Source organism: Maricaulis sp. CAU 1757, from assembly GCF_054482675.1.
Genome location: NZ_JBTLRI010000004.1, coordinates 57,106 through 112,146 on the forward strand (window position 1 = coordinate 57,106; position 55,041 = coordinate 112,146).

55 protein-coding genes and 2 tRNA genes (2 of these 57 cut by a window edge) are annotated in these 55,041 nt (G+C 65.1%); 18 read left to right on the plus strand and 39 right to left on the minus strand.

What is annotated here, in order from left to right:
• Together trmFO and ACXYMR_RS11235 are read left to right on the plus strand one after the other, a co-directional pair.
• Positions 1-569, plus strand: partial view of a methylenetetrahydrofolate--tRNA-(uracil(54)-C(5))-methyltransferase (FADH(2)-oxidizing) TrmFO gene (gene trmFO, locus ACXYMR_RS11230; protein ID WP_458942961.1) — the final stretch only. The gene continues 832 nt to the left of window position 1, outside the view; 569 of the gene's 1,401 nt are visible here — the last part of the coding sequence; its start codon lies off the left edge, out of view; its stop codon occupies positions 567-569.
• 66 nt (positions 570-635) lie between these two features.
• Positions 636-2,612, plus strand: coding sequence for an alpha/beta hydrolase family protein (locus tag ACXYMR_RS11235; RefSeq protein ID WP_458942962.1), 1,977 nt, complete (start codon positions 636-638; stop codon positions 2,610-2,612).
• Between the two features lie 19 nt (positions 2,613-2,631).
• Here ACXYMR_RS11235 and ACXYMR_RS11240 read toward each other — a convergent pair whose 3' ends face one another.
• Both ACXYMR_RS11240 and ACXYMR_RS11245 read right to left on the minus strand, forming a co-directional pair.
• Positions 2,632-3,327 (minus strand): SDR family oxidoreductase, encoded by a 696-nt coding sequence (locus tag ACXYMR_RS11240; protein ID WP_458942963.1) that lies wholly within the window; start codon positions 3,325-3,327, stop codon positions 2,632-2,634.
• 80 nt (positions 3,328-3,407) lie between these two features.
• Positions 3,408-4,223, minus strand: a complete 816-nt coding sequence (locus ACXYMR_RS11245; RefSeq protein WP_458942964.1) for a squalene/phytoene synthase family protein — start codon at positions 4,221-4,223, stop codon at positions 3,408-3,410.
• A gap of 108 nt (positions 4,224-4,331) precedes the next feature.
• Between ACXYMR_RS11245 and ACXYMR_RS11250 the strand changes: the two genes are divergently transcribed.
• Together ACXYMR_RS11250 and ACXYMR_RS11255 are read left to right on the plus strand one after the other, a co-directional pair.
• Positions 4,332-4,934: a superoxide dismutase gene (locus ACXYMR_RS11250; RefSeq protein WP_458942965.1), complete on the plus strand. Its 603-nt coding sequence runs from the start codon at positions 4,332-4,334 to the stop codon at positions 4,932-4,934.
• An 84-nt stretch (positions 4,935-5,018) separates the two neighbouring features.
• Positions 5,019-6,272 (plus strand): serine hydrolase domain-containing protein, encoded by a 1,254-nt coding sequence (locus ACXYMR_RS11255; RefSeq protein ID WP_458942966.1) that lies wholly within the window; start codon positions 5,019-5,021, stop codon positions 6,270-6,272.
• Positions 6,273-6,328: 56 nt separating this feature from the next.
• Here ACXYMR_RS11255 and secF read toward each other — a convergent pair whose 3' ends face one another.
• The 7 genes from secF to ACXYMR_RS11290 all read right to left on the minus strand — a co-directional run bounded on the left by secF (position 6,329) and on the right by ACXYMR_RS11290 (position 12,836).
• Positions 6,329-7,273 carry a protein translocase subunit SecF gene (gene secF / locus ACXYMR_RS11260; RefSeq protein WP_458942967.1) on the minus strand — a complete coding sequence of 315 codons (945 nt, stop codon included), beginning with the start codon at positions 7,271-7,273 and terminating at the stop codon, positions 6,329-6,331.
• 12 nt (positions 7,274-7,285) lie between these two features.
• Positions 7,286-8,938 (minus strand): protein translocase subunit SecD, encoded by a 1,653-nt coding sequence (gene secD, locus ACXYMR_RS11265; RefSeq protein WP_458942968.1) that lies wholly within the window; start codon positions 8,936-8,938, stop codon positions 7,286-7,288.
• 29 nt (positions 8,939-8,967) lie between these two features.
• Positions 8,968-9,267: a preprotein translocase subunit YajC gene (yajC, locus tag ACXYMR_RS11270; protein ID WP_458942969.1), complete on the minus strand. Its 300-nt coding sequence runs from the start codon at positions 9,265-9,267 to the stop codon at positions 8,968-8,970.
• A 128-nt stretch (positions 9,268-9,395) separates the two neighbouring features.
• A complete protein-coding gene (locus tag ACXYMR_RS11275) occupies positions 9,396-10,313 on the minus strand; it encodes a peptidoglycan DD-metalloendopeptidase family protein (RefSeq protein WP_458942970.1) in 918 nt (305 codons plus the stop codon).
• A gap of 96 nt (positions 10,314-10,409) precedes the next feature.
• Positions 10,410-11,051: a protein-L-isoaspartate(D-aspartate) O-methyltransferase gene (locus tag ACXYMR_RS11280; protein ID WP_458942971.1), complete on the minus strand. Its 642-nt coding sequence runs from the start codon at positions 11,049-11,051 to the stop codon at positions 10,410-10,412.
• 11 nt (positions 11,052-11,062) lie between these two features.
• Positions 11,063-11,857, minus strand: a complete 795-nt coding sequence (gene surE / locus ACXYMR_RS11285) for a 5'/3'-nucleotidase SurE (protein ID WP_458942972.1) — start codon at positions 11,855-11,857, stop codon at positions 11,063-11,065.
• Between the two features lie 85 nt (positions 11,858-11,942).
• Positions 11,943-12,836, minus strand: a complete 894-nt coding sequence (locus ACXYMR_RS11290; RefSeq protein ID WP_458942973.1) for a hydrogen peroxide-inducible genes activator — start codon at positions 12,834-12,836, stop codon at positions 11,943-11,945.
• Positions 12,837-13,219: 383 nt separating this feature from the next.
• On the opposite strand from ACXYMR_RS11290, the gene nhaA reads away from it, so the two are divergent.
• Complete coding sequence (gene nhaA / locus ACXYMR_RS11295; protein WP_458942974.1) at positions 13,220-14,449, plus strand: Na+/H+ antiporter NhaA; 1,230 nt, start codon at positions 13,220-13,222, stop codon at positions 14,447-14,449.
• Here nhaA and serS read toward each other — a convergent pair.
• The 9 genes from serS to ACXYMR_RS11340 form a co-directional block, all read right to left on the minus strand.
• Positions 14,446-15,723, minus strand: a complete 1,278-nt coding sequence (serS, locus tag ACXYMR_RS11300; protein WP_458942975.1) for a serine--tRNA ligase — start codon at positions 15,721-15,723, stop codon at positions 14,446-14,448. The genes nhaA and serS overlap by 4 nt on opposite strands.
• A 75-nt stretch (positions 15,724-15,798) precedes the next feature.
• Positions 15,799-16,605, minus strand: a complete 807-nt coding sequence (gene tatC, locus ACXYMR_RS11305) for a twin-arginine translocase subunit TatC (RefSeq protein ID WP_458942976.1) — start codon at positions 16,603-16,605, stop codon at positions 15,799-15,801.
• Between the two features lie 2 nt (positions 16,606-16,607).
• A complete protein-coding gene (tatB, locus tag ACXYMR_RS11310; RefSeq protein WP_458942977.1) occupies positions 16,608-17,060 on the minus strand; it encodes a Sec-independent protein translocase protein TatB in 453 nt (150 codons plus the stop codon).
• 3 nt (positions 17,061-17,063) lie between these two features.
• Positions 17,064-17,327 carry a twin-arginine translocase TatA/TatE family subunit gene (locus ACXYMR_RS11315; RefSeq protein WP_458942978.1) on the minus strand — a complete coding sequence of 88 codons (264 nt, stop codon included), beginning with the start codon at positions 17,325-17,327 and terminating at the stop codon, positions 17,064-17,066.
• 64 nt (positions 17,328-17,391) lie between these two features.
• Complete coding sequence (gene scpB, locus ACXYMR_RS11320) at positions 17,392-18,189, minus strand: SMC-Scp complex subunit ScpB (protein ID WP_458942979.1); 798 nt, start codon at positions 18,187-18,189, stop codon at positions 17,392-17,394.
• The gene (locus tag ACXYMR_RS11325; protein WP_458942980.1) at positions 18,182-18,994 is read right to left on the minus strand and encodes a segregation and condensation protein A; all 813 of its coding nucleotides are present in this window, start codon (positions 18,992-18,994) and stop codon (positions 18,182-18,184) included. Before ACXYMR_RS11325 ends, scpB begins: the two co-directional genes overlap by 8 nt.
• 19 nt (positions 18,995-19,013) lie before the next feature.
• Positions 19,014-20,036 carry a beta-N-acetylhexosaminidase gene (gene nagZ, locus ACXYMR_RS11330; protein ID WP_458942981.1) on the minus strand — a complete coding sequence of 341 codons (1,023 nt, stop codon included), beginning with the start codon at positions 20,034-20,036 and terminating at the stop codon, positions 19,014-19,016.
• Positions 20,033-20,950, minus strand: a complete 918-nt coding sequence (locus ACXYMR_RS11335) for an SPOR domain-containing protein (RefSeq protein ID WP_458942982.1) — start codon at positions 20,948-20,950, stop codon at positions 20,033-20,035. Before ACXYMR_RS11335 ends, nagZ begins: the two co-directional genes overlap by 4 nt.
• A 29-nt stretch (positions 20,951-20,979) precedes the next feature.
• On the minus strand, positions 20,980-22,170 hold the full coding sequence (locus ACXYMR_RS11340) for a deoxyguanosinetriphosphate triphosphohydrolase (RefSeq protein ID WP_458942983.1): 1,191 nt from the start codon (positions 22,168-22,170) through the stop codon (positions 20,980-20,982).
• 83 nt (positions 22,171-22,253) lie between these two features.
• On the opposite strand from ACXYMR_RS11340, the gene erpA reads away from it, so the two are divergent.
• From erpA to ACXYMR_RS11355, 3 genes are all read left to right on the plus strand, one after another.
• Entirely contained in the window at positions 22,254-22,583 is a 330-nt protein-coding gene (gene erpA, locus ACXYMR_RS11345) for an iron-sulfur cluster insertion protein ErpA (RefSeq protein WP_458942984.1), read from the plus strand.
• Between the two features lie 62 nt (positions 22,584-22,645).
• Positions 22,646-22,993: a DUF1428 domain-containing protein gene (locus ACXYMR_RS11350; RefSeq protein WP_458942985.1), complete on the plus strand. Its 348-nt coding sequence runs from the start codon at positions 22,646-22,648 to the stop codon at positions 22,991-22,993.
• 5 nt (positions 22,994-22,998) lie between these two features.
• A complete protein-coding gene (locus ACXYMR_RS11355; RefSeq protein WP_458942986.1) occupies positions 22,999-23,682 on the plus strand; it encodes a nitroreductase in 684 nt (227 codons plus the stop codon).
• Here the strand turns inward: ACXYMR_RS11355 and ACXYMR_RS11360 are convergent.
• Complete coding sequence (locus ACXYMR_RS11360; RefSeq protein WP_458942987.1) at positions 23,679-24,269, minus strand: hypothetical protein; 591 nt, start codon at positions 24,267-24,269, stop codon at positions 23,679-23,681. The two genes, ACXYMR_RS11355 and ACXYMR_RS11360, sit on opposite strands and share 4 nt — an antisense overlap.
• A 78-nt stretch (positions 24,270-24,347) precedes the next feature.
• Here ACXYMR_RS11360 and ACXYMR_RS11365 point away from each other — a divergent pair, with 78 nt between their 5' ends.
• On the plus strand, positions 24,348-25,136 hold the full coding sequence (locus tag ACXYMR_RS11365; RefSeq protein ID WP_458942988.1) for an exodeoxyribonuclease III: 789 nt from the start codon (positions 24,348-24,350) through the stop codon (positions 25,134-25,136).
• Positions 25,137-25,631: 495 nt separating this feature from the next.
• Positions 25,632-26,477 carry a DUF2145 domain-containing protein gene (locus ACXYMR_RS11370; RefSeq protein WP_458942989.1) on the plus strand — a complete coding sequence of 282 codons (846 nt, stop codon included), beginning with the start codon at positions 25,632-25,634 and terminating at the stop codon, positions 26,475-26,477.
• An 11-nt stretch (positions 26,478-26,488) separates the two neighbouring features.
• On the opposite strand, the gene selD is transcribed toward ACXYMR_RS11370, so the two are convergent.
• On the minus strand, positions 26,489-27,556 hold the full coding sequence (gene selD, locus ACXYMR_RS11375; protein WP_458942990.1) for a selenide, water dikinase SelD: 1,068 nt from the start codon (positions 27,554-27,556) through the stop codon (positions 26,489-26,491).
• A 69-nt stretch (positions 27,557-27,625) separates the two neighbouring features.
• On the opposite strand from selD, the gene mnmH reads away from it, so the two are divergent.
• Positions 27,626-28,690 carry a tRNA 2-selenouridine(34) synthase MnmH gene (mnmH, locus tag ACXYMR_RS11380; protein WP_458942991.1) on the plus strand — a complete coding sequence of 355 codons (1,065 nt, stop codon included), beginning with the start codon at positions 27,626-27,628 and terminating at the stop codon, positions 28,688-28,690.
• A 13-nt stretch (positions 28,691-28,703) separates the two neighbouring features.
• On the opposite strand, the gene ACXYMR_RS11385 is transcribed toward mnmH, so the two are convergent.
• The 7 genes from ACXYMR_RS11385 to ACXYMR_RS11415 form a co-directional block, all read right to left on the minus strand.
• The gene (locus ACXYMR_RS11385) at positions 28,704-29,675 is read right to left on the minus strand and encodes a DUF3137 domain-containing protein (protein ID WP_458942992.1); all 972 of its coding nucleotides are present in this window, start codon (positions 29,673-29,675) and stop codon (positions 28,704-28,706) included.
• A complete protein-coding gene (locus ACXYMR_RS11390) occupies positions 29,675-32,341 on the minus strand; it encodes a valine--tRNA ligase (RefSeq protein WP_458942993.1) in 2,667 nt (888 codons plus the stop codon). The genes ACXYMR_RS11385 and ACXYMR_RS11390 overlap by 1 nt, the downstream gene beginning before the upstream one ends.
• A gap of 69 nt (positions 32,342-32,410) precedes the next feature.
• Complete coding sequence (locus ACXYMR_RS11395) at positions 32,411-32,932, minus strand: DUF2306 domain-containing protein (RefSeq protein ID WP_458942994.1); 522 nt, start codon at positions 32,930-32,932, stop codon at positions 32,411-32,413.
• Positions 32,933-33,006: 74 nt separating this feature from the next.
• Positions 33,007-35,145 carry a sulfotransferase gene (locus ACXYMR_RS11400; RefSeq protein ID WP_458942995.1) on the minus strand — a complete coding sequence of 713 codons (2,139 nt, stop codon included), beginning with the start codon at positions 35,143-35,145 and terminating at the stop codon, positions 33,007-33,009.
• A gap of 139 nt (positions 35,146-35,284) precedes the next feature.
• Positions 35,285-35,875, minus strand: coding sequence for a DUF2497 domain-containing protein (locus ACXYMR_RS11405; protein WP_458942996.1), 591 nt, complete (start codon positions 35,873-35,875; stop codon positions 35,285-35,287).
• A gap of 92 nt (positions 35,876-35,967) precedes the next feature.
• Positions 35,968-37,353, minus strand: a complete 1,386-nt coding sequence (locus ACXYMR_RS11410; protein WP_458942997.1) for a TolC family outer membrane protein — start codon at positions 37,351-37,353, stop codon at positions 35,968-35,970.
• Positions 37,354-37,509: 156 nt separating this feature from the next.
• Positions 37,510-38,163 (minus strand): protein-L-isoaspartate O-methyltransferase family protein, encoded by a 654-nt coding sequence (locus ACXYMR_RS11415; RefSeq protein WP_458942998.1) that lies wholly within the window; start codon positions 38,161-38,163, stop codon positions 37,510-37,512.
• Between the two features lie 193 nt (positions 38,164-38,356).
• Here ACXYMR_RS11415 and ACXYMR_RS11420 point away from each other — a divergent pair.
• Positions 38,357-38,430, plus strand: a tRNA-Cys gene (locus tag ACXYMR_RS11420).
• 16 nt (positions 38,431-38,446) lie between these two features.
• Here ACXYMR_RS11420 and ACXYMR_RS11425 read toward each other — a convergent pair.
• A complete protein-coding gene (locus ACXYMR_RS11425) occupies positions 38,447-39,142 on the minus strand; it encodes an SDR family oxidoreductase (RefSeq protein ID WP_458942999.1) in 696 nt (231 codons plus the stop codon).
• 71 nt (positions 39,143-39,213) lie between these two features.
• On the opposite strand from ACXYMR_RS11425, the gene ACXYMR_RS11430 reads away from it, so the two are divergent.
• Positions 39,214-40,743 carry a cryptochrome/photolyase family protein gene (locus ACXYMR_RS11430; protein WP_458943000.1) on the plus strand — a complete coding sequence of 510 codons (1,530 nt, stop codon included), beginning with the start codon at positions 39,214-39,216 and terminating at the stop codon, positions 40,741-40,743.
• On the opposite strand, the gene ACXYMR_RS11435 is transcribed toward ACXYMR_RS11430, so the two are convergent.
• Positions 40,695-40,868 carry a DUF2256 domain-containing protein gene (locus ACXYMR_RS11435; protein WP_458943001.1) on the minus strand — a complete coding sequence of 58 codons (174 nt, stop codon included), beginning with the start codon at positions 40,866-40,868 and terminating at the stop codon, positions 40,695-40,697. The genes ACXYMR_RS11430 and ACXYMR_RS11435 overlap by 49 nt on opposite strands.
• 55 nt (positions 40,869-40,923) lie before the next feature.
• Complete coding sequence (locus ACXYMR_RS11440; protein ID WP_458943002.1) at positions 40,924-41,280, minus strand: Mpo1-like protein; 357 nt, start codon at positions 41,278-41,280, stop codon at positions 40,924-40,926.
• Positions 41,281-41,690: 410 nt separating this feature from the next.
• Between ACXYMR_RS11440 and ACXYMR_RS11445 the strand changes: the two genes are divergently transcribed.
• Positions 41,691-41,766: transfer RNA gene (locus ACXYMR_RS11445), tRNA-Asn, on the plus strand.
• 37 nt (positions 41,767-41,803) lie between these two features.
• On the opposite strand, the gene ACXYMR_RS11450 is transcribed toward ACXYMR_RS11445, so the two are convergent.
• Positions 41,804-43,711 carry an ABCB family ABC transporter ATP-binding protein/permease gene (locus ACXYMR_RS11450; RefSeq protein ID WP_458943003.1) on the minus strand — a complete coding sequence of 636 codons (1,908 nt, stop codon included), beginning with the start codon at positions 43,709-43,711 and terminating at the stop codon, positions 41,804-41,806.
• Positions 43,712-43,786: 75 nt separating this feature from the next.
• Positions 43,787-44,812 carry a LysM peptidoglycan-binding domain-containing protein gene (locus tag ACXYMR_RS11455; RefSeq protein ID WP_458943004.1) on the minus strand — a complete coding sequence of 342 codons (1,026 nt, stop codon included), beginning with the start codon at positions 44,810-44,812 and terminating at the stop codon, positions 43,787-43,789.
• Positions 44,813-44,944: 132 nt separating this feature from the next.
• On the opposite strand from ACXYMR_RS11455, the gene ACXYMR_RS11460 reads away from it, so the two are divergent.
• On the plus strand, positions 44,945-45,514 hold the full coding sequence (locus ACXYMR_RS11460) for an LOG family protein (protein ID WP_458943005.1): 570 nt from the start codon (positions 44,945-44,947) through the stop codon (positions 45,512-45,514).
• Here the strand turns inward: ACXYMR_RS11460 and ACXYMR_RS11465 are convergent.
• The 6 genes from ACXYMR_RS11465 to ACXYMR_RS11490 all read right to left on the minus strand — a co-directional run bounded on the left by ACXYMR_RS11465 (position 45,511) and on the right by ACXYMR_RS11490 (position 49,649).
• The gene (locus ACXYMR_RS11465; protein ID WP_458943006.1) at positions 45,511-45,714 is read right to left on the minus strand and encodes a helix-turn-helix transcriptional regulator; all 204 of its coding nucleotides are present in this window, start codon (positions 45,712-45,714) and stop codon (positions 45,511-45,513) included. The genes ACXYMR_RS11460 and ACXYMR_RS11465 overlap by 4 nt on opposite strands.
• On the minus strand, positions 45,711-46,094 hold the full coding sequence (locus ACXYMR_RS11470) for a hypothetical protein (RefSeq protein ID WP_458943007.1): 384 nt from the start codon (positions 46,092-46,094) through the stop codon (positions 45,711-45,713). The genes ACXYMR_RS11465 and ACXYMR_RS11470 overlap by 4 nt, the downstream gene beginning before the upstream one ends.
• The gene (locus tag ACXYMR_RS11475) at positions 46,094-47,011 is read right to left on the minus strand and encodes an alpha/beta fold hydrolase (RefSeq protein WP_458943008.1); all 918 of its coding nucleotides are present in this window, start codon (positions 47,009-47,011) and stop codon (positions 46,094-46,096) included. Before ACXYMR_RS11475 ends, ACXYMR_RS11470 begins: the two co-directional genes overlap by 1 nt.
• A gap of 122 nt (positions 47,012-47,133) precedes the next feature.
• Positions 47,134-48,471, minus strand: a complete 1,338-nt coding sequence (gltX, locus tag ACXYMR_RS11480) for a glutamate--tRNA ligase (protein ID WP_458943009.1) — start codon at positions 48,469-48,471, stop codon at positions 47,134-47,136.
• Positions 48,472-48,566: 95 nt separating this feature from the next.
• Positions 48,567-49,088 carry a hypothetical protein gene (locus ACXYMR_RS11485; protein WP_458943010.1) on the minus strand — a complete coding sequence of 174 codons (522 nt, stop codon included), beginning with the start codon at positions 49,086-49,088 and terminating at the stop codon, positions 48,567-48,569.
• A gap of 63 nt (positions 49,089-49,151) precedes the next feature.
• Positions 49,152-49,649: a YcgN family cysteine cluster protein gene (locus ACXYMR_RS11490; protein ID WP_458943011.1), complete on the minus strand. Its 498-nt coding sequence runs from the start codon at positions 49,647-49,649 to the stop codon at positions 49,152-49,154.
• A gap of 69 nt (positions 49,650-49,718) precedes the next feature.
• On the opposite strand from ACXYMR_RS11490, the gene ACXYMR_RS11495 reads away from it, so the two are divergent.
• Positions 49,719-51,674, plus strand: a complete 1,956-nt coding sequence (locus ACXYMR_RS11495) for a transglycosylase domain-containing protein (RefSeq protein WP_458943012.1) — start codon at positions 49,719-49,721, stop codon at positions 51,672-51,674.
• Here the strand turns inward: ACXYMR_RS11495 and ACXYMR_RS11500 are convergent.
• Positions 51,629-52,492: an ion transporter gene (locus ACXYMR_RS11500; RefSeq protein ID WP_458943013.1), complete on the minus strand. Its 864-nt coding sequence runs from the start codon at positions 52,490-52,492 to the stop codon at positions 51,629-51,631. The genes ACXYMR_RS11495 and ACXYMR_RS11500 overlap by 46 nt on opposite strands.
• A 189-nt stretch (positions 52,493-52,681) precedes the next feature.
• On the opposite strand from ACXYMR_RS11500, the gene ACXYMR_RS11505 reads away from it, so the two are divergent.
• Both ACXYMR_RS11505 and ACXYMR_RS11510 read left to right on the plus strand, forming a co-directional pair.
• On the plus strand, positions 52,682-54,670 hold the full coding sequence (locus ACXYMR_RS11505) for a putative bifunctional diguanylate cyclase/phosphodiesterase (RefSeq protein WP_458943014.1): 1,989 nt from the start codon (positions 52,682-52,684) through the stop codon (positions 54,668-54,670).
• On the plus strand, positions 54,667-55,041 hold the 5' portion of the coding sequence (locus ACXYMR_RS11510) for a PAN domain-containing protein (RefSeq protein WP_458943015.1). Its footprint extends 18 nt past the window's final position; 375 of the gene's 393 nt are visible here — the first part of the coding sequence; the start codon lies at positions 54,667-54,669; the stop codon falls past the right edge of the window. Before ACXYMR_RS11505 ends, ACXYMR_RS11510 begins: the two co-directional genes overlap by 4 nt.

Sequence of the window (55,041 nt, forward strand, 5' to 3'; positions counted from 1 at the left end):
CCATCGTGCAGCTGCGCCAGGACAATGCGCTGGGCACGCTGTTCAATCTCGTGGGCTTCCAGACCAAGCTGAAATACGGCGCCCAGACGGACATCTTCCGCATGATCCCGGGTCTGGAGGAGGCGCAGTTCGCGCGTCTCGGCGGCATCCACCGCAACACCTTCCTCAACTCGCCCAAATTGCTGGACGCGCAGCTGCGCCTGAAGAAGCAGCCGCGCCTGCGCTTTGCCGGTCAGCTGATCGGCGTGGAAGGCTATGTCGAGAGCGCTGCCATGGGCCTGCTGGCCGGCCGTTACGCCGCCGCCGAACGGCTCGGAACCCGCCTCGCCCCGCCGCCACCGACAACCGCGCTGGGCGCCCTGATCGCCCACGTCACCGGCGGCCACATGGATGCCGGCAAGGGCTCCTTCCAGCCGATGAATGTCAATTTTGGCCTGTTCCCGCCGATCACCCAGCCGACCCACGACGCGGACGGCAACAAGATCAAGGGCAAGGCCAAGACGCCGGCGCGCAAGACGGCGCTGTCGGAGCGGGCGCTTGCGGATCTGGGGGCGTGGGCGGCGGCCTGAACCAAGCGCGTGGTTGCAATTTTCGCCCGCTCGCGTTTAGATCGGTGATCGAGTTGGGGGGAAACAATGTCGCGATTCTTGCCAGCCGCCTCGGCGGCCCTGGTCGGCGTGTGCCTGATGGCCGGCTCTGCGCTTCTGGCCGCAGCGGCCGACGCCGAGACGAACAGTGACTTTCCGGTAGACGCCTTTTCCAGCCTGCCTCACATGAGTCTGGCAACCCTCTCGCCCGACGGCGAACACATCGCCTTCCTGACAGCCGTCGATGAGCAACCTCTATTGATGGTCATCAACCGCGAGACGCGTGCCAGTCAGTTTGTCGAAGTGTCGGAAATTCGCCCTGAATCCATACACTGGGCGGATGCGAGCACGGTCTATCTGAGGGCGAGCGATGTGACCTCGATGTTCGGGTTTACCGGTGCCATCGACTACCGTGCCATCATTGCATTTGATATTGGCAATCAGATGGAACCGCGCCAATTGCTGCGCCATAGTCGGCAGGTTGGCTTCAATGTTAATCACGCTCGGCTGGTTGGGGTTGACCCGAATACGGGCGAACTCCTTATCCCGGCCTTCGACGACGAGCGCGATTACAACCTCCTGGCTGTGGACGCGACGACGGGGCGTAGCCGGCGACGCGCGCGAGGCCGAAGTAATACACAGGATTACGCCGTCGGTCCGGCTGGCGAACTACTCGCTCGCATGGACTACGATCAGGAGCGCAATCGCCAAACCATCTTCATTCCAGAGGAGCGAGGTTGGGAGCGGATTCTCAGGACGACCGATGCGGACCGCCCCGCCTTCTGGCTGGCCGGCCAACTCCCGGACGGCCGCTTCGCCGTCACCACAACATTTCTCCCCGACAGCCCGAGTGGCGACAGCCGTCACGGTCTCTACGAATTCTCACTGGAGACCGGAGAAATTGTCGATGTCATTTTCGAGCACGACAGGTTTGATCTCGGCGGCGTTCGCGTCGACCCCTACAGCAATCTGGTCATCGGGGTACACTGGGAAGACGTGTTCAGGGAACACCTCTGGTTCGACGAAACCTTCGCGGACCACCAACGGGTACTGGACGCAACCTTTCCCGACGGGTCGCCCCAGATTCAGAGTTGGAGTGCTGATCGCCACGAATTCCTCATCCGAGTGGAGCGCAGCACCGCGCCACCGGCGTACTACCTGTACACACCATCGGCAGGCGCCCTTGTTTTTCTGGCCAGCGCTCGTGAAACGCTGAACCAGGCACCTCTCCCGTCCCGTGATCACATCTCCTACCCGGTGCGAGACGGTCATCAGCTTGAGGCCTACCTGACCCGACCGTCGGGTGGCGGCCCCTTCCCGATGGTGCTGCTGCCCCATGGAGGCCCGGAATCCAGGGACGTGGGTGGCTTTGATGCATTGGCCCATTTCCTCGCGACACGGGGCTACATCGTCGTACAGCCGAATTTTCGGGGCTCGGAGGGCTATGGATATCGCTGGCGCGCGGCCGGGTTCGGCCAGTGGGGCCGCGGCGTCATGCAACACGACCTAACCGACACCGTGGGCGTGCTGGTGGACGCCGGATTGGCCGACCCAGATCGCGTTTGCATCGTCGGCGCCAGCTATGGCGGGTACGCCGCCCTGGCCGGAGCCACCTTCACGCCGGATTTGTATCGATGCGCCGTGTCAATCGCGGGCGTAAGTGATCTGCCCGGCATGCTCTCCTACACGCAAGAGCGCTTCGGCCGGCACCACTGGTTCGTCAACGCCTGGCAGGAGCGCTTTGTCGGGGCCAGCGATAACAGCTTGCGGGAAGCCATGAACGCCCTTTCGCCGGCGCGACACGCGGACGCAATGCGCGCGCCGCTTCTCCTTCTGCACGGAAGAGACGACTCGGTGGTGCCATTGTCGCAAAGCCGGCAAATGGAGCGCGCCGTGCGCCGGGCCGGCGGTACGGTTGATCTGATAGAACTCGACAACGGCGATCACTGGCTCAGCTCAAGCCAGTCCCGCCGGGAGGTGTTCCTGGCGATCGAATCATTCCTCGGTCAACACCTCGGCGAGTAGCTCGACGCGGCGCTGCGCCCTACCAGGGCAGGTCCTGGCCGGAGACGTGGAAGAAGCGGCCGCTCATGGCCGGGTTCTTGAAGGCGCGGGCCATCAGGTCGAGCTGGCCGGAAACGGCTTCACTCGTGGTCAGCTGGCCGTTCGCGCCGCCCATATCGGTCTTGACCCAGCCCGGGTGCAGCACCAGGACGACGATGCCGCGGTCCTTCAGGTCGATCGACAGGGACTTGCCGATCGCATTGAGAGCCGCCTTCGACGCGCGATAGCCATAGGCGCCACCACTGTCATTGTCGGCGATCGAACCCATGCGAGAGGATTGCAGGGCGATGACCTTCATTTCGGAGGCCGCGACCCGGTCGGCCAGGGCCTCGACCAGGGCGAGCGGGGCGATCGAGTTGACGCTGAATTCCTGCAGCATCGCCTTGCCGGCGGAGTGACCGAACTGGCGCGTCGAGCGGCTCATCATTCCGGCATTGGCGAACAACAGGTCGATCGGCGTGTCGATCGCCTCCGCGAGCTGCTGCGGCGCGCTGAAATCGGTGGCGTCATAGGCCACGACGTCCAGCTTGCCATCACCGACCGGCAGGCCATTCAGTTCGTCGGCCTGGTCGGGATTGCGGCAGCATGCGGTGACGTGCCAGCCGCGCTCCAGCAATTGCCGGGTATGTTCCAGGCCCAGTCCGCGATTGGCTCCGGTTATCAGCGCGTGCAGCATCGGTCAGTCTCCATGGGGTGGTTCGGGGGATTGGCGGCCACCCTAGCGCAGCCGCCGCGATTGTCACCGGGGGAACGGCGTTAACGGCCGGTCAGTGACAGCCAGGTCAGGCGCCACTGGCGCGCCAGTAGCGGGCGTTCGGGGGCGAGATGATAGGGGTTGTCAGGCAGGCGGTCGAGATAGCCCGGGGCCAGGGCCGCATAGCCCATGGCCGGCACGGCCGGCGCCGGGATCGGTCCGGCCGCCTTGAGCTCCCGGCAGGCCTCACGGGCGGCGTCGATGACGGCGGTCCGGGCCGCCGCGACGCGCTCGGGACCGAGGCCCTGGGCCAGCATGGCGGGTGTGGCCTCATGCTCGGCCAGCGCGTCCGTGCCGACCGGAGCCCGGCCGATGCGGGCGCGAACCGGGAATGCGCGCAACAGGCCGGTCAGACCCCAGGCCCGCCCGGCAGCCTGCACATGCTGTGCGTCGACCTCCGCCTCGCAGACCTGCACACCGAGGCGCATCAGCCTCACCGCCGTCGCATCGACATAATCGAGCACGCTGTCCAGGCTGGCGAAGGGCTGGGCCGCGACATCATCGAAGCGTGCCTCGACGAGGCCGTGCAGGTCGGCTTCGGCAATCTTTCCGGTCAGACCGGCCAGCGCCTCGGTAACATCGTGGCGGCGCACCACGCGGGGCGCGGCATAGAGATCGCTGACGGCGTCGCGCCACCAGACCAGTTTCATTTCCCCGATCAGGCTTTCCGAGGTCGCCTCGGCAATGCGCGCGACTTCCTGGTTGAAGGCGTAAAGCGCCAGCAGCCCGTCACGCACGTCCGGTGTTGCAAACAGGGCGGCCAGGCGGCGATCCGGATCGCTTTGCGCCAATTGCGCGTTGATCGTGTGGTCTGTCATGCGGCTTTCCGGTAGACACGGCGGTGTGCCGCACCATATGTCCTGATATCCAAGAAGGGTCTCAACGACCTACATCTTTCCTGACGCTTTTCAAACGAGAGGTCTCTCATGTCTTTCACCTTGCCCGACCTGCCCTATGCCAAGGACGCCCTGGCTCCCCATATCTCGTCTGAGACGCTCGATTTCCACCATGGCAAGCACCACAATGCCTACGTCACCAAACTGAACGACCTGGTCAAGGACACGCCGCTGGCCTCCAAGTCGCTCGAGGAGATCATCCACGAGACCGACAATGACGACAGCAAGGCCGGCATCTTCAACAATGCCGCCCAGGTGTGGAACCACACCTTCTACTGGCAGTCGATGCGCCCGAATGGCGGCGGTGCGCCGAGCGGCCAGCTGGCCGACATGATCGACCGCGACTTCGGTTCGCTCGACGGTTTCAAGAAGGCCTTCACAGATGCCGGCGCCGGACAGTTCGGTTCCGGCTGGGCGTGGCTGGTCCTGGCCGGCAACAAGCTGGAAGTGCGCAAGACCCCGAACGCCAAGACACCCCTGACCGAAGAGGGCGTGACGCCGCTGATGACTATGGATGTCTGGGAACACGCCTATTATCTCGACTACCAGAACAAGCGCCCGGCCTACATGGACGCCTTCCTGGATCACCTGGTGAACTGGGAGTTCGCGGCCGAGAACCTGTCGGCAGCCTGATCAGGCAAACATTGACGGACCGGGTCGCCAAGGCGGCCCGGTCGCTCTATTTTCCCCTCGGAACGCTTTTCCGAGGGGATTTTCATGTCTGTTCATACCGCTACCGGCGCGGCCATTATCGCTGCGGCCCTGCTTGTTTCCACGCCTGTCCACGCCATCCAGGATACTGCTGTCGACACCGCCCCCCTGATGGCATTGAAAGCGGAGCTCGCCCGCCTGTCCGACGCGGGAGTGCGCCCCGGCTACGCGCTCGTGGTCGCCCAGGATGGCGACATCGTATTCAGCGCCGAGGCCGGGCAGAGCGATCTTGAGGCGGGCACACCGTTTACCCTCGATACGCCCGTCCGGATCGCCTCCATGAGCAAGCCGGTGACCTCACTGGCCACGCTTATGCTTGTGGAGAGCGGCCAGATCGGGCTGGACGACCTTGTCAGCACCTACATTCCGGCTTTCGCCGACGTCCGGGTTGCCACCTCGCTCGAGGCCGATGCGGCAGGCGAGTTCACCACGCGCCCGCCAGCCCGGCCAATGACCATTCACGATCTGCTGACGCACACGTCGGGATTGGGGTATCTGTTCGACACCGACACCGATCTGGGCCGCCACTATCTTGCCCATTCCCTGTACGAGGGCGAAGGCGACTTGGCCGCCCGCATCGACCGGTTGGCAGAGCTGCCGCTGTATTTCGATCCGGGCGAACGGTGGGCCTATTCCTACGCGACCGACGTGCTGGGTCGGGTCGTCGAGGTGGCCTCTGGCGAAGCTTTGGAGGACTTCCTGGAAACCCGGATCTTCGAGCCGCTGGAAATGCACTCGACCGGTTTTTTCTACGAGGATACCGACATCGACCCCGAGTCCATGTCGCCGCTCTACGTGCACGATGAATCCGGCACACTTGTGCGCCATGACCAGCCCGACCCCGACTGGGCCTCAGGCGGCGGCGGCCTGGTCTCCACTGCGCGCGACTACATCCGCTTTGCCAGCCTGCTGGCCCAGGGCGGAGTGTGGGGCGAGACCCGCCTGGTCGAGCCGGAGACATTCGCGCTGATGGCGACACCGCAGGTGACCAGCGAACAGCTCGGGGAACGCTGGGCCGGTGCGTCCTTCGGCTACGGCGTGGACATCATCCTGCCGCCCGCCGACGGCGCCGAACCGCGCGGCATTCCCGGCGATATCAGCTGGGGCGGCTATTTTGACACAGATTTCTTCGCCAGCCCCGCCACCGGCTTCGCGGCGGTTCTGCTGACCCAGGTCCAGCCGGGACCGCATCGGCCCGCCCCGTCCTCCGCCGCACTGCTTCGGCCGGCCTCCTACCAGGCCCTGAACACCCGCCCCTGAAACAGGAACAGGCCCGCCAACCGGCGGGCCTTCCCAATTTGCCATATCCCGACCGGTCAGGCCTGCTCGCCCTCGCGCTGGACGCCGGTGAACATGAGGATTGGCGACGCGACGAAGATCGAGGAATGGGTACCGATGATGATGCCCCAGATCATGGCGAAGGCGAAGCCTTGCAGCGACGCGCCGCCGATGACGTAGAGCGAGACCAGAGCCACCAGGGTGGTCGACGAGGTGAGGATGGTGCGTGACAGCGTGTCGTTGATCGACAGGTTGATCACGTCCTCCAGAGGCATTTTCTTGTACTTGCGCAGGTTTTCCCGGATCCGGTCGTACACGATGACGGTGTCGTTCATCGAGTAGCCGACAATGGTCAGGATCGCCGCCACCGTGGCCAGGTCAAAGGTCAGCTGAGTGATGGAGAACAGGCCGATCGTGGCGATCACATCGTGGACCAGCGCGATGATCGCTCCGGCCGAGTATTGCCATTCGAAGCGGAACCAGATGTAGATCAGCATCAGGAACAGGGCCACCGCGATGGCCGTCGCGCCGGCCACGACCAGCTCGCCGGACACTGCCCCGCCAATCACCGTCCAGGAGATATCCAGGTCGGGATAAACGGCCAGCAGGGCTGTTTCGAGCTGTTCGCGGGCCGCGTTCTGGGCCTGCTCGCCCTCCATGCCCTCGCCTGGCTGCAGGGGCAGCGAGACCAGAACCGTGGCAAATCCCTCCGACGTGTGACCGGCGCCCTGCACGCGCGGCTCGCCGAGGCCGAGGCCACCGGCCACGCTGCGGATGCCGTCGAGGTCGGCTTCCGGCTGAGGCACGATCACTTCGCCCTGGATGCCACCGCGGAAATCAATGCCGAAATTGATGCCGTTGACGGCAAAGGCGACGATCGAGCCGACGATGATGAACGCCGATATGACCAGCGCGATGAAGCGGTGCTGGACGAACGGCACATTGGCCGAGACGGGGAGATATTTGACGAGAGCCGGTAACATGATCGCCCCTCCTTACAACGGGATTGATTTGGGCTTGGTCGCCCGCAGCCAGAGCACCACCAGAAGGCGGGAAAACACGAAGGCCGTGAACACAGAGGTGACGATGCCTATACCGAGCGTCACGGCAAAGCCGCGCACCGGACCGGCGCCGAGCATGAACAGCACGGCCGCGGCGATGAAGGTGGTGATATTGGCATCCAGGATGGCTGCCAGGGCACGTTCATAGCCGGCTTGCAACGCATTGGCCGGGGTGCGGCCATTCTTGGCCTCCTCACGGATGCGCTCGAAGATCAGCACATTGGCATCGACCGCCATGCCGATGGTCAGGATGATGCCGGCAATGCCCGGCAGTGTCAGCGTGGCCCCGAGGCCTGACAGCGCACCCAGCAGGAGCACCACATTGGCGATCAGTGCCGTGGTCGAGAACAGGCCGAAAACACCATAGGCGCCGAGCATGAAGACGATGACGGCGCCAAAGCCGATGATCACGGCCAGCCGGCCGCTTTCGATCTGGTCTTCGCCCAGGCTGGCCGAAACGGTGCGCTGCTCGACCGGGGTCAAGGTCGCCGGCAGGGCACCGGCATTGAGCAGGATGACCAGCTGGTTGGCGGTCTCGTAAGTGTAGCCGCCGCCGATCACACCTGAACCCGACAGGATGGCGTCATTGATACGCGGCGCGGTGATGATCTCGTCGTCGAGCACGATGGCAAACTGGCGACCGCGATTGTTGCGGGTCAGCTCGCCGAACACCAGGGCGCCCTGGGTATCCAGGGTGAAGCCGACCACCGGCCCGACATAGGACGGGTGCGTCGTCACATTGGAGTTGGTCAGGTTTTCGCCGGTCAGGCGGGCCCGTGTCTCCACCGCCAGCCATTGCGTGCCATTGCTTCCCGCCATCGGGTAGACGGTGCGGCCCGGCGGCACGCGACCCTGGCCGTTCGGGCCCGGATCGATTGTGCTGTCCACGAGATGGAAGCTCATTGCCGCCTGGGTACCGACCAGGTCGATGATTTCCTGCGGGTCGTCGGCCCCCGGCACCTGGACGAGGACACGGCGGTCGCCCATCCGCGCAATTGTCGGATCGGTGGTGCCCATGCCGTCGAGACGACGACGGATCACGGTAATCGACTGGCTCAGCGTGCGGTTCTGGATCGCTTCGAACTGTTCCGGCGTCACCTGCATGCGGATGGCTGCGGCATCGTCGGGGTCCGGCGTGATCTCGTACATCCGGGCCAGCCCGGGGGCGCCGGAAGCGGACGTCACCGTCTGGTTGAGGTCGCGCAGCAATTCGAGCGCCCGGTCGCGATCCTCCTCGCGCACCATCAACACCACGACTTCGTCGTCGATCACCGCAACCGAGCGCGACAACACCTGGTTGGTGCGCAGCGTGCGGCGGGCATCGTCGGCGAGGGCTTCAAGCTGGCCCTGGCGCACCTCTTCCAGATCGACCTCGAAAGCGATGTGGGCACCGCCCTGCAAATCGAGACCGAGATTGACAGTCCGACTGGGGATCCAGCGCCAAATGCCGCGGGCTTCCCGGGTATTGTCGATCTCGTCGATCGTGTATCGCGTCGTTTCCGGCACGAAATTGGGGATCGTGTACATCACCCCGAGGGCAATGACGGCGAGAATGGCAATGAGCTTCCAGCGCCCGAAATGCAGCATGGCGGTGCGGCCTCGTCAGGAGGAAAGGATCAGGACTTGGCGTCGTTGGCCGGCTTGGGCTCGGGACGACCGCGCACGCCGGTGATGGTGGCCCGCACAACGCGTACATCGACGCCGTCGGCCAGCTTGACCAGAATTTCGTCGTCCTCGACCTTGGACACTTTGCCGATGAGCCCGCCCTGGGTAACGACCTCGTCGCCACGCTTGAGGCTTTCGACCATCTCCTTGTGTTCCTTCATCCGCTTCTGCTGGGGCCGGATGATGAGAAAGTAGAAGACGAGGCCCATGAGGATGAGCATCGGGATCGGGCCAACGAGAAATTCTTCCATGACGTCTAAGTCTCCGCGCATATGGGAGACCGGCGGCGCATGGCGCCCCGCCGCTTCTCCCCCAATAGGATTTGCGCGGGACTATATCGGGACGCGCCCGGCATGCAACAAGACCTGACCGTGCAGGCTCAGCGCAGGTAGCTGTTGGGGTCGACGGGTGTGACACCGTTGCGGATCTCGAAATGCACCTGCGGGCGATCGACAGATCCGGTATCGCCGGCTGTGGCGATGACCTGGCCGCGCTCCACATTGTCGCCCTCGCGTACCATGATGCGGGAATTGTGGGCGTATGCGGTGACGAAACCGCCGCTGTGGCGGATCAATACCAGCTCGCCATAACCGGCCAGCTGATTGCCGGCATAGACGACCTGCCCCGGGGCCGAGGCCCGCACTTCGGTGCCAGCCCGGGCCTCGATATTGATGCCGTCATTGCGCTCGCCATTGGGGCGCGGTCCGAAATTCGACAGGATAGTGCCGCGCACCGGCCAATCGAAGCTCGGCGCTCCGGAAGCCGCTGGCGGCGACGACGAGCGCGTCGGGCTGCTGGCGGATGTGCGGGTGGCTTCCGGTCGGCGGCCAGAGGTTGAAGATGCGGCCACGACACGGCTGCCCTGGGGCAGGCGGATCTGCTGGCCGACTTCGAGAGCATAGGGTTCGCGCATGCCGTTATGGCGGGCCAACTCGGTATGCGGCACGCCGTAACGCAGGCCGATCCGGTAAAGGTTCTCACCGCGTTGCACGACGTGCACCGGCGGGCGCGGCATGCTCAGCGACTGGCCGACCCGCAGCGTATAGGGGGAGTAGAGCGAATTGGCCTGGGCCAGCTCGGCCATATCCACACCGCACCGCACGGCAATCTCGGACAGCGTGTCATTGCGCCGCACCGTATAGCCGCCACGGCAGTCCTCACTGACCGTGCGGACGGCCGATCCGGTCGAGGCCGGATAGCGGTGATCGACCCGTGCCGGCTGGCGCGGCGTGGTCGAGCACGCCGCCAGCACGGCACTGCTCACCGCGACAAGGCAGATCAGGGACGAAACACGCATCGACTTGACGACCACTCCGGCAGAGATATCCACCAGACATCAAGCCATGGAAGGCTTAACCATGCGTTAGTTACAATGTGGACACGCGTCGATTTCCTAAAGCGCGCGAGCCTCGCCCTTGACCAGCGGCACGAAACGGACGTCCAGCAGGTCGGTTTCGTTGATCTCGCCGTCCCTGCATTCATAGCGCACCAGCACCTGCTTGGTGCCCCGGTCGACCGGGGCGACAGCGATACCACCCTCACGCAGCTGACCGAGGATCTGGTCGGGTCGTTGCGGTGCCGATGCGGTCAGGATGATGCGGTCGAAGGGCGCCTGCTCCGGCCAGCCAAGCGAACCGTCGCCGACCTTGCAGACGATATTGGTCAGGCGCAGCTCTGCAAAACGGGCCTCGGCCTCGCGCGACAGCGTGCGGTAGCGCTCGACCGAATAGACCCGGCGCGCCAGCCGGGCCAGGATCGCCGCCTGGTAGCCCGAGCCGGTGCCGATCTCCAGCACCTTGCAGCGATCGGTGAGCTTGAGCGCCTGTGTCATCAGGGCGACGATCAGCGGCTGGGAAATGGTCTGACCGCAATCGATCGGCAGTGGCCGGTCGTCGAACGCCTGGTCGGCGAACCGGTCCGGCACGAAAATTTCCCGCGGCGTGCGCTCGATGGCGCCGAGCACGCGGGCATCGGTCACGCCGCCGCCGCGCAGCGACATGACGAGCTGGATCATCCGGGAATCGGGCATGTCCATGTCGGCCGTCCTCAGCTTTTCGGCGGCACGCCGCCGAGCATGGTCTTGAGCTTGCCCAGGGTCTCGCCATGGGTCAGGTCCATGTGCAGCGGCGAGACAGAAATCTTGCCTTCCATCACGGCGCGCAGATCGACCCCGTCAGCCGGGTTCTGCACGGCGCCCTTGAAGGCCAGCCAATAGTATTCGTGACCGCGCGGGTCGGTGCGCTGATCGGCATGCAGGATGTGCTGGTCCCGCTGCCCCTGCCGGGTCACCTCGACCTCCTTGACCGCATCGGGTGCGGCATCGGGGAAGTTGATGTTGATCAGCACGTCTTCCGGCCATTTCAGCGCAAACAGGCGACGCAGGATCGGCGCGCCGTACAGCTCCGCCGTTTCCCAGTGTATCGGGTCGTGCCGGCCCCAGCCATAGGCCTGCGACAGGGCCACCGAGGGAATGCCCAACTGCATGCCCTGCATGGCCCCGGCGACGGTACCGGAAAAGGTCACGTCCTCGGCGATGTTCTGGCCTCGATTGACGCCCGACAGGACGAGATCGGGCTGTTTGCCCTCGATCAGGTCCTGCACTCCCATCAGGACGCAATCGGTCGGCGTACCGGTAATGGAGAACTTGCGCTCGTCCCAGCGCCGCACCCGCAGCGGACTGTGCAGGGTCAGCGACCGGCCGGCGCCCGACTGCTCCTCCGCCGGCGCAACGATCCACACATCATCGGACAGCTCGCGGGCAATCTTTTCCAGGGACTTCAGCCCCCGGGCCCGGATTCCGTCGTCATTGGTCAGCAGGATACGAGGATTCTCAGGGATCATGGATCAGGTCTCTCACGGTCGACAAAAGGAGCGGACCGGGCGCTTGTAAACCAACACGCCGCGCCAGGACATCCCGCAGGACTGTTCACTTCATCGCTTGCTGCCCGGCCTCGCTGAGCACAATGGCGAGCTGCTCAAGCCCCTCGGCAATGGGCGAACTGGTCCGCCAGCACAGAGCGATGCGGCGGCGGGCGGACGGATCCGCGATCGGCCTGAAGCACAAGGCTGCATCGCGCATCGCCTCACAGCGCACATAGAGCTCCGGCAGCACGGCTGTGCCCGCCCCGAGCGCCGCCATGTGCCGGATGGCATCCAGCGAAGTGCCCTGATAATCGGTGCTGATGAAGGCTTCCGCGCGCGCGGCCAGATCCTGCACCATGGCAGTCAGACGGTGGCCGAGCCCCAGCGTGAGCAGCGCATGCCCCGAGAGTTCCCGGCTTTCGATCGGCCCGCTGCCGGCCGACAGCTCGTCTTCCAGCGGCAATCCGGCCCAGAGCCCCTCCTCGAACAGGGTGCGGTGGGCGCAGCCGGGATGATCCTCAGGCGTTGAAATGACCGCGTCCAGCTGACCGTCGGCCAGGTGCTCCTGCAGGCGGATCGAGGGTTCGTCCCGGATCATCAGGCGCAGGCTGGGGAATTCGGCGTGCAAGCGGGCCGTGCAACGCGGCAGCAGATAGGGGCCGACCGTGGGCAGGACGCCGAGCCGGATGCGACCTGACAGTCCTTGACCGCCGCCAAGCGCCGCCGATTTCAGATCTTCCATCTGACGCAGGACGACCCGTGCGCGTCGCACCACCTCGTGTCCGACCGGGGTCAGCAGGGCGCCCGTGCGACCGCGCTCAAACAGCACCGCGCCGAGCTGCGCCTCGGCATCACTGATCTGCGCCGACAGGCTGGGCTGGCTGACATTCAGGCGCTCGGCCGCCGCCCCGAAACGCCCGAGCTCGGCTACCGCAAGAACATATTCGAGTTGTCGCAAGGTCGGTCGCATTCATAGCCTCAGACTATCGATACGACAGGATTATTATATTTTTCCGAAACTCGGGCCAGCCCTATCTTCCGGCTGTCACCAACACAGGAGATCAAAGTGACCTACAGCCAAGCCGCCCGATCCATCCACGTATACCGAGGAACCGGCCTGCCGCGCCGGACCGGTGAGCGTGCGGAGCGGTTCCTCGGAGACGAAGGTGTCGGACGCCGCCGGCGTCGGCGCCGTCGCCGCCTGAACTAGGCCACATAACCTCGAAAGCCACCGCTTCCCTGCCCCCTCCCGGAGGTTGGCTTTCGAGGCCACACCCGACCCGGCCGCACAGCCCCTATGCGGCCGGGTCGGCATTTTCTCCTTTCGCCACAGGTGGAGCCATGTCCGCAATCCTCGCCCGTCTAAACGAATTCCTTCGCCTTGAAAGCGCAGCCGGCCTGATCCTGATCGTGGCCGCGGCGCTGGCCCTGATCGCTGCCAACTCGCCCCTCGCGGAGCTGCGCGACGGTCTGTTGGCCACGCCAATCGCGATCGAGGTTGGCGCCCTGGCCATCGACAAGCCGCTGACGCTCTGGATCAATGATCTGCTGATGGCCGTGTTCTTCCTGCTCGTCGGCCTGGAGATCAAGCGGGAAGTATTGGAGGGACAGCTCAACAGCCTCGACAAGTCCGCCCTGCCCCTGGTGGCTGCACTGGGCGGCATGGTCGGACCGGTTCTGGTCTATCTCGCATTCAACGCCGACACCCCGGCCACACAGAGCGGCTGGGCCATCCCGGCGGCCACGGACATCGCTTTCGCGCTCGGCATCCTGCTGCTGCTCGGCAAGCGGGTACCGACCGCGCTCAAGGTGCTTCTGCTGGCCATCGCCATCATCGACGATCTCGGTGCCATCCTGATCATCGCCCTGTTCTACACGGAGCAGGTCGCCCTCCAGCCGCTCGCTCTGGCAGTTGCCGCCAGCGCCATGCTGATCGCCCTCAATCGCGGCCGCGTGCAGTCCCTGCCGATCTACCTTTTGGTCGGCGCAGTGCTGTGGACCTGCCTGCTCAAATCCGGTGTGCATGCCACCCTGGCCGGTGTGATCACCGCCCTCGCCGTGCCGCTACAGAGTCGCGATGATGCGTCCCACAGTCCGCTGCATGCGCTCGAGCACAAGCTGCACCCGTGGGTCGCCTTCGGAGTGCTGCCGATCTTCGCCTTTGCCAATGCCGGTGTGGCCTTTGGCGGTTTGACGCTCGGTGACCTGACAGCCCCGGTCACCCTCGGCATCATCGCCGGGCTGGTCATCGGCAAGCAGTTCGGCGTGTTCGGAGCCATGGCCCTGGCCATTCGCCTGCGCATCGCGCGCCGCCCGGAAGGGGTCAGCTGGCTGCACCTCTACGGCCTGTCATGCCTGACCGGTGTCGGCTTCACCATGAGCCTGTTCATCGGCGGACTGGCGTTTGCCGATCCGGACCTGATGGAACGCGTCCGCCTCGGCGTGCTGGTCGGGTCCGCGCTGGCGACAGGCCTGGCCATTGGCGCCCTGATGCTGGCCGGTCGCCGCAGCCCGGCACGCCAGCGTCACAGGCAGAACGCCGAGGATTCGTCCAAGCCGCTAACGGCCTAGCCGCCCAGCCGCTCGATACCGCCCATGTACGGCCGCAGCACGGCCGGGATGGTCACCGAGCCGTCGGCGTTCTGGCAATTCTCCAGGATCGCCACAAGCGCCCGGCCGGTGGCCACGCCGGAGCCGTTCAGCGTGTGCAGGAATTGCGGTTTCTTCTCGCCGTCCTTGCGGAAGCGCGCCTTCATGCGACGGGCCTGGAATTCCCCGCAATTGGAGCAGGAGGAGATCTCGCGATAGGTGTTCTGGCTCGGCACCCAGACTTCCAGGTCGTAGGTGCGCCGGGCCGAGAAACCCATATCGCCCGAGGACAGCAGCATCACGCGGTAGGGCAGCTCCAGCAGTTGCAGCACCTTCTCCGCCGCCGCGGTCATGCGATCGAGTTCGGCAGCGCTGTCATCCGGCGTGGTGATCGAGACCAGTTCGACCTTGTTGAACTGGTGCAGGCGGATCATGCCGCGCGTGTCGCGCCCGGCCGAGCCGGCCTCCGATCGGAAGCACGGCGTCTGGGCCGTCATGCGCAACGGCAGATCGGTCTCGGCGTGGATCTGCTCGCGGGCCAGATTGGTCAGCGGCACTTCCGCGGTCGGAATGAGCCAGCGATGATCGGTGGTGCGGAAAGAATCGTCGGCGAACTTGGGGAGCTGACCAGTCCCAAACATGGCCTCGTCGCGGACCAGAAGCGGCGGCGACACCTCGGTATAGCCGTGTTCCGTGGTGTGCAGGTCGAGCATGAACTGGCCGAGGGCGCGCTCGAGCTTGGCCAACCCACCCTTCAGCGCGACGAAGCGGGCGCCGGCGATCGTCGCGGCCGCCTCGAAATCCATCAGGCCGAGACCTTCACCGACGTCGACATGGTCGCGCGGCTCGAATTCCATGGTTCGCGGTTCGCCCCAGCGGCGCACTTCCTCGTTCGCCGCCTCGTCCTCGCCGACCGGCACCTCGTCGTCCGGCAGGTTGGGCAGCGCCGCCAGGTGCTGGTTGAGCGTCTCGTCGAAATGCCGGGCCTGCTGGCCGGCTTCCTCGAGCACCGTCTTCAGCCGGTCGACCTCGGCGCGCAGCCGATTGAACTCGGCCTCGTCGCCGGCCGCCTTGGCCTTGCCGATCTGCTTGGACAGGGCGTTGCGTTCGGTTTCGGCTGCCTGCTGGTTGGAGACCGCCTCGCGCCGCTTGGCGTCGAGCTCCAGCAGCACCGGTGATTGGGCCTCCATGCCCCGCTTGGCCAGGCTGGCGTCGAACGCCTCCGGATTATCGCGGATGGTCTTGATGTCATGCATGGCTGGTCGTCCCGGACTGGATGGCGGCTGGCGGAAAGAGGGCTATAGCGGCGCGGCGCGGACAGGTAAACCGGCTCACGCCTCGGCTTCGGCCTCGTCTTTCGGCTGCATCAGGAACATCGCCCCGATGGACAGGAAGTAGAGGCCCAGCAAGGCTCCGCCGAGCAGGATCTGGCTGACCGGATCCGGCGGCGTGGCGAAGGCGGCGAACAGGAAAATGCCGACCAGGGCAAAGCGCCAGCCCTTGAGCAGGGTGCGCGCCTTGAGAATGCCGGCGCGGGCCAGCAGCATCAGGAAGACCGGCATCTGGAAGGATATGCCGAACACCAGCATCAAGGTGGTGATCAGGCTCATATAGTCGGTCACGTTGAGCAGCAGCTCGATGCGCGTTCCGGCCAGGCCGGACACCTGCTCCTGGCCCAGCGAGAAGCGCATCACCATCGGCAGGACGATGAAATAGACAAAGGCCACGCCGACCCCGAAGAGGACCGGAGACAGGGCCAGGAAAGGCGCGAAGGCGCCGCGCTCATTCCTGTACAGTCCCGGCGCCACGAAGGCGTAGACCTGCCAGGCGATGACCGGGAAGATGATGATGATGGCCCCGACCAGAGCCAGCTTCAGCCGCACGAAGAAGAACTCCAGTGGCGCAAAAAAGTTGGCGGTCAGGTCCAGTTCCTCGGCCGGCACGCCACGCACAGCCGCCGCGGCATCGCGGTACGGCAGGAGCAGCCATTCGTAGATATGGCTGGAAAAGGCAAAGCAGACGGCAAAACCGACGATCAGGAAACCGATGACTATGACCAGCCGTCGGCGCAGCTCGACCAGGTGATCGATCAGCGGGGCGCGGCTGGCCTCGACTTCGTCATCCTCGATGCCCTGCATGCTCAATCCCCGTCCTTGCCAGCCTGCCGGGCGTCGCGCGCGGCGTCGGCTTCCGGATCGCTTTCACCGTCGGGCGCGTGAATGGTGTTGTCCGCTGCCGGGATGGGGTCCGGCTGTTTCGGCGGCACGGTGCTGCGGGACTTCTCGGCCTGGGCGATCTTCATGTCACGGATGCGGTCATCGCGCACGGCCAGCGCCGTCTTGTCGATCTCGCCGCGAATATCCTCGATCGGATTGGCTTTCTTGAGCGCCTCGATTTCCTTGCGCAGCTCGCTGAGCTCGGTCTCGCGACCGATTTCCTCGAAACTGGCCTGGAATTCCTTCGCCATGGCGCGGGCCTGGGCCATCATGCGACCGACCTTGCGCATCAGGACCGGCAATTGCTGCGGCCCGACGACCACCAGGGCCAGTACGAGCACGACCAGCAGCTCCGGCCCTCCGATGCCGGGAGACATGGCCTAGCTCCCGGTCTTTTCGTCGTCCTTGACGGGCGTGCCCACGACCGCGGTATCGCGCTCGATCGTGGCCCGCGTGGCGGCCGCATCCTGCCCGCCCTCGGTCGCGGACGGCGTGTCGCTCTCGTCCTCGTCCTTCAAGCCCTTGCGGAAGCTGGTGATCCCCTTGGCGAAATCACCCATGATCGAGGCGATCTTGCCGCGTCCGCCGAACAGCAGGACGGCCAGCAGGACCACCAGAAGGATTTGCCACACACCTGGAGCCATTTGCCCCTCCGTCATTCACAACTCTGCTTGGGTCTACTGCGTTTGGCGCGCGGCGTCCAACGCGTCAGTCATCCTCGTCACCGGCTTCCATGAAGTCGACGTGGAAGGCATGCGCCTCGGCCTCGTCCAGCGGGTCCTCCAGCAGGTCGGCTTCGACACTGTGCGTGGGGTCGGGAACCGTGAAGTCCGGCGGCAGGCGCGCATCGAGTAGTCCGGCTGCCTTGAGGTCGGCCATGCCGGGCAGATCGCCGACCGAAGGCAGGCCGAAATATTCGAGGAATTGCGGAGTCGTTCCGTAGGTCACCGGGCGCCCCGGCGAGCGCCGGCGGCCGCGCGGCCTGATCCAGCGCAGTTCGAACAGCAGGTCCAGCGTGCCCTTGGACACGGCGACGCCGCGGATTTCCTCGATCTCGGCCCGGGTCACCGGCTGGTGATAGGCAATGATGGACAACGTCTCGAGGGCCGCTTGGGACAGTTTGCGCGGCTCGCGGCGCACCTCGGTCAGCACGTCGGCCAGATCCGGCGCGGTTTCGAATCGCCAGCGACCGCCAACCTCGACCAGGCGCACACCACGCTCGGCGTATTCCTCGCGCAGCTTGCCCAGCAGGTCCTGCAGGTTGGCCTCCAGCGGCAGCCGCCCGATCAGGGTTTCCTCGTCGAGCGGTTCGGCGGCGGCAAACAGCAGCGCTTCGAGGACGCGCAGATTGCGGCGCTCGGTATTGATGGCCAGACGCACCCCCAGCGCGGCTTCCGCTTCCGCATCAGAGCGGGCGCTCGGCCCCTGGTGCGTCGCCCGTTCCCGCAACGCCGCGATGGCATTGGAGATGGCGTCGGGTTCGCTGCCGTCGTCGTCTTTACTCATGGTCTCGGCCATCCTCTGGCGTGGCGCGCACGAAGAGCGGCCCGAAGGCCTCCCGCTGGCGCAAAACTGCATGTCCTTCCTTGGCGATTTCAAGCGCGGCCAACACCGAGCTCGCCTTCACCGACCGCCGTGGAGGCGGGTTAGCCCCCAGCTCACCGGCTCCGGGCAACAGGCTATCCAGCTCTTTCCATTCACTGATTTGAGGCATCAGCGATTCCAGACGTTCCCTTGCAGTTTCCAGGCCGTAAACGCGGGGCGTTTCGGGACGGTAGACCGAACGCGCCTGGATCACGCGGCGCCTCGCATAGGCCGATAACAGGTCGTGCAGGTCAGCTTCATAGACGACCGAACGGGTCGCCCTCACCCCGTCCGGCTGGCCCGGCGGGAAGACATGAGTGTAAAGGAGCGGAGCGGCATGCAGGGCCTCGCCGGCGGCCCGCATGGCTTCAAGTCGGCGCAGCCGGAAGGCCAGCGCCGCAGCCATCACCTCGGCCGGTTGCTCGTCCTCCTCCTTGGCCGGCTTGGGCAGAAGCAGCTTGGATTTGAGGAAGGCGAGCCAGGCCGCCATGACCAGGTAATCGGCGGCGAGATCAAGACGACGACGCTGCGCCGCCTCCATGAATTCAAGGTATTGCTCGGCCAGCTCGAGAATGGATATCCGGGCCAGGTCGACCTTGCGCTTGCGGGCCAGGGCGAGCAGGAGGTGAAGCGGCCCCTCGAACCCGTCGAGATCGACCACCAGGGCTTCGGCTTCGGCCTGTTCAGCGGCCTCGAACCGGACGTCTTCCTCGAATTCCTCGCTCACGCCGCTCCCGGGTTTGGTGTCAGGCCGGCTTCCTCACCGGCTCCAGCCATTCATTGAGCCGTGATTCGGCCTCGCCCGGGTCGAAATCCTCGATCTCGCGGCGCACGGCCTCGGCCGCTTCGGCACGCTCGAGGGCCCGACCGGACAGGCGCCGCCCGGCCTCGGCGACGGCCCGCATTTCGCCGGCATCGCCATTGCAGTGCAGCAGCAAGTCGCAACCGGCCTTGAGCGAGCGCTCGCCACGCTCGCGGAACGAACCGGACAAGGCCTTCATCGACAGGTCGTCGGTCATCAGCAGACCGTCAAAGCCGATCTCGCCGCGAATCACCTTTTCGATCATGTCGGACGAGGTCGTGGCCGGCTGGTCCGGATCGATATCGGCGTAGACGATATGTGCCGTCATCGCCATGACCGCGTCGCTGAGCCCCTTGAAGGGCGCGAAATCGGTCTCGGACAGCAGGCCGTGCTCTTCCTCGACCACGGGCAGTTCGAGATGGCTGTCCGCCTTGGCCCGGCCATGCCCTGGAATGTGCTTGATGATCGGCGCCACGCCGCCGGCCATCAGCCCGTCCATGGCCGCCCGGCCGAGATGGATCACCGGCTCCGGATCGGTCCCGAAGGCCCGGTCACCAATGATGTCGTCAGCGCCCTCGATCAGCAGGTCGACCACCGGAGCACAATCGACATCGACGCCGATGGCCCGCAATTCGTGCGCCAGCAGACGGTGGTTGAGCCGGGTGGCGGCAATCGCGGTCTCCTCGTCGCGGCGATAGAGATCGGCGAACAGGCCGGCAGCAGGAGCGGCCCGCCAGGTCGGCGGTCGCAGGCGCGCCACACGGCCGCCTTCCTGGTCGATCAGCACCGGGGCGTCACGGCCGACGCAATCGCGCAGCTCGAGCGTCAGGCGCGAGACCTGGGCCTCGTCCTTCACATTGCGCGCGAAGAGAATGAAGCCCCACGGGTCGGCGTCCCGGAAAAACGCTTTCTCGTCCGGCGCAAGCGTCAGCCCCGCCAGACCGAAAATCGTGCTCGACGCGCTCATCGACGCGCCACCAGGCAGTCCTGGCTACGCCCCTGCAGGGTCGCGCAGAAGGCGACCGCTGCTTCGCGCGTGTCGAAGGCGGCAATGCGCAGCCGGTGATAGACGCCGCGATTGGGAATATCGACGGACGCCACATCGGGCTGCAGACCGGAGGCGATGTCGGAGAACCGGCCCTGGAAGGCGACCCAGGCCCCCTCGGCGTCAGCTTCGCTGCGGAAGGAGCCGATCTGGACCACCCATTCGCCGGTTACGTCGATACCGCTCGGCGAGGTCGAGGCCGGCACAGGGTCGGGTTCACGCGGCGCCGGGGCTTCCGGCTCCGGCTGGCGTACCGGCTCAGGCTCCGGCTCAGCCACAGGCTCCGCTGGCGTTTCGACCAACGGCTCGTCACGCTGCGGCGACTGTCGCGGGGTCACGTCCGGCTGATTGCCGGTGCGGTCAGCGTCGACCGTCTCGACGCGCAGCGGCGGGCGGCTGTCTTCCAGCGGCTCCTCCGGCGCCGGGCGCAGCGACACGTCCTCGTCGCCCTCACCGCTTTCTCCGGTCAGGCGGTTATAGACATCCAGATCGGTATCAGGCGTTTCCTCGCCGCCCGGATCGGCCGGGCGTTCGCGGTAGGGCTCGACATCGGCGACCAGACGCGGCGCGCCCTCACGGCCACTTTCGCGCAGACCCTGATTATACGCACTCCAGACCACGCCGAGGAACAGGATGAACACGGCCAGCGCCGCGGTCAGGAGCAGCGGGCCGCGCCGGGCTTCCTCCTCGCGCGCATCGAACGTGCTGAACTCGTCGGTCGGCGGCGCATAGGCACCAATCCGGGCATCTTCGTCCTGGTCTGTCATCTTGTCCTGAAACTCACCCGTCTCCCCGATCAGGCGAATCACCTGACCAGCCTTCAGAATAACATTCAAGTCCGGCGCTGCTGACCCTGCGTGGCAGGCTAGAAATAGCCCTGCACGGTAAACAGGCGACGGTGCTCCTCTATGGCCGCCCGGTCGGTCATGCCGGCGATGTGGTCGCACACCCGCCGCGCTGTCTCGGCCGTGCCAGCCCCCTTCATCTCGGCCTGGATCTCGGTCGGCAGGACACCCGGGTCGGACAGGTACAGATCGAACAGGTCCTGCATCACCCGCCCGGCCTGGCTCTTCATCCGGTTCACCTTGTAGTGGCGGTACATGTGGGCGAACAGATGGCGGCGCAGGGCGGCAAGATGGAGGGTCATCTCTTCCGAGAATGCGATCATCGGCCGATCCAGCGCCCGCACGGCCTCCGGACTGTCCGGCCGGGCTTCGTCGAGACGCTGCCGGCTCTCGCGCAGCACATCGGACACCATGACCCCGATCAGGTCGCGCACCGCCTCGTGGATGATGATGGTCTGCGGCTGGTCCGGCCAGCGCTCGCGCACGCGACGGAAAATGTCCCCGACCAGCGGCAATTCGAGCAATGGCTCCAACTCCAGCAGGCCGGACCGCAGGCCGTCATCGAGATCGTGATTGTTGTAGGCGATGTCGTCAGACAGGGCGGCGATCTGCGCTTCTATGCCGGCATGCGTGTCGAGTTCCAGCTCACGCCAGCCCGCGTAATCGGTAAAGGCCCAGGCGAGATCCTTCTCGTCCGACCCCTTTGGCAATAGCGGGCCGTTGTGCTTGACCACCCCCTCCAGGGTTTCCCAGGTCAGGTTCAACCCCTCGAACTCCGGGTAGCGTACCTCCAGCTTGGTCACCACCCGCAAGGTCTGGGCATTGTGATCGAACCCGCCAAACTGCTTCATGCGCTGGGCGAGGACACGCTCGCCTTCGTGACCGAAGGGCGGATGCCCCAGATCGTGGGCCAGGGCCAGTGCCTCGGCAAGGTCCTCGTCGGCGCCCAGGACACGGGCCAGCGTGCGGGCAATCTGCGCCACTTCCAGGGAATGGGTCAGCCGGGTACGGTACTGGTCGCCCTCATGGGCAACGAAGACCTGGGTCTTTTCCTTGAGACGGCGAAATGCGGCGGAATGGATAATGCGGTCGCGATCACGCTGGAAGGCATTGCGCATTTCACTGTCGGGCTGCGGAAACCGCCGGCCGCGTGAATGCGACGGATGACAGGCATAGGAAGCGCGTTCGGATGAATTCGCCGCTGTGGTCATGATGCTGGGCCCTTTAATCGGCACACGGGGCGGTCCATATACGCATGTGTGCAGGAAACTGAAATGCCCGAATTGGCTCTGACATGACCGTAAACGTGACCCTTTCCGCTTCGGCGGCCGAACAGATCAAGACGATCATCGCCAGTCAGGCCGATGCCAGCCTGTTGCGCATCGGCGTGGTCGGCGGCGGCTGTTCCGGCTTTTCCTATACATTCGACCTCGACAAGCAGGTTGCGGACGATGACAGCGTCATCGAGCGCGACGGCGCCCGCGTCGTCATCGACGAGGCCTCCCTGCCCTTCCTGGAAGGCTCGGAGATCGACTATGTCGACGAGCTCATCGGCGCTTCGTTCAAGATCCACAACCCCAATGCCACCGCGGCGTGTGGCTGCGGCACGAGTTTTTCGGTCTAGCCCCTCGCCCGACTGCATCCCCTCGCCTATCCTGCCTGCAAAACAGCGAGGAGGAGGCGGTCATGGCCTATGTCCAGGGGTATGTCGCAGCGGTGCCCAAGGCGAACCGCGACAAGTTCATCGAGAGCAGCAGGGTGATGTGCGAAGTCATGCGCGAGTATGGCGCCACGCAGGCCGTGGATTGCTGGGGCGATGATGTGCCCGAGGGCGAGGTGACCTCCTTTCCCAAGGCCGTCCAGTGCAAGGAGGACGAGGTCGTCACCTTCTCCTGGGCGGTGTGGCCGGACAAGGCGACGTGCGATGCCGGCATGGAGAAGATGATGTCGGACCCGCGCATGAAGTTCGATGACATGCCGTTCGACGGCAAGCGCCTGATCTTCGGCAGCTTCGTCCCGCTGGGCGAGATCTGATCCTGATGACAGACAGTTTGAGCGTCAGCGCGGCCCTGCGGCAGCGCATTTCCACGCGTGCCTTTCTCGACATCCCGGTCAGCCAAGAGCAGGTTCGAGGCATTCTCGACAGCGCCCGATGGGCGGCGTCCGGCGGCAATCTCCAGCCCTGGCGGGTCGATGTTGTGACCGGCGAAGCCCGGCAGGCGGTCATCGACGCGGTGCGGGCGCGCCTGGAGGCCGCCCCGTTCGAAGACGAGAATGAATTCGGCGCCTACCCGCCCAAGCTGTGGGAGCCCTTCCGGACCCGGCGCTATACGCTGGCGGAGCAGATGTATGCCGAGCTCGGCATCGGTCGCGACGACAAGATGGGACGGCTGGGTCAGGTGCTGCGCAATTTCGAGTTCTTCGATGCGCCGGTCGGCCTGTTCATCAGCCTCGATACCCGCATGAACCCGAACCAGTGGGCCCATGCCGGCATGTTCGTGATGGCGTTGATGCTTGCGGCGGAGGAAGCGGGACTGGCCACCTGCGCGCAGGAAGCCTGGATGACCCGCTGCCGCACCGTGGGCAAGGTCCTCGGCGTCCCCGACACGCACCGGGTGTGGTGCGGAATCGCACTGGGTTATGGTGACCCGGACGCGCCGGTAAACCGATTGCGCTCGGAGCGCGCCGACATCGACGAGTTCGCCACTTTCGCCGGATTCTAGAGACCGTCCTGGATCAGCTCGTCGGCCATTTCGCGGCTGATCGGCTCGAACTCGACTGTCATCCCGCCCGTCGGCTCGCCATCGACAATCTCGGCCGTGCTCACGTCGTAGCCTCCATCGCCCCGTCGGCGCCACTCGGTGGTAAACACTCTCGGCGCCTCGCCCTCCTGGGCATAGGTTTCGTCGGGGAAGCGGATGGATCCGTCCGGTTGCGGCTGTGCCGTGCCGTCGCTCGTGCCCCCCAGCGAGTTGTAATAGCGATAGCGGATCACCTGCGCCTCGGCATCCCAGTGGTAGAGGGTCTCGCCGCGATACACGTCGCCCCCCTGCGGCACTGCGTGCACGTCGCGCAGGAACTGGCCGCCGAGGACGGGGGTAAAGCAATGCACATCGAAAGTTTCGCTGCCCGGGAAGACCCCTGTGAAGCACTTGCCAGCGAGAAATTCGAGCGGCGCCAGCTCACTGCGCAATTCCGCCGCGACCGCCGCCGGCGGCTCGACATGATGGTCTGCCCGCAGACCTCCGGTCGCGCTGCCCGCGGCCAGTATCGCCAGGCCTGCCACCCAGATCGCCGCTGTTCTCGACATCACAGTTCTCCCCGCTTCACACCGATTGCAAACTGCCTATGGTGCCTTCTTACCCGATCCTAGCCGAGCCGAGCCACCATGTCCCTGACCGTCGCTTCCTGGAACGTCAACTCCGTCAAGGCCCGCCTGCCCAATGTGCTCGACTGGCTGAGCGAGGCCAAGCCGGACGTTGTATGCCTGCAGGAAATCAAGACCGTCGACGAGACCTTTCCCCGGCTCGAGATCGAGGCGCTCGGCTATAATGTCGAGACGCACGGCCAGAAGTCCTACAATGGCGTGGCCCTGCTCTCGCGTCTGCCCATCGAGGAGGTCCGCACCGGCCTGCCCGGCGACGACACGGACGAACAGGCACGCTATATCGAGGCCGTGATCGCGGCCGACAGCGGCCCCGTCCGGATCGCCTCCATCTACCTGCCCAACGGCAATCCGGCGCCGGGGCCGAAATACGATTACAAGCTGGCCTGGATGGAGCGCCTGCGCCGCCACGCCGCCGGGCTGCTCGCGCTGGAAGAGGCCAACATCCTGGCTGGCGACTACAACATCATTCCGCGCGACAGTGATTGCTGGGACCCGGACGTTTGGGCCGACGACGCGCTCGCCCTTCCGACCAGCAGGGCCGCCTTCCGGGCCATCAAGTGGCTGGGTTATTCCGACGCGTTCGAGCAGGTCGACGGCCGCGGCCACCAGTATACGTTCTACGATTACCAGGCCGGCCGCTGGCAGAAGGGTCACGGTATCCGGATCGATCATCTGCTGTGCTCTCCGCAGGCGGCGGATCGCCTCAAGGCCATCGAGATCCATAGCAAGACACGTGGACTTCCAAAGGCTTCCGATCACATCCCGATCGTCGGAAGTTTCGACCTCTGATCGATTTTCCCGCGCCGCGGGAATAGGCCTATGCTAGGTTGCCGGAACCATCCGCCGACCCGAAAGGCCTGTCATGCGACCTGCCCTGCCTTGCGCCCTTCTCGTTTGCCTCGCCTGTGCCGGCCTTACCGCGCCGGCGCTGAGCCAGGATTTCCGCACCGCCCGCCCGGACACCCAGGCCCAGTCCCAGCCCGCCGAGACCCAGGCCGGCAGGACGGACCAGCGCACCGCGTCCACGCCGGGTCCGACGGGCTACGCACCTCCGCCCCCCGAAGCGCCGGGCCATCATGCTCGAGCCGCCCATCGGATGGCGGTCGAGGCCGTTTCGCGGCCGCCTTCCGATAACGCGCCATCCCCAATGCGCTCGCCTGAAGATCCCGTCCCGGTCTCCGCCTTGCCAGCTCCCGACGGGTCACCCCCGGCCACCGGTGCCCTGCCCATCGGGGACGCCATCATCATCAGCGAGACGCCCCGGCCGTACGAGGGCCGTGACTGATGCGCGCGCTTGTGACGGGCTTCGCCTGCCTGGTCCTGCTGCTGGCCGCCTGTGCGCCGCAAACGGGCCAGACGCCCGGTGACCGCCTGGCGAGCCCGGCCGAACTGGCGGCGTTCTCCAAGCAGATCGAGCGCGAACTGGCCGCTCGCGGCGCCCGCGCCGCCATCGTCTTCCGCGCCGGCCGCGCCCGCGACAGGCTGGCCGGAAACCGGCGCTACGACCACGCCTCGCTGTGGGTTTATGGTCCGATCCGGATGAGCGATGGCAGCCAGCACACCGGCTATGCCGTGTATCATTTGCGTCCCGACCCCCTCCTGGCCGGTCGGACCCAGGCCGTGCAGGACTGGCCCTACGACTTCGTGCGCGGTGATGCAGTGGGACAGGTCGGGCTGATCATACCGACCCCGGAAATACAGATGCGCCTGCTCGAACTGGCCGCCTCACCGGACATGTGGCGGCTTCACCAGCCGGTCCATTCGCGGCTCTCGAACCCGCTCGACCTGCGCTATCAGGGCGCCGATGAATACCTGCTCGACCTGATCTCGGCAGCCGCCTGGCAGCGTCGCGACCGGACCCAGATCAAGACCAATCTGGCGCACTATTACAGCCCGACCCGCTTCGAGGTCGCGGCCTGGCAACGCTGGCTATGGTCGCTGTTCAACGCAGACATCACCTTCGACGACCAGCACCAGCCGGTTCTGGTCGCCGATTTCGACTCGATCGCGCAATTCATGCTGACCTACCGGCTGGCTGGCGATGTCCGTGAGCTGCAGGCACCCTATTACCAACCGGACAGGGCGGGATGGGAGCGCCGGCTTGACGAACCGGCCTCCATCCAACCCTGAGCGCCTGTCCCCTAGGCCAGGCTGATGCCTGCCTCACCCGCATCCATGCGTCCGATCGCTGCAGCGCTGTGGCCATGCGTCTCGAACAGCGAGATGACAGCGTCGGCCTGGCCGGCTGAACAGCTGACGAGCAGACCGCCGGATGTCTGCGGGTCGCACAGCAGGGTACGGTCAAGTTCGCTGATCGAGGCAGCCTCGCGGACATGGGCCTCGACGGCTGCCCAATTGCGGCCCGAAGCTCCGGTACGGACACCGGCTGCGGCCAGCTTGCGGGCGGTTTCGAAGACCGGGACGCGATCGCGCTCGACCTTGGCACGCAGCTGGGCACCCTCGCACATCTCCAGCAAGTGACCGAGCAGACCAAAGCCGGTGACATCCGTGACTGCGTGAACCCCGTCCATGCCGGCAAGGTCGGCGCCCGGGCGGTTGAGGCGCGTGGTGGAGGCGATCATCTCCGCGTAGGCCGCCTCGTCCAGCCGCCCCTGCTTCAGCGCGGCCGAATAGATCCCGATGCCGAGCGGTTTGCCGAGAATGAGAACATCGCCGGCCTTGGCTCCGGAATTCGTCAACAGGCGCTGCGGATGCACCACACCCAGCGCGACCAGGCCATAGATCGGCTCGGCAGTGTCGATTGAATGTCCGCCAGCGATCGGTGCGCCGGCCTCCTGGGCGACCGAACGGCCGCCGGCCAGGATGGCGCGGATCACTTCCGGAGCCAGCGCCTTCACCGGCATGCCCAGAAGTGCGAGGCAAAATATCGGTGTGGCCCCCATGGCGTAGACATCCGACAGGGCATTGGTGGCCGCGATGCGCCCGAACTCGGTCGGGTCGTCGACTATCGGAGTGAAAAAGTCTGTGGTTGCCACCAGCGCCGTCTCGTCATTGACACGCCACACAGCAGCATCATCACGCGTCGAGGCATCGACCAGGAGGTCGGTCGGCATTGGCAGCGGCGCGGCCTCCCCCAGAAGATCCCGCAGGACAGCCGGGTCCAGCTTGCAGCCACACCCCCCGCCATGGGCCAGCGAGGTCAGGCGTGGAGCGGATTCGGTGTCTGTCTCACGGGTGTGATCATCCATGTCGCAGGCCTTCCCTTACAGCTGTGCGGACGGCATGGTCTCGGCCGGAACGGCCAGACGCGAGTCCTCATGTCGAAGATTGTCACAACAGATGACCTATCCGCCGCCGGATTGGAACCGTTTGATGCCATCATCGATGTGCGCTCGCCTTCGGAATATGCCGAGGACCACCTGCCCGGCGCCATCAACCTGCCGGTGCTCGACGACGAGGAACGCGCCCGCGTCGGCACGCATTACAAGCAGGTCTCCGTGTTTGAGGCTCGGCGCATGGGCGCAGCCCTAGTATCGCGCAACATCGCCCGCCATCTGGAGACCGCCCTCGCCGACCGGCCGCGCGGCTTCAAGCCACTGGTATACTGCTGGCGTGGCGGCCAGCGCTCGCATTCCATGGCCACGATCATGGCCGAGGTGGGCTGGCGGGTCACGCTTCTGGAAGGGGGCTATCGAACCTGGCGCCGGCATGTGGTTGACCAGCTTGACCGCGCGGACCCGATTCCGGTGACCCTCATTGATGGCCAGACCGGCACCGCCAAGACATCCCTGCTTCTGGCCCTGCAGGCACGCGGGGAACAGATCATCGACCTGGAAGGGCTGGCCTGCCATCGTGGTTCGATCTTCGGCGATTTCGCCGACCAGCCCCAGCCCAGCCAGAAAGCCTTCGAGACCGCGGTCCTGCAGGCCCTCCGCGCGCTCGACCCTGCACGCCCTGTCTATGTGGAAGCCGAATCCCGACAGGTCGGGCGCTGCCGCGTGCCGCCGCGCCTGTGGCGGGCCATGCAGGCCGCGCCTCGCATTGTCATCGAAGCCCCTCTGGACGCGCGGGCCGGCTATCTGGTGAGTGCCTATCCAGACCTCATCCAGGACCGAGAGAAGCTGGACGCCGCCATCGAGGGACTGAGGGGCTTCCACTCGCGCGAGGTCATCGCGAGCTGGCAGGCCCTGGCCGAAGCCGGCGACCACCAAGCGCTCGCCCGCGCCCTTGTCGAGCACCATTACGACCCGGCCTACAACCGGGCCCGCAAGCGGCAATCCGCGCCGGCAGAGCACACGAAGATCCAGGTGGAGAACCTGCTACCCGAGGATATCGACCGACTGGCCGAGCAGATCTCGCAAACCACACGGACCCCGGCCTAGCCTGCGTGTGCCATCAGCTGGAACGACGATCCCACAGGTTGCGATCGTCATCCCTCGGCGGGGCCACGACCTGATCGACCAGCCCCAGGACCTCAGCAAGCTCACCGACAATGCGGCGGACCCGGCGCTGGTCCGTCAGCGGAACGGACATCGAACCCGCCTCGAACAGGTTTCCGGTTTCAGCGGCAATCAGGAGCTCGCCCCTGCCAAGCGCCTCGTGGAAGAGCGCCCGCACCTGACGGCCGCTGAGGCTCTCCTCCAGGCCCAGCAAGCGCTCCATGAAGGAGGGTGTGAGCATGTAGCGCGCCGCGACCTGGTCGTCGCCATACACTTCGAACACTTTCTCGAAGACCGGATCGACCAGCCCGATGCGCTCCAGCTTGTGCTGGCCAAATCTGTGCCCCACCGCGCCCAGCGAGTTGAGCCAACCCTGATCTCGGCCAATGACGGTGATGCCTTCCACCTTGCGCGGGAAGCTCACACGAATGACTACACCCTGGAACACGGTGATCCAGTAGGACTTCTTGCCGTTGCGGACCTTCTGCTCGAGATGGACCTCACAGAGGTCGAAATCGCACCCATGCGCCTCGCCGCTGAACTGGTCCTCAAACCCGGCGCGTTCGTGCGCCGGCAACAGGCCGAACTCGCAGAACGCTTCAAACCGGCAAGGTGCAGCAGGCTTTGCCGTGTAAGCCAGCTTCAACGCGCCAGCAAGACGATCATTGATGTCCTGCTTGATGCGGCCCTGCAGCTGGCCGACCGGGTGCTGGCCTATGATGAGGGCAATCACCGCGATTGCGACCGCGGCAACTAGCAGGACCGGGCTCTGCGCCAGCAGAGCAGCCAGACCGGCCAGCAAGGTGATGAAACCGCCGATACCGAACACGATGCGGCGCCGACGCGTGACGCGTCGGCGCTCGCCTTCCAGCAGGGCCAGATGCGGACCGACTGTCCGCCAGATCCGGTCGAACCGTTTCTCGTCCACTAGAGCGCCGCGAGCCGGTCCAGGGCCGCCGCCATCTTGTCGCGCTGCTGGCGGTACTCGTCCTGCTTCTCGCGCTGTTCGGCGACCACCTCCGGCGGGGCATTGGCGACGAATTTCTCATTGCCGAGCTTCTTGTCGAGCCGCATCAGCTCGCCATCGAGGCGCTTGACCTCCTTGGCGATACGCGCGCGCTCGGCGTCGAAGTCGATGACGCCTTCCAGCGGCAGGGCAATGGTGGTCTCGCCGACCACCGTCTGGGCGGAGGCCGGAGGAACAGCATCGGAGAAACTGATATCCGCCAGTCGCGCCATGCGGCTGATCACCGCCTGGTGCTCGTCGAGCCGATCCTGGGTGTCGTCATCAGCCCCCACCGCGACCAGGTCGATCTTGGCACCGGCCGGCACATTCATCTCCGCGCGCAGACGCCGGATGTCGGTGATGAGATCGATCAGCCAGTTGATCTCGGCCGCCGCATCGGCGTCCTGCAGACCATCCAGCTTGGGCCATGCGGCGCTGATCAGCTGGGTATCGCGGTCGCCGGTCTGTTCCCACAGAGCCTCGGTGACGAAGGGCATGAAGGGGTGGAGCATCTTGAGCGCCTGGTCGAGCACGAAGGCGGTCGTCGCCCGTGTCTCGGCCTGGGCCTGCGTATCGTCGCCCTGGAGCAATGGCTTGGCAAATTCCAGGTGCCAGTCGCAGAACACGTTCCAGACGAATTTGTAGGCGGCGCTGGCGGCGTCATTGAAGCGATAGCCATCGAGCCCCGCCTCGATCGCGGCGACCGCCTGGCCGGCTTCGGACAGGATCCACTTGTTGACCGTTTGCTTGACCGATTTCGGGTCAAAACCGTCGACCGGCCTGCATTCGTTCATCTCGCAGAAACGGGCCGCATTCCACAGCTTGGTGGAAAAGTTGCGATAGCCCTCGACGCGGGCCTTCGACATGCGGATGTCGCGGCCCTGGCCGGCCTGTGCCGCCAGGGTGAAGCGCACGGCATCGGCGCCATACTCGTCGACCAGTTCCAGCGGGTCGATGACATTGCCCTTGGACTTCGACATCTTCTGGCCCTTCTCGTCACGGACCAGGGCGTGGATGTAGACGTCCTTGAATGGCGCCTCGTCCATGAAATGCAGCCCCTGCATCATCATGCGGGCGACCCAGAAGAAGATGATGTCGAAGGCCGTGATCAGCACAGAGGTCGGGTAGAAGCGCGCCAGTTCCGGCGTCTCCTGCGGCCAGCCCAGCGTCGAGAACGGCCACAGTGCGGAGGAGAACCAGGTGTCGAGGACATCCTCGTCCTGGGTCAGTTCGACATCCCGGCCATGCGTGTCGCGCGCCTGAGCTTGAGCTGCTTCAGCGCTCTCGGCGACGAAGATATTCCCGTCGGCATCATACCAGGCCGGGACGCGATGCCCCCACCACAGCTGGCGTGACACGCACCAGGGCTGGATGTTGCGCATCCATTCGAAATAGGTCTTTTCCCAGTTCTTCGGATGGAAGGTAGTACGTCCGTCCTCGACCGCGGCAATGGCTTCCTTGGCCAGCGTCTGGGCGTCAACGAACCACTGGTCGGTCAGCCAGGGCTCGATGACCACGCCGGAGCGATCACCAAAGGGCTGCATCACAGTCTTGTCCTCGATGCCGCGCAGCAGGCCGAGCTCCTCGAACCGGGCCACGATCTTCTTGCGCACGTCGAACCTGTCCAGCCCGCGCCACTCAGCCGGGATGCGATCGAGCCCGCCCGTGCCATCGTCCTCGGACAGCAGGCGCGCCTCGCGGTCAAGGATGTTGATCTTCGGCAGGTCGTGGCGGGCGCCGACCTCGAAATCGTTGAAGTCGTGCGCCGGGGTGATCTTGACGCAGCCGGTGCCCTGCTCCGGATCCGCATGCTCGTCCGCCACGATCGGGATCTCGACATCGGCGATCGGCAGTTTCACCGTCTTGCCGACGAGATGCTGGTAGCGCTCGTCGTCCGGATGCACGGCCACGGCGACATCGCCCAGCATGGTCTCCGGGCGCGTCGTTGCCACGACGAGCTCGCCCGAGCCGTCGGCCAGCGGATAGGCGAAATGCCAGAAGTGGCCCTGCACCTCGCGGTTCTCCACCTCGAGGTCGGAGATCGCGGTCTGGAAATGCGGGTCCCAGTTCACCAGACGCTTGTCGCGATACATCAGCCCTTGCTGGTGCAGTTCAACAAAGACCTTGATGACGGCCTCGGACAGGCCCTCGTCCAGGGTGAACCTTTCCCGTGACCAGTCGCAGGTGGCGCCGAGCCGGCGCAGCTGCTGCAGGATCTGCCCGCCGCTTTCCTCTTTCCATTCCCAGACCCGCTCGACGAAGGCCTCGCGGCCCATGTCGCGGCGCGAGCGGTTGCCCTCATTGGCGAGCTGGCGCTCGACCACCATCTGGGTGGCGATCCCGGCATGGTCGGTGCCCGGTTGCCACAGCACGGAATATCCGAGCATGCGCTTGTAGCGGACAAGGACGTCCTGCAGCGTGTTGTTGAGCGCATGGCCAATGTGCAGCCGCCCGGTCACATTGGGCGGCGGGATGACGATGGAAAAGGCCGGCGCGGACGGATCGTCCACCGGCTGGAAGGCTCCGGCATCTTCCCAGGCCTGGTAAATCCCGGCTTCGGCATCTTGGGGCGTGAAAGTCTTGTCCATCTCGGTCCGCGCTTGGCTAGAGGGCCCTGACAATAGGGTCACTCCTTTATGGCGATCCAGACAAACTTGTCAGCCCGGTAGCTGCGCATAGCGGGCCATGAAGCCCGGCAGAGCCCGCTTGAGCATCCAGGATGTCAGGGCCCCGCCCGCAATCAGGCTGACGGCGAGGAAGATGTAGAAAGCCTCAGGGCTGGAGGCGAGACCGGGAAAGATGCGCGGCAGTGTCTGGCTCGTTCCCGCAGCAAACAGTCCGAAATAGGACCACGCCATACCCTTGGCGTGCCCGACGAGCGCTGCCGGCCTTCGCCCGTGAACATAGCTGCGAATGGCCCAGAATCCCGCCAGCAGTCCGGCCAGGCTGAGAATGGCAAAGCCGTGGAACAGGGTGAAGCCGCCATTGATGTCGTATTGCGTCAGCGCCGTAATGTTCACGACCAGCATGGACAGAAGATAGACATAGCCGAGCGAGCGATGCAGGGTAGTACCCTTGCGCAAGAGAAAGACGGCCGGTCCCGTCGCCAGGGCGAGCAATGCGAGCCCCATGTGCGCAAGACCCGCCGCATCATCGACCCAGTAGTCAATCGACAACATCTCCATCGTCGAATCTCCCTTGTGCGGGAGCCTAACTCACATACTTTAATTTTTAAAGTGAAAAGGGTGGGCGGCTAAACCGGATAGTCCAGCCGTTGGGCCCAGGTTCGCAGCGCTTCGCTGTCCGGCCCGGCCACATGCTGCTCGTGCCGTCTCCAGCGCTCCCGGGCGCTGGTGTAGAGCGGCTGGACGACCTGACCCGCGCTGGGAGTGGCAATGTGGTCACGCCGCCGCGCGGTTTCGAAGAAGCGCTTCTGTGGCGGCTGCCAGTCAAGATCGAGCCGACGCATCACCGGGCGGATCTCGCCCTCCAGATCTTCCACCAGGCGCTCATATCGGACCGTCACCGATGGCGGCTCGCAGGCGGCGACGAAATCCTTCCAGAACGAGAAGCTTGCATCGTACAACCGCGATATCCGGTCGAGACGGGTCATATTCAGCATGGCGTGGTTGGGGCGGTAATCCTGGAAGTAATTGCTGACCGCCACGTCGAGCGGATGGCGGTGGGCGAGGATGAACGTCGCGGCCGGGAACATGCGATGGATCAGCGGCGCCCAGTGCATGTTCAGCGGCAGCTTGTCGACATGGACCGATACCGAGGACGCCGCGGCGCAATGGCGATTCAAGCTGACACGGTAGGCCCGTGCGAGTTCCGTGGCGTCTGCCGCGAGCACCGCGTCGAGCCAATCCGGCGTGAAATTTCCCTCATCTCCGGTCGGGCCAGGCACAACGCTGCGCAGCGCGTCTGCAAGGACGGGCCTTTCCTCGATCACGGCGACGCCTGAATGGCTGCGCAGGATAGTATCCAGAAGCGTAGTACCGGATCTGGGGAAACCCACCAGGAACGCCAGGTCCCGGCCTGCATCAACAGCGGCGTCATTGTCTTGATAGTTCGCCGTGTGAGCGTTGAAATGCCGACGCAGATGCTCCAGTCGAGCGCCGATCCTGGAGGAATCGCATGCACCCTCAATTTCAGCGACCTGTTCAAGGAGGCGATTGGCGTCTCCGGCCAGCTCCCAGGCCTCGTCATGACGGCCCTGCCGGTTCGCAATTCCCGCGAGGCTGAATAGCCGGCTGCGCCGCTGGTCCGCATTGCCGCCCGCCTCGAGCGCCGATTCGATGCTCCGCCGCGCAGCTTCCAGGTCCCCTTGCGCCAGTCGAGCCCGCCCCCGGGCATCGTCCGCTTCGCCGTTCGCCAGAATGCACCCCGCCTGTTCTGCCGCATCCAGGACGGCCAGCACCGCATCGGGCTCGCGGTGCCGGTCATGGAACGCCAGGGCAGCACCGACCAGATCCGCCTGTCCCGGCCATTTCGCCAGACCGTCCTTGATCGCCTGCCGCGCCCGAGCGGTCTCGCCAGCCCGGTCACAGACACTCACGAGCACAGCCAACAGCGCGGGATCAGGCTCCCTCTGCCCCTCGATCATCGCGTCCAGATGTTTCAGGGCGATCTCGCGGCGGCCGGCCGTTATCCGCCAACCCGCGAGGGCCGACGCAAGGGCCGGCACCGCTCCGCAATGACGCAGTCCGCTTTCCAGCACACGCTCGGCGCAATCGGTGCGCACATGTGAGGCCAGCAGTATCTGGTGCAGCAGCAGCCAATTAGCGCTATCGCGCGGTGCCAGCGCCAAGGCTCGTCGCGCGCACATTTCGGCCGCTTCGCCTGTTCCCGTACGCGCCAGCAGCGACCACAGGCCTGCATCGTCCGGCCGCAACCACATCAGCTCCTCGAGGCGGGCCCGAACGGTCTCGCTGGGGCCCATGCCCAAGGTCCGTTCGGCGTCGCTCAGGGCTGCCGATGTCACGTCAGACGCCTCATCCCGGTCAAACAGGCCGGACGCCGCATCGACATTGCGCGCCGCCGGGTATTCCGCGATCGCCTGTTGCAGCTTGACGTCGCCGGGTTGGCGGGCAGCGGCTACGGCCAGACAACGAGCCGCTCGGTCCGGCTTGCCCAATTCATGCAGCACACGCGCCAGGGCGATGGAGTGGGCCGGATTGTCCGGCTGCAGCTGCGCGGCCGTGAGAAGCGGCGGCAAGGCCTCCGGGGCACGGCCCGACATCAGGAACAGCGCGCCGATCGTGTAATGCGCTTTCGCCAGTCCGGGCTCGAAGTCGAGGGCCCGGGCCAACGCCAGGCAGGCCTCTCCATGGGCACCGGCGCGAATATGCCCATTGGCCTCGGCAATGGCCTCGCGGACCCCGTCTTCCATGATCCTGCCCCCCTCGTCGGGTCCATCCTGACGTGATGTCGACGACCGACAAGTCAGACCTGCACCTCGAACGCAGACCGGAAAGCAAAACGGGCCCGCCGATGGCGAGCCCGTTTCAATGCTGTGATGGTTGCCCGGCCTAGCGGCGGCGACGCGCCACGCGGTCGATCTCGGCCTGGACCTTCTCGTCGACGATCGACGGCAGATTGGTGTCGAGCCATTCCTTGAGCATCGGACGCAGCAGGGCGCGCACCACCCCTTCAAGCGTCCGGCCCTCTTCCTCGGAGATGCGAATATTGTCGGCCAGGGTGTGGAAGGACGTCATGGCCGCGGCCGCAGCCGGCTCGCTCATGATGCCATCCGCGGTCTCGTCGGCGAGGGCATCGAAATCGATGTCCGGCTCTTCCAGTTCCGGCTCGGCCTCTTCCTCGCGGTCAACGATCATCAAGTCGTCGTCCATGGCCATCGGCTCGGTTCCGCTGGTCGGCTCTTCGACCTTGTCCGTCAGCTCGAGGACGTCGTTGTCCTCGGCGACATCAGCGCCGGTATCACCCGCCTCGTCGAACATCGAGTCGATGTCGTCCTGACTATTCGGCTCGTCCGCCTCGGGCGCGGCCGCCTCGGCTTCGGCCTCTGCAGGTGCCTCGTCATCGTCTTCATTGATGATACGACGGATCGAGGAGAGGATTTCCTCCATCGACGGTTCGTTTTCGGCGGTTTGCTCGGCCATGGGAGTGCGCGTCCTCAAATCCAGAAATTCGTCTAATACGCGAATAAACCGGCCCAGACCAAGCCTGTCCAGACCGGGTTTATCGGCTCAGCCTAATTCCAGGGCGTTAAGTCAAGGTTAGGGATAGCGAACCAGCTGCGATTTCGTGCAGCCGGGTCATAGATTTCAACGTCCAAGGCCAACTGCTCGGCGGACAAAAGCCCCATCGCCTGCATCAGCCGGTAGCCCGCAACATAGGAATCCCGCTCCGCCGTGACCAGAATCAGGCGTGATTCGAGGAGTTCCTGTTCGGCGTTCAGGACATCCAGCGTGGTGCGCAGCCCGACAAAGGCCTCCTGCTCCACGCCATCAAAGGCGATCTCGTTGGCACGCACGGCCTGGGCGCTTGATTCGATGACGGCCAGGGAAGCCACATAAGCATTCCAGGCATTGGTCACAGCTTCGATCACCTGACGCCGGGTTTCGCGGACCTGAAACTCGCTGGCCTCTTCCTCGGCGCGCGCCGCCCGAACCCGCGAGCGATTCAACCCACCGGTGAAAATCGGCACCGAGACCTGACCGGTGATCGACGTGCTGTCGCGGTAGTCTCCGCTGACCACATTGTCCCGTGAGGTCGAGGCCCGCGCCTGCACCGAGAACTCCGGGGCCAGGCTCGAGCGCGCGATCCGGATCGAATGCTCGGCGGCTTCATTGAAGAACTGGGCTGCACGCAATTGCGGACTGTAGCCGAAGGCAAGCTCCGCCGCGTCTGCAAGACTTTCGGGCAAGGGAGGCAATTGCGGAGCTTCGGCGAGGCTGGCCGGCGGCTCCCCTGTTACCCGCTCGTAGGCGGCGCGGCTGGCGGCGAGCTGCGCCTGCGCCGAGGACAGCTGGGCCTGGGCACCGGAAAGCCGAGCCTCGGCCTGGGCCACATCCGTGCGGGTGATCTCCCCGACTTCGAACCGGTCCCGTGCAGCCTGGAGCTGCTGGGCCAGCAGCTCGACATTGTTGCGGCGGATTTCGATGACTTCGGCATCGCGGCGCACATCCATGAATGCGATGACGGCGGTTACAATGACATCCTGTTCGACGGACCGCAGGGTCTCGCGGCCAGCAAGGATCACCGCTTCCGCCCGGTCAATTGTGCCTCCGATGCGTCCACCCGCCCACACTGTCTGGTTGGCGGTCACCGACAAGGCTTTCGGCGTGACATCGCTCTCGTTGACAGTACTCGTTCCGAACAGGGGGTTGAAGGATTCCGATTCGCTGTGCTGCTGACTGACCGAGCCTGTGGCGGAGATACTGGGCAGCCATGCGGCTCGCGCCTGCACCAGGTCCTCATTGGTGGCCCGCAACCGGGCCCGCTCGGCCTGCAGTGTCGGATTGGTATTGTAGGCAAGCACCAGCGTATCTTCGAGCGTCTGGGCCATTGCCGAAGCGCTCATGAACACAGCGGTGCCACCGGCCAGGGCCAGAGCCCAGCGTTTTAACTGAACCATTCCAACTTCCTTCACTGCCCGCGCACTTGCCGCACGCGTCCCGCCCGCATCATAACGAGCAGCCTCCACAAGGCCAGTGCATAAGCCCTGCCTTGCGCATTTATCATGTCGCCTGTTGGCACCCGAAAGCCCCAGCGCTTACCGGCGCTTGGAGAGTCAGAGAGCGAAGCGGCGCTCGGCCTCGAACCCGGGCAGGACACTGGCGCTGGAATCAAACACGACGCGTTCGCCGATGCCGGCGCCGGACCGGGTGAAGATCGTCGCCTTGCCGACCGGCCCCTTGCGAATGACCACGGCCAGACGGCCATTCTCGGCCAGCTGGTCGAACCAGGCCTGCGGGACGGTCTCGACCGCGCCATTGACGAAAATCACGTTGAACGGACCCTGGCTCGGCACGCCCTGCTTGGGGTCGCCTTCAACCACCACAGCATTGTCGGCTCCGACCATGTTGAGATTGTCGGTCGCCCGCGACAGGCCGTCCTCGTCATTGTCGACACCCACGACGGTCTCCGCCATGTGCGCCAGAATGGCCGTCGAATAACCGCGGCCGCAGGCGATATCGAGAACCAGCTCGTCGGGCTGGATGTCGGCGGCATGAATCAGCTTGGCCAGGTCGCGTGGCCGCATGGCCTTGCGCTGGTCGCTGGTGGCAACAGAGGTGTCGGCATAAGCCGAAGCGCGGCGCGAACGCGGCACGAAGAGATGGCGGGGCGTACGCTCCAGGGCCGCCAGCAGGCGCCGGTCGGTCACGTCGGACGGGCGGATCTGGCTGTCCACCATGTGTTTGCGCGCCTGGTCGAATTCGCTCACGACTGTCTCCCTGCCTCGGGAGCGCAGCTGCTGCGTCCCGTCTGGTGCCCGGCTGATATATCCTGTGTGAAAGTGGTGCGGCAAGCACTCCACTGCGGCTGCACTTCGCCGACGCTGCAACGCGGCCCTGTCACAGTACACAACAGCGATTGCGGTGCTCGCGCAGGCCGGTTATAGCTCGCCATCTGTTGAGGGCACCGTGGCGGAGTGGTGACGCAGCGGATTGCAAATCCGTGTACCCCGGTTCGATTCCGGGCGGTGCCTCCAGGCTTTCCAGCAAACATCAGAACGCGATCGCCAGACCTTCATGGTCGAACAGGTCGCCGCTTTGCTTGGGCGTGAGTTGATCGATCACGGCAAGAAGATCGCGCGCGGCCACATCGGCCGGGCGCACGTCCAGACCCCGCTTGGCGAACGGTTCCGACAGCGGCGTGGCCACCGTTCCGGGATGCAAGGCCACACAGACGGCGTCCTTGTGCGTGCGCCCGAGCTCGATGGAGCAGGTGCGCACCAGCTGATTGAGCGCCGCCTTGGAGGCGCGGTAGCTGTGCCACCCGCCCAGCCGGTTATCGCTAATCGACCCGACCCGGGCCGACAGGGTGGCAAACACGCTGCGTCCCTTGCGCGGCAGCCGCGGCAAGATGTGCTTCATCAACAAGGCCGGGCCTATGGCATTGATGGCAAAGGCATAGGCCATGTGTTCCGGGGTCAACTCGCGGGCGCTGCGCTCCGGCTGGAAATCCTCGTTGTGTAGGAAACCTGTGGCGTCGATGACCAGCCGGATCTCGGTGCCGTCGCCGCAAACCTCATCGAGCGCGTTCACGATGCTGTCCTCGTCACACAGGCTAATGGCGGGAACGCTGCCCCGGGACAAGCCGATAACCGAACTGTATCGGTCGTCGTCGCGCAGGGCATCAACCAAGGCGGACCCGATGCCGCCCCGGGCGCCAATGATCAGGGCGAGGCCTTTGGTGTCCATGAACATGCTCCCAAGTCATCCGTGCTGCCCTATCCTACGTAGCCAACACGACGATGGATTTCGGAGCCGGCATGACAGACCTGATTCTCGTTCTCGGAGACCAGCTCACCCCGGACCTCTCGAGCTTGCGTCGGGCCGACCCCGATGGCGCCCGCGTGGTTATGGCGGAGCTGCGCGAGGAGGCCGGATATGTTCCCCATCACAAGAAGAAGATTGCGCTGATCTTCAGTGCCATGCGGCATTTCCGCGACGAGTTGCGCGAGCGCGGCTGGACGGTCGACTACCACGCGTATGACGACAGCCCGGCCTTCGACAGTTTCGACGAGGTCGTGGCCCACCATCTCAACCGGCACGACTATGACCGCCTGATTGTCACCGAACCCGGCGAATGGCGCCTGCGCCAGGCGTTCGAGGCGTGGTCCGATCGTTTCGGCCTGGAAGTCATTGTGCTCGAGGACGACCGTTTCCTGTGCTCTCACGCCCAGTTCGAAGACTGGGCCGGCGAGCGCAAATCCCTGCGCATGGAGCATTTCTATCGGGACATGCGGCGCCGCACCGGCCTTCTCATGGAGGGCGACAAGCCGGCCGGCGGCCAGTGGAATTACGACAAGGACAATCGCGAGGCAGCGCCGCCGGAACTGGCGCCACCGCGGCGCTACACAGCCCGACCGGACGCCATCACCGACGCCGTGCTTGATCTGGTTGAAGCCGAGTTCGAGAGTAATTTCGGCACCCTGCGCCCGTTCGGCCATGGCGTCACCCGGACCGAGGCGCACCGGGCGCTGGACCATTTCATTACCGACTGCCTGCCGGACTTCGGTCGTTACCAGGACGCCATGCTGGGCGGTCAGCCCTTCATGTTCCATGCGCTGATCTCGGCCTATCTCAATATCGGCCTGCTCGACCCGCTGCATGTCTGCCGGCGCGCCGAATCGGCCTGGAAGGACGGCAAGGCGCCGCTCAACAGCGTCGAGGGCTTCATCCGCCAGATCATCGGCTGGCGTGAATTCGTACGCGGCATCTACTGGCGCGAGGGCGCCGATTATGTCCGCTCCAACCAGCTCAACGCCCAGCGCGCCCTGCCCGATTTCTACTGGTCCGGGGAGACCGGCATGGCCTGCCTCGCCGACGCCATCGGCCAGACGCGCGAGCACGCCTATGCCCACCATATCCAGCGCCTCATGGTCACCGGGACCTTCGCCCTGATCGCCGGCATCGAGCCGCGCCAGGTGCATGAATGGTATCTCGCGGTCTATGTCGACGCCTTCGAATGGGTCGAGGCCCCGAACACCATAGGCATGTCGCAATTTGCCGATGGCGGCCTGCTGGCTTCAAAGCCCTATGCCGCGTCAGGAGCCTATATCAACCGCATGTCCGATTATTGCGGCTCGTGCCGCTATGCAGTGAGCGACAAGACCGGCGACCGGTCATGCCCGTTCAATTCTCTGTACTGGGACTTCCTCGACCGCAATCGGGACCGCCTTGACGGCAACGGACGCCTCGGCCAGCCCTATGCAACCTGGGACCGCATGTCGGAAGACAAGAAACGCGCCTATCGAGAGCGGGCCGCAGATGTGCTCTCCGACCTCGACGCGCTGTGACGCTGGCTGCGGCAGCGCTGCGAGCAATAGCGCACCTCGTCCCAAACGGATGCCCACTTGCGCCGCCAGCTGAACGGACGGCCGCACACGGCACAAATCTTCTCCGGCTTGTTCTGGTGTGACATGACATCGCCTCCGTGCCGCTTAGATAGGCGGCGGAGAGCCGACGCCAAGCGGGCGTCAGGCCTGCGGCGCGCTGACCTCGCCGGCTGCGTTCACGCCGGCGCGCTTCAGCTCGCCATCCAGCCGACCTGTCAGGAACAGCCAGAACATCTTGTAGTCACCGATCAGCGACCACAGCGGATAGGTGAACGTTGCCGGCCGGTTGCGCTCGACGAAGGCGTGACTGATCCAGGCGAAGAAATATCCCGCCAGCGGCACTGCCAGCAGCCCCCACCAGGTCTGGGTGACCAGTGAGGCGACCAGCGCCAGGATGGCCAGCGTCGAACCGACATAGTGCAGGGCCCGGGTCTTCGCCCGCGCGTGTTCGCGCAGATAGAAGGGAAAAAACGAATCGAAGTTGGAATACTCGCGCATGCCGGACCTCCTCTGCCCGCCTCGTCATACCATGACCGCAAGGCGGCACGAAAGCGGCCCCCGTCATGGTGAATTTTCCGTGTTCAAGACACGAACGCATTTAGCTGAAACAATTATCAAATCAGCAATGACGATAAACCAAATGGGTAATTGAGCAGATCGCATTAACTCGCCCTTAAGGACTATGAGGCAAAGGTTATCCCGTCTTCCCGTGAAGACACCCCACCATCCACCCAATGCCTTTTCGGGAGCCAATGCGGCTCCCGATTTTTTTTGTCCGGACCGCTTCGCCGGCGGCCTGGCTGCGTTGCACCGTCTTTTTACACTTCGACTGCACATCCAACGCAGCAGGGTGCTTGCGCGGCGAGGCGAAGCTCTGATAAAAGCCGGGCCTCGCTTGAGAGCGATGTTCCTCGGTAGCTCAGTTGGTAGAGCAGGTGACTGTTAATCACCGGGTCGGCGGTTCGAGCCCGTCCCGAGGAGCCATTCCCTCCCCCGCAGAAAGCCCAATGGAAAAACGCCGCTACGGCGTGATCCTGGTTGCGCGTTCAAGCGGGGTCTGAGCACTGGCATCACCATTCCCCGCCTCGCTCTGCCGCCGCCACATCGCCGCATAGATCCCGTCCCGCGCCATCAACTCTTCGTGCGTGCCTTGCTCCGCTACCCGGCCAGCGTCGAGCACGAAAATGCGGTCGGCAGCCGAGATCGTCGACAGGCGGTGCGCCACGGCAATGGTGGTGCGGCCCTGGCTGGCCTCGGCCAATGCCGCCTGGACCTCTTTCTCGGTGTGACTGTCGAGCGCCGAGGTGGCTTCGTCGAGGACCAGGATGGCCGGGTCGCACAGCATGGCACGGGCCACCCCGACGCGTTGTTTCTCGCCGCCGGACAGTTTTAGCCCGCGCTCACCGACCCTAGTCTCGAGACCCTCCGGCAATGCCCGCACGAACGTTGCGAGATGGGCTTTCTCCAGCACCGCCCAGACCGCGTCGTCGGTGGCCTCCGGCACGCCGTAAACGATGTTGGCGCGCAGCGTATCGTTGAACAGGACCACGTCCTGCGGGACCAGGCCAAGTGCACTGCGCAGGCTGTCCTGGGTGACAGCGGATATGTCCTGGCCGTCGATCAGGACACGTCCGGTTTCCGGGTCATAGAAGCGGTATAGCAGCCGCAGCACGGTCGACTTGCCGGCACCGGAAGGTCCGCAAATGCCGACGAAGCTGCCGGGCGCGATATCCATGTCGATGCCCTGCAGCGAGCGCGACCGGCCATCATGGGTGAAGTGAACGTCCTCGAATCGCACCGCGCCGCCCTTGAGCACCAGATCGCACGCGTCCGGCGCGTCGGCGACTTCCGGTTGGATCGCCAGAGTGTCAAACACGCGCTCCATGTCCACGGCGCCCTGCTTGATCTCGCGATAGGCCCAGCCGAGGATATTGAGCGGCTGGTAGATATTCATCAGGATCAGCGTCACCGCGGCCACGTCGCCGGGCTGCAGCACGCCGGTCCAGGCTTTCCAGCCAGCCGTCAGCGCCATGGCCAGCAACCCGCAATTCATGATCAGCGCCTGGGTGCCATTGAGCAGGGCGAGTGAGGATTGCGACTTCGCGGCCGCCTGCGCGTAGCGCGTCATGGCACCATCATAGGCCTGCGATTCGCGGCGTTCGGCGGCGAAGGCCTTCACGGTCTCGAAATTGATCAGGCTGTCGACCGCCCGGGCCGAAGCATCATTGTCGGCCTCGTTCATCTGGCGCCGAATCTTGACCCGCCACTCGGTCACCGACCAGGTCAGCCCCATGTAGAGTGCGACCGTCACTGTCGCGATAACGGCGAACTCCCAGCCATACTTCAGGCTCAGCACGGTTGCCGCCAGCGCCAGCTCCAGCAGGGTGGGCGCGATGTTGAAGATCAGGAAGCGCATCAGGAAGTCGACGGCCCGCGCGCCGCGCTCGATGATGCGTTGCAGGGCGCCGGTGCGCTTGCTCTGATGGTAACCGACCGACAGCGTCTGGACGTGGGCGAAGGCCCGCACCGCGGTCAGGCGCTGGGCATCCTGGCTGACCGGCGCGAACAGCGCGTCACGCAATTGCGGCGCCCCGACCGACAGGAAGCGCGCCACGGCGTAGGCGATGAAAGCGATCGTGAAGGTGGTGATGAGCGCCGGCAGGAAGACATCGCTGCCTTCGCCGTCGGCGGAAGGGGCTCCCTGCCCGGCCTCGGCGGCGATCATGTTGATGCCGTCGCCGAAGAAGACCGGTGCCGCCACGGCAAACAACTTGGCGACGAGAGTCAATCCGAGCGCCAGGGCCATTCGCCCGCGCCAGCGGGCCATGTCCGGTGACGCCAGCAACTGGAACAGGCGCAGCATGGTGATGCCGAGCGACCCGTTCGGGCTTTTGGCTTGGCTTTCAAGGTCTGGCGGAACGGATCTCATACCCGCAACAGATAGGCCGCTGCGCCATCTGCCGCCAGTACCGGCCTGCGATCACCCGCTGGGCGCCCCGTTCCGTCAGCCGGCGTTAGCGGGCTCGCCCTCGTCGCTCGGCGCTTGCAGGACCTGTCCTGGATAGATCAGATCGGGATCCCGGATCTGGGCCCGGTTGGCCTCGTAGATGACCGTGTACTGGATACCCTCGCCATACAGGCGTCGGGCCAACCGCCACAATGAATTACCGGGCTGCACAACCACCGAATCCGGACCCAGGTCGAGGGCCTCGGCCGCGACCCGCTCAAACGGAAGCACGATCACCGCAGTGACCTGGCCATCGCTGTCGACCTGGTCGATCTGCAGGTCGTAGACGCCCGGTGCCAGCAGCGAGCCGGCCTGCAGCGTCCAGCGCCCGTCCCGACCGACCTGGGCCTCGCCGATCAGCGCGCCATTGGCGAACACGCGGACCACGGTGCCGGTTTCGGCCCGGCCGGAGAAGATCACCGCGCCGGTCTCGTCGTAATCGATGGTTTCCAGGACCAGCGGTCCCATCTCGGCATCCGAACAGGACGGACATTGCCAGACCCGGCTGGCTTCACCCGGACGGCCGACAACCACCAGCGGTGTCGGACCGCGTTGTTCGGGGATCGACACAACCACCACCTGTTCGGACCGCAGCTCGCGACCGTCGGCGGCGCGCATCAGCAATGACAGCTCGACGGCGCCGGAGGGCAGCGGCTCGTCCAGTATAATGACCCATTCGCCCCGGTCATTGACCGGCATGCGGTCCGTTCTGGAACCGTTGTAATCGAAGCTCAGCGCCGACTCATTGGCCAACAGCTGAATGGTGGCGCCCGGTTCGCCGCGGCCGGCGATGACGGCCGTGCCGACAGGTGCCACTCGGACGATATCAAACACCGGTGGCGCCAGCATGTTCCCGGTTTCCTCGGCCGCGGGGGCGCTCTCGCCGGCGTCCTGTGTCGCGTCCGGCGCGACCGGCGTCTCATCCAGGGACGGGCCGGGGCGGTACATGATAAAGGCAGCGGCGGCGGCAATTGCCAGAGCGGCAAGCACGGCGGCAATAATGAAGGACCGCGTTGCGGTCATGAGAGGCCTCCTGTCATCATGCGGCATCTGGCATATGTAATCGGACGTCGCGGGACTGGATGCAAGCCTCGCGCCGACAGCCGTGGGCGAATAGCATCCCGGACAGTCAAAACAAACACAGGCGATGGGACGATGGCAAAACTAAGGTCGATTGGCGTTTTCTGCGGTTCACGCTTTGGCGAGCGCGACAGCTATGCTGACGCCGCCCGGCAGGTTGGACAGGCCATCGCCCGTGCCGGTGCACGTCTGGTGTATGGCGGCGGAGATGTCGGCCTGATGGGCCTGGCGGCTTCGACTGCGGCGGCCGAAGGCGGTTCCGTTCTGGGGATCATTCCCGGCTTCATGATTGCCCGCGAAGGACAGCTCGACGGTGTCGAGATCCAGATTGTCGAGACCATGGGCGAGCGCAAGCACCGCCTGATCGAGGAAAGCGACGCCTACATCATCCTGCCCGGCGGCACCGGCACGCTGGAGGAAGTCTTCGACGTGGTGTCCCGCCAGCAGCTCGGCCTGCACGACAAGCCGATCGCCTTCCTCAATACGGAAGGCTACTGGTCACCTTTCATTGAACTGCTCGAGCACACTGTGCGCGAAGGATTCTCGCCGGCCTCGATTGCCGACCATATCGACCTGGTAGAACAGCCGGACGACGCGGTCGCCCGGCTGCTGAAGCTGCTCGAAGCCCAGTCCGAGGAAGCCTAGTCGGGCTTTCCATTTGGATCGAAGACATCTTCTATGGTCAGGTCGAAGGCCTTGGCCAGATCGAAGGCGAGGGTCAGGGACGGGTCGTGCTTGCCCGTCTCGACCGCATTGATCGCCTGTCGCGAGACTCCGACACGTTCGGCCAGCTCGGCCTGGCTCCAGCGCCGCTCGGCGCGCAATACCCTCAGACGGTTTTTCATGTGAAGCACCGCAGGCGGATGGCCGAGATCAGGCCGTACAGGCCGATCAGTGTCGGCAGGATCCAGGTCGGGTCCAGCGGCGGTACCACACCGACGCCCTGCAGAAATCCGTAGCCGAAAGTGCCGAAGCCGATCAGTCCGGCGGCCCACAGGATGGCTTCGGAGATGACGCGCCTCTGGTACTCGTCGAGCTCGCGGAACCGGACGACGTAGGCGTGCAGCGCGTAGAGGGCCGGCACGAGTGGGGTCAGCGCCACGAGGCCCGCCGGCCAACCTTCCATTCCCGTTTGCTTGATCAGGAAGACCGAGCCGAGAATGGTGATGACATAGACCGCCATCGCGGTTCCGAAGTGAATGAAATATCTGCGATTTCCGGGCATCACTGGCACTCCTCGATTTCCAGGGCCCGGGTCAGGGCGGCGCTGAAGGCGTCGGGCTGGTCGAGCATGATGAAATGGCGGGCCCCTTCGATCACCTCGATATCGACCCCGTCGAGCGACTGGTACTGCTGGGCGTAAAGGGCACGCACCTGGTCGGCACTGTAGGGCGCCCCCTCGGCCCACGCGACCATGACGGTCGTGTCAGCCCGCACTCCGTCCAGATGGGGCGTGAAATCCGTGCCGGCCACTTCGCCGAAGGCGGTGGCCACGGTGGACTGGTCGGCCTGCTCCATCCAGCGCATCACCTGCGCCTGGCCTGTCTCGGTCAGCGACTGGACCGGCAGGCCCTGGCGAGCCTGGGCCAGATAGGCGTCGCGGGGTGCGCCGGCCATCTGCTGCGCCATCATGGCACCATAGCCGCTCGCCTGCTCTGGCGTGACCGCCGGGTTGAACAGGCGGGCGAAGAAAGGCGCGCTGTCGACCACGACCACGCGGCCCACCCGGTCAGGACGGCGCTCGGCCAGTTGCAAGGCGACCTGACCGCCAAGCGAATGCCCCACCATGTCAACGGTGTCGACGTCCAGACCGTCCACCCAGGCCACAAGCTCGTCCACGAGCGGCGCCATCACAGGACCATCGACCGGATCATCGGCGCCGCCGAAGCCCCGGACCGTGATCTGGTACAGATCGGCGCCGCAGGAGCGCGCCACGGTACCGTCCCAGACGTCGCCCGGTGTCGCCAGGCCGGGAATGAAGAGCACCGCCCGTCCGGCATCGCGTGCCGTGTGCTCGACGGCAAACCGGGATTCCACCGGCACGTCCGCATCACTGTCGGTCGCCACGACCGAGGCTATGAGGCTGGCGTAAATCGCGGTCCAGAAGCCGATACCGGCGCGTTTGCACAATCTACTGGTCATTGATCTCTCCCATCAGGTTAACTTGACTTCGTGTCATGCAAACCTGACACAATCGGACCAACAATGTCAAGGCAACCTGACACAAAGTCATTTTACCCTGTCACACAAGGGGAATGAGAGTGCTAGGCGGCCTCGCCCGCGAGTCGAGCCATCACCGTGTCCCGGCCCAGCAGCGGCAACAGAACCGACATCTCCGGCCCCCGCTCGGCACCGGTCAGCATCTGGCGCAGCGGCATGAACAGGGCCTTGCCCTTGCGACCCGTCTCCGCCTTCAGCGCGCCGGTCCAGACCGACCAGCTCTGCCCGTCCAGCTCGCCCTCGGGCAACAATCTGCGGGCCGCGTCGGCGTAGTCTGGTTCCTCGATCACAGGCTCGACCGGCCCCTCGACCAGGCGGGCCCAGTCGGCGGCGTCGCGGAAGCGCTCGAGATTGGGCCGCACGGCCAGCCAGAAGGCTTCGCCCAAGTCGGCGTCGATGGCCGCCAGGCGTGGCTTGGCTTCGGCGTAGTCCATGCCGTGCAACAGACGCGCATTGACACGTTGCAGCTCCTCCGGATCGAAGCGCGCCGGCGAGCGCGACAGCTTGCCGAGGTCGAAGCCGGGCAGGATGTCGTCGACGTTCTGGAATGGCTCGACCGGATCGGACGTGCCGATGCGCGCGAGCAACGACATGATCGCCATCGGCTCCAGACCTTCATCATTGCGCAATTCGCCAATCCCCAGCGACCCGATGCGCTTGGACAGCTTGTTGCCGTCAGCGCCAACCAGCAGTGCCTGGTGACCGAAACGCGGCGGCTCGGCGCCGAGGGCCCGGAAAATCTCGATCTGGGCGCCGGAATTGGTGGTGTGGTCCTCGCCGCGGATGATGTGGGTGATCCGGGCGTCGATATCATCGACCACGCTTGGCAGGGTGTAGAGATAGCTGCCGTCCTCGCGGATCAGGATCGGGTCGGACAGGGACGAGGTCTCGATGGTCACATCGCCGCGCACCATGTCATCCCAGTGCACCGGCTGGCCGCTCAACTTGAAGCGCCAGTGCGGCTGGCGGCCTTCCGCTTCAAGCTTCGCGAGGTCCTCATCGCTCAACGCCAGGGCGGCGCGGTCATAGACCGGCGGCCTGCCATTGGCCATTTGCAGGCGACGCTTGCGGTCCAGCTCGTCGCCGGTCTCGTAACACGGGTAAAGCAGCCCGGCCTGCTTGAGCTTTTCCGCGGCAGCCGCGTAAACGTCGAAACGCTCGGATTGCTTGAACGTGTCGTCCCAGTGAATGCCCAGCCAGGTCAGGTCGGTGCGGATACCGTCCTCATACTCCTTGGTCGAGCGCTCCACATCAGTGTCGTCGATGCGCAGCAGGAACTCCCCACCCGCCTTGCGTGCAAACAGGTAATTGAAGATCGCGGTACGCACATTGCCGACATGGAGACGACCGGTCGGGGACGGCGCAAAACGGACTTTGGTCATGGATCGAACGGCCTGTTTCTGGGCGTGAATACGAGGACGAGGGCTTAGCGCTGTCGCGGCCCGGCGGCAAGCGGGCCGGTGTCTATGGCCTGCTCTCAGGCGCGCGCCCTGGCGCGGGCGGCCGCCTGCGCCGCCCGGGCCGCCGCGCGGTCCGGGCGGCCAGCACCCCACCAGTAGGCCAGCCCGCCGGCCGCTCCGGCCAGAAGGAATACCAGGGTCAGTAAGAAACCTTCCGGCGACCCGCGGAACAGGGGCAAACCGTACAATTGGACGAGACCACCGCCCATCACCGCGCCCGCGACCAGATCCCCCGCTCCGCGTGGCAACAGGAATATTCGCATCGCCCAGACCAGGAACAACCAGGGCAGTGCGGTAAGGGCAAGGACAAACAGGGCGAAGAAACCGGTGGCGGGCAGCATAGTCCAGAAGAACTCCGCGGCGTCCTCCGCACTCGGACCCGGGTCGGCCAAGGTGGCGAGTGACATCAGGATCACAAGTACGAAAGCAGCCGCGAATCCGGACCCCAGCCAGGCCAGGACGGGCCGCCCAAACCTCCTCCAAAGTCCGCCCGGCTGGGCCCTGCTGCCCGGATCGGCCACGTACATCCTATCCGCCATCGACGTTTCCCCCAGTGAACGATCTGGTCTTGCCAGGCCCGTCTGTCTCCGACCCCATCCCACTCAGCTATGGCGCTGTTGAACTCCGTTGCACGCGTCGTGGTCCGGGCTCGGATCGTCCTCACCTGGCCAGAGGACGATATGCTCACCCCAGTCGTCCGAGTCGAATTCGTCTTCCGAGATCACCTGGCCGCGCACCGACATGCCGGCCTTGTCGGTCGAATCCGGGTCCCCGGTAATCAACGGGTGCCAGTCAAACAGGTCACGGCCTTCCGCGATCAGGCGGTAGGCACACGTCTTGGGCATCCAGTCGAGCTCGCGTACCGATTGCGGCGTCAGGATTACGCAGTCCGGCACCTTGGCCTTGCGATTGGCATAATCGCGACAGCCGCCGCCTTCGCAGTCATACAGGCGGCAGGCGATGTCGGTCTTGAGCCGCACCCCGCTATCCTCGTCCTCGAGCTGGACCAGACAGCACTTCCCGCACCCGTCGCACAGGCTCTCCCATTCCGCCGGGCTCATCTCCTCCAGAGATTTCACGGTCCAGAAAGGTTCACTCATGTTGCACGCCTGAATTCCGCCGTTATTGAAGGGCTCTAAGCTCCCCCCACTAGCAAGGCTGGCTATAGCATGGATCAGGAACCGTTTCGCGCCGATCACATGACGCAATCACAGCGTCGCCGGCAGGCTTGGATGATCGGTCTGGGCGGGGCTGTCGGGACGCTCGCGATCGGGGCCCTGATTACCCTTCTGGTGGTCTGGAACTGGGCCTTCCACGATCTTCCCGAGGCTCCCGACCAGGTCGCCGACCTGTGGGAGAGCCGCCTCGAGACCTCGCTGACCCTGCTCGACAAGGATGACAACATCCTCGCCGTCCGCGGCCCGCTCTATGCTCGCACGGTTCACCTCGACGAGTTGCCGCCGCACGTGCCACAGGCCTTCCTGGCCATTGAGGACCAGCGCTATTTCGAGCACAGCGGTGTCGATTTCCGCGGCGTCGCCCGCGCCCTCTGGGTCAATTTCCGGGCCGGCGAAACCGTCCAGGGCGGATCGACCATAACCATGCAGCTGGTCAAGAACTTCATCCTTACTCCCGACCGGCAATTGCGCCGCAAGCTTCAGGAAATGCGGCTCGCTCGCGAGATCGAGGCGCGGTTCAGCAAGACCGAGATCCTCGAGCTCTATCTCAACCGCATCTATCTCGGCGCCCGGGCCTTCGGTATCGAGGCGGCGGCCAATCGCTACTTCTCCAAGTCCGCCGCCGAGCTGACCCTGGCAGAAGCAGCGCTGCTTGCCGCGCTTCCCAAGGCCCCGTCGCGTCTCGACCCCACGGTCAATCTGCCAGCCGCCCAGGCCCGCGCCGCCCAGGTTCTGGCCGCCATGCACTCCGCCGGTTTCATCACCCGCCTGGAATGGGCAGAGGCCCTGGCCGAGCCGGCGCGTCCGGTCACACCGGTGGCGAGCGCAGAGCGTACCGAGGAAATCTGGGGTCACGTGTTCGACTACGCCCTGGCCGAGGCCGACCTCCTTGTACCGGGCGAAACCCCCGACCTGGTGATCGCCACAACGATCAACGGCGAAGCCATGCGCGCTGCCTACGACACCCTGAACACGGTGCTCGATGCACAGGGCGAAGCCAGCAATGCAGGTGAAGCCGCGGTCGTGCTGCTCGACATGGACGGCGCCATCCGGGCCATGGCCGGCGGCCGCGACTATGCCGACAGCCAGTTCAACCGCGCCGTCCAGGCCCAGCGCCAGCCGGGCTCGGCATTCAAGGCCATCGTCTTCGCCGCGGCCCTGAACGCGGGATACGACCCGTCGGATGCCATGTGGGACGAGCCGATCGACCTGGAAGGCTGGTCGCCGGAGAATTTCGGCGGCTCGTACAGTGGCCTGGTCACACTCGCGGAAGCCCTCAAGCGGTCGATCAACACGGTGGCCGCCCAGATCGCCAGCGAGGTCGGCATCGACCAGATCGTCGCCACCGCCCACCGCATGGGCATACGTTCCGAGCTTCCCGAACTGCCGGCCATCGCGCTGGGCGCGGCCGAGGTCAATCTGCTCGAACTGACCGCCGCCTACTCGGTGTTTGCTGCCGACGGTGTGCGCCACGATCCGTGGCTGATCCGGTCGATCCACAATTCGCGCGGTGACCAGCTCTACCAGCACCGCCTGCCGACCCAGGATCGGGCCGCACTGCCTCTGGCGACGGCCCGCTCCATGTCGACCATGCTGCAGGATGTGGTGATCGGCGGCACCGGCCAGCGCGCCTCGCTGGGCGACCGGCCGGCGGCCGGCAAGACCGGCACGTCGCAGCAGTTCCGCGACGCCTGGTTCATTGGCTATACCGCCGACTACACAGCCGGCGTCTGGGTTGGCAATGACAATGACACGCCGATGCGCTCGGTCACCGGCGGCGGCCTGCCGGCGCAGATCTGGCAGCAATTCATGACAGCCGTGCATGCCGACCTGCCGGTCCGCGATCTGGCCGCCCCGCCACCGCGAACGCGCACCGCGCGCGAAGAACGCCTGGCCGCCTTCTATGCGGAGCTGTCGGCGTCCTTCTCCGAAGTCATCAACGACTGATCCAGCGAGCGCCGGAGCAAGCCGGACAACGCCGTCACTTCGCCGCGCAGGGCCGCGATCTCGGCGTGCAGCAATTCACGGTCGGCGTCGGCTTCGGCGTCACGCGCCTCCTCTTCGTCGAAATGCTTGGCTTGCAGGCTGTCGACGATGATGGCGATGAACAGGTTGAGGATGGCGAAGCTGGTCAGCACGATGAAGACGAGGAAGAACATCCAGGCCCACGGGTGCTCCTCCATCACCGGCAGCGCCACGTCTGTCGCCCAGCCCTCCAGCGTCATCACCTGGAACAGGGTGAACGCGCTGTCGCCCAGACCGCCGAACTGTTGCGGGCTGGCATCGGCAAACAGTTTGGTGGCCATCACCGCAGACACGTAGAAGATCAGTCCGAGCACGGCGATCACCGCGCCCATACCCGGAATCGCCCGCAGCAGGGCCTCCACCACCTTGCGCAGGTCGGGCAGCACCGAGAACAGGCGAAAGGCGCGCACGATGCGCAGGGCGCGAAGCACCGAGAAACTGCCGGTGGCGGGAATTATCGACACGCCGATCACGATCATGTCGAACCAGTTCCAGCCGGAATAGAAGAAGCGGTGCCGGTAGGCGATCAGCTTGAGCACGATCTCGATGACGAACACGGCGACGATGACCCGGTCCAGCATGGGCAGGCCACGCGTGAACCATTCACCCTGGTAGGGATAGGTCTCGAGTCCCAGCGTCACCGCGTTGATGACGATCAGCGTCATGATGAAATTGCGAAAGCCGGCGCTTTCCACAAAATCAATCAACCCTGCCGTGAATCCGGTATCGCTGCGCGTCATGCCGTCCCCCAATTGAGCGCTTCCTCCTATCGCTGCAGTCCATCAGACGCAATTGCGCCGCGCAATTGCCTCTCACGCGATCGAGACCGGAGGCCCGGTCCATCGTGGTAAATATCGGGTTTAGCGGGGATTATCGCGAATTTAACAAGCCTCCCCCATACTCGAAGCGGGATAAGGGTGAGACTATTGATGAACTGGACGGCGAATCCGCGTCGCACGGATGACACGTGCGCGAAGGCCTCGGGCCCGGGCGACCAGCAGGAATTGCTGATCGCCTACCGCCCGATCGTGCGCGGTGCGTCGATTGCTGCCCTGTTCTATTTCGGTATGGAAGTCGTCAAGCGCCTGGTGTTTGCCAGCGGCATTGAACAGCTCATCCTGCTCGGCTCGGCCGTGACGGCCCTGCTCCTGACGGGCTGCGTCATGCTCAGCGTCCGCCGTTTCACCACGGCCCTGCCGCTGGAACTCAGCGCGGGTCTCATCTGCCTGTGCTTCGTGGGCAATGCCAACGTCAACATGGCGGTGACCTACCAGACCGAAAACCTCGTCTACTACGTGCTGATGATGCCGGTCTTCGCCTGCATGCTGCCCAGCCTTCGCATGATTGCGTTCACGGTCAGCCTGTGCGTCGCCAGCCTGCTCTACTTCGTGCAGGCGAATGCGCCCAGCGAACTCGGTGATTATATCTCGGTGACGATCTCCGGGATCGTCGCCGCCGGCGGCATTGCCTTCCTGATACGCGGCGCCGTGCTGGCTGCAGTCCGAGCGCGCATCGAGGCCGTCAATGAACGCCGCACCGCGGTCGACATGGCGCGCCAGGCGCAAAGCCTGGCGGAACGGGACGTGCTTACCGGGCTGGCCAATCGTCGCAGCTTCTTCCAGCACTTCGAGCAATTGCACCAGAAGACCCAGGAAGGCCGCGCGCCATTCCTGTTGGCCCTGGTCGACCTGGACGGCTTCAAGCCGATCAATGACACCTACGGCCACGCGGCGGGGGATACGGTGTTGCAGGTCGTGGCCAAGCGTCTCGAAAGCCTGCCCGTCGAGCACATTTTCGCAGCCCGTCTCGGCGGCGACGAGTTTGCCATCCTGGCGCCGGCGAGCGGCCTCGCCTCGGAGTCAGCACGGGAACTCGGACGTCTCGCATCCAAGGCGCTTCACGAACCCTATGACCTCTCGGAATGTACCATTCCGGCTTCGGGCTCGGTGGGAATCATCGTGTGCGAAAACGGCGAACGCTCCCAGCACGAGCTGATGGAACGCGCTGACCATGCCCTCTACGTCGCCAAGCGGACCCGACGTGGCGAAGCGGTCGTGTTCAACGACGCCCTGGAAGCGGAAATGCTGTCGAACGGCCAGATCGACCGCGCTTTCCGCAAGGCCGATCTGGAATCCGAACTCGATATCAATTTCCAGCCCCAGTTCGATCTGCAACGCGAGAAAGTGTGCGGCTTCGAGACTCTCGCGCGCTGGAACAGCCCCAGCCTCGGCATCGTCTCGCCCAGTATTTTCATTCCGGCAGCCGAACGCACCGGACGCATCCGCGAACTGACCCGCTTCCTGCTCGAGAAGGCGCTGGCGACCCAGGCGGATTGGCCGGACGACCTGCGCCTCTCTTTCAACCTGTCGACCCAGGACCTGATGTCGCCGGAAGCCGTCACTGGCATTCTTCGCGTCGTTCAGGATAGCGGCATCGAACCGTCGCGGATCGAGTTCGAGATCACCGAGTCAGCCATGATGGGCGATTTCGACCAGGCCTGTGCGTCGGTCGGTCGCCTCGCCGACGCCGGATGCAGTCTCGCACTGGACGATTTCGGTATCGGCCACTCCAATTTCAATTACCTGCACCGCCTTCCGGTCAACAAGATCAAGATTGATCGCTCGTTCCTGGTCCGGCTGGTGGAGGACAATTCTGCCGTCAAGATCGTTCGGACGCTGATCGGGCTGAGCCACACCCTCGACCTCGACTGCGTCATCGAAGGCGTTGAGACCCAGGGCCAGCTGGAATTGCTGCGCAGCTTCGGCGCCCGGTTCATCCAAGGCTATCTCATCGGCGCTCCGGTGGGCACCGACAGCGTGGCCCAGACCCTGGCGCGGGTCGACAATCACAATCCGGCCCGGCTGGTGCCGCCCTCCGAGCGCCGCCGCTTTCGCCGGACGGACCTGAAAGCCGGATGACGCACCTCGTCCGCTTGCCCCTCCTCCTCAGCATGGTCGTGCCAGCGCTCCTGTCACCGCCTGCGGCCCTGGCCGACGGCAAGCTGGTGGATCATGACCGGCGCGGCGCCATCATCGAGCACACGCGGCACAGTACGGCGGAGATGTGCGAGGCCGCCTGCGGCCAGAACAACCAGTGCCGCTCATGGGTATGGACGATATCTGAACTGGCAGGGGACGGCGCCCAGTGTTCCCTGCACGCCACGGCGCTGACCCCGTTCCCGGCCCCGGGCCGTGTAACCGGTCTTTCTCCCGGCCTGGCACGCACCCTGGAGCAGGCCTCCGATCGGGTGCCGACGCGTCGAGAACAGGCCGCGCTGCGGGCTGTCGAC

What these genes read in the sequence shown, in the direction of transcription:
- ACXYMR_RS11400 (WP_458942995.1), bottom strand. Translation starts at nt 35,145, where the DNA reads ATGGAAGACGGGGTCCGCGAGGCCATTGCCGAGGCCAATGGGCATATT.
- ACXYMR_RS11470 (WP_458943007.1), bottom strand. Translation starts at nt 46,094, where the DNA reads ATGCCCGGAAATCGCAGATATTTCATTCACTTCGGAACCGCGATGGCG.
- ACXYMR_RS11430 (WP_458943000.1), top strand. Translation starts at nt 39,214, where the DNA reads ATGACAGACCTGATTCTCGTTCTCGGAGACCAGCTCACCCCGGACCTC.
- yajC (WP_458942969.1), bottom strand. Translation starts at nt 9,267, where the DNA reads ATGGAAGAATTTCTCGTTGGCCCGATCCCGATGCTCATCCTCATGGGC.
- ACXYMR_RS11425 (WP_458942999.1), bottom strand. Translation starts at nt 39,142, where the DNA reads ATGGACACCAAAGGCCTCGCCCTGATCATTGGCGCCCGGGGCGGCATC.
- scpB (WP_458942979.1), bottom strand. Translation starts at nt 18,189, where the DNA reads ATGAGTAAAGACGACGACGGCAGCGAACCCGACGCCATCTCCAATGCC.
- ACXYMR_RS11245 (WP_458942964.1), bottom strand. Translation starts at nt 4,223, where the DNA reads ATGACAGACCACACGATCAACGCGCAATTGGCGCAAAGCGATCCGGAT.
- ACXYMR_RS11435 (WP_458943001.1), bottom strand. Translation starts at nt 40,868, where the DNA reads ATGTCACACCAGAACAAGCCGGAGAAGATTTGTGCCGTGTGCGGCCGT.
- ACXYMR_RS11410 (WP_458942997.1), bottom strand. Translation starts at nt 37,353, where the DNA reads ATGGTTCAGTTAAAACGCTGGGCTCTGGCCCTGGCCGGTGGCACCGCT.
- ACXYMR_RS11250 (WP_458942965.1), top strand. Translation starts at nt 4,332, where the DNA reads ATGTCTTTCACCTTGCCCGACCTGCCCTATGCCAAGGACGCCCTGGCT.
- ACXYMR_RS11490 (WP_458943011.1), bottom strand. Translation starts at nt 49,649, where the DNA reads ATGAGTGAACCTTTCTGGACCGTGAAATCTCTGGAGGAGATGAGCCCG.
- ACXYMR_RS11455 (WP_458943004.1), bottom strand. Translation starts at nt 44,812, where the DNA reads ATGACCGCAACGCGGTCCTTCATTATTGCCGCCGTGCTTGCCGCTCTG.
- ACXYMR_RS11315 (WP_458942978.1), bottom strand. Translation starts at nt 17,327, where the DNA reads ATGGCTCCAGGTGTGTGGCAAATCCTTCTGGTGGTCCTGCTGGCCGTC.
- ACXYMR_RS11255 (WP_458942966.1), top strand. Translation starts at nt 5,019, where the DNA reads ATGTCTGTTCATACCGCTACCGGCGCGGCCATTATCGCTGCGGCCCTG.
- ACXYMR_RS11405 (WP_458942996.1), bottom strand. Translation starts at nt 35,875, where the DNA reads ATGGCCGAGCAAACCGCCGAAAACGAACCGTCGATGGAGGAAATCCTC.
- tatB (WP_458942977.1), bottom strand. Translation starts at nt 17,060, where the DNA reads ATGTCTCCCGGCATCGGAGGGCCGGAGCTGCTGGTCGTGCTCGTACTG.
- secF (WP_458942967.1), bottom strand. Translation starts at nt 7,273, where the DNA reads ATGTTACCGGCTCTCGTCAAATATCTCCCCGTCTCGGCCAATGTGCCG.
- mnmH (WP_458942991.1), top strand. Translation starts at nt 27,626, where the DNA reads ATGTCGAAGATTGTCACAACAGATGACCTATCCGCCGCCGGATTGGAA.
- nhaA (WP_458942974.1), top strand. Translation starts at nt 13,220, where the DNA reads ATGTCCGCAATCCTCGCCCGTCTAAACGAATTCCTTCGCCTTGAAAGC.
- selD (WP_458942990.1), bottom strand. Translation starts at nt 27,556, where the DNA reads ATGGATGATCACACCCGTGAGACAGACACCGAATCCGCTCCACGCCTG.
- erpA (WP_458942984.1), top strand. Translation starts at nt 22,254, where the DNA reads ATGACCGTAAACGTGACCCTTTCCGCTTCGGCGGCCGAACAGATCAAG.
- ACXYMR_RS11475 (WP_458943008.1), bottom strand. Translation starts at nt 47,011, where the DNA reads ATGACCAGTAGATTGTGCAAACGCGCCGGTATCGGCTTCTGGACCGCG.
- ACXYMR_RS11485 (WP_458943010.1), bottom strand. Translation starts at nt 49,088, where the DNA reads ATGGCGGATAGGATGTACGTGGCCGATCCGGGCAGCAGGGCCCAGCCG.
- ACXYMR_RS11500 (WP_458943013.1), bottom strand. Translation starts at nt 52,492, where the DNA reads ATGACGCGCAGCGATACCGGATTCACGGCAGGGTTGATTGATTTTGTG.
- secD (WP_458942968.1), bottom strand. Translation starts at nt 8,938, where the DNA reads ATGCTGCATTTCGGGCGCTGGAAGCTCATTGCCATTCTCGCCGTCATT.
- nagZ (WP_458942981.1), bottom strand. Translation starts at nt 20,036, where the DNA reads ATGAGCGCGTCGAGCACGATTTTCGGTCTGGCGGGGCTGACGCTTGCG.
- ACXYMR_RS11340 (WP_458942983.1), bottom strand. Translation starts at nt 22,170, where the DNA reads ATGACCACAGCGGCGAATTCATCCGAACGCGCTTCCTATGCCTGTCAT.
- ACXYMR_RS11390 (WP_458942993.1), bottom strand. Translation starts at nt 32,341, where the DNA reads ATGGACAAGACTTTCACGCCCCAAGATGCCGAAGCCGGGATTTACCAG.
- ACXYMR_RS11235 (WP_458942962.1), top strand. Translation starts at nt 636, where the DNA reads ATGTCGCGATTCTTGCCAGCCGCCTCGGCGGCCCTGGTCGGCGTGTGC.
- ACXYMR_RS11440 (WP_458943002.1), bottom strand. Translation starts at nt 41,280, where the DNA reads ATGCGCGAGTATTCCAACTTCGATTCGTTTTTTCCCTTCTATCTGCGC.
- ACXYMR_RS11465 (WP_458943006.1), bottom strand. Translation starts at nt 45,714, where the DNA reads ATGAAAAACCGTCTGAGGGTATTGCGCGCCGAGCGGCGCTGGAGCCAG.
- ACXYMR_RS11365 (WP_458942988.1), top strand. Translation starts at nt 24,348, where the DNA reads ATGTCCCTGACCGTCGCTTCCTGGAACGTCAACTCCGTCAAGGCCCGC.
- ACXYMR_RS11460 (WP_458943005.1), top strand. Translation starts at nt 44,945, where the DNA reads ATGGCAAAACTAAGGTCGATTGGCGTTTTCTGCGGTTCACGCTTTGGC.
- ACXYMR_RS11505 (WP_458943014.1), top strand. Translation starts at nt 52,682, where the DNA reads ATGAACTGGACGGCGAATCCGCGTCGCACGGATGACACGTGCGCGAAG.
- surE (WP_458942972.1), bottom strand. Translation starts at nt 11,857, where the DNA reads ATGATCCCTGAGAATCCTCGTATCCTGCTGACCAATGACGACGGAATC.
- ACXYMR_RS11355 (WP_458942986.1), top strand. Translation starts at nt 22,999, where the DNA reads ATGACAGACAGTTTGAGCGTCAGCGCGGCCCTGCGGCAGCGCATTTCC.
- ACXYMR_RS11495 (WP_458943012.1), top strand. Translation starts at nt 49,719, where the DNA reads ATGGATCAGGAACCGTTTCGCGCCGATCACATGACGCAATCACAGCGT.
- gltX (WP_458943009.1), bottom strand. Translation starts at nt 48,471, where the DNA reads ATGACCAAAGTCCGTTTTGCGCCGTCCCCGACCGGTCGTCTCCATGTC.
- serS (WP_458942975.1), bottom strand. Translation starts at nt 15,723, where the DNA reads ATGCATGACATCAAGACCATCCGCGATAATCCGGAGGCGTTCGACGCC.
- ACXYMR_RS11350 (WP_458942985.1), top strand. Translation starts at nt 22,646, where the DNA reads ATGGCCTATGTCCAGGGGTATGTCGCAGCGGTGCCCAAGGCGAACCGC.
- ACXYMR_RS11360 (WP_458942987.1), bottom strand. Translation starts at nt 24,269, where the DNA reads ATGTCGAGAACAGCGGCGATCTGGGTGGCAGGCCTGGCGATACTGGCC.
- ACXYMR_RS11280 (WP_458942971.1), bottom strand. Translation starts at nt 11,051, where the DNA reads ATGGACATGCCCGATTCCCGGATGATCCAGCTCGTCATGTCGCTGCGC.
- ACXYMR_RS11450 (WP_458943003.1), bottom strand. Translation starts at nt 43,711, where the DNA reads ATGAGATCCGTTCCGCCAGACCTTGAAAGCCAAGCCAAAAGCCCGAAC.
- ACXYMR_RS11370 (WP_458942989.1), top strand. Translation starts at nt 25,632, where the DNA reads ATGCGCGCGCTTGTGACGGGCTTCGCCTGCCTGGTCCTGCTGCTGGCC.
- tatC (WP_458942976.1), bottom strand. Translation starts at nt 16,605, where the DNA reads ATGCAGGGCATCGAGGATGACGAAGTCGAGGCCAGCCGCGCCCCGCTG.
- ACXYMR_RS11275 (WP_458942970.1), bottom strand. Translation starts at nt 10,313, where the DNA reads ATGCGTGTTTCGTCCCTGATCTGCCTTGTCGCGGTGAGCAGTGCCGTG.
- ACXYMR_RS11240 (WP_458942963.1), bottom strand. Translation starts at nt 3,327, where the DNA reads ATGCTGCACGCGCTGATAACCGGAGCCAATCGCGGACTGGGCCTGGAA.
- ACXYMR_RS11395 (WP_458942994.1), bottom strand. Translation starts at nt 32,932, where the DNA reads ATGTTGTCGATTGACTACTGGGTCGATGATGCGGCGGGTCTTGCGCAC.